The following is a 57,671-nucleotide window of genomic DNA, read 5'->3' on the forward strand; positions in this document are numbered from 1 at the left end:
CACCTTCGGTGGTCGCCTGTCCGACAAGTTCGGCCGCCGGCCGGTCCTCGCCGCCGGCTGCATCGGCTTCATCGTGCTGTCGTGGCCGGCGCTCAAGCTCGTCCAGACCGGGACCGGTGCCGGGGTCTTCTTCGGCCTGCTGATCCTCGGTCTCGTGCTCGTCACGTTCACGTCGACCATGCCGTCGACGCTCCCCGCGCTGTTCCCGACGATCATCCGCTACGGCGCGCTGGCGATCGCGTTCAACGTGTCCGTCTCGCTCTTCGGTGGCACGACGCCGCTCGCGACGCAGGCGCTCATCGCCGGGGCGAAGGACGCCGGGCTCTCGTGGGCCGAGGACATCCCGGCCTTCTACCTCATGCTCGCGGCCGTGATCGGCCTCGTCGCGGTGTTCTTCACCAAGGAGACGGCTGCGACGCCGCTCATGGGCTCGGGCCCCACGGTCGCCCACGAGGACGAGGTCGCCGACGTCATCAAGGACTACAACGACCCGACCTCGGAGCTCGCGCAGTCCGACTGGGCGAAGGACTTCTCGACGAGCGAGATCCCGATCATCTCGGGGGACACCCCGAAGCCGGGGTCCGACAAGGAGCCCGCGGGCTCGTAGCCGCCGCTGTCGGCCGGGAGGCACGGTGCACGTCCGCCACGGACGCGCACCGTGCCTCCCGGCATGTCCGCTCCGTGGGCGCTTCCCGAGTCTCGGCCCGGCATGTCCGCTCCGTGGGCGCTTCCCGAGTCTCGGCCCGGCGGACACGTTCGCGGCTTCGCTACCGCGAACGTGTCCGCCTGGGCGAGACTCGCCCGCTGCCGCGGCGCCGCCGCGGCGCCGGCGCCGGCGCGCCGCGGTCAGGCGCCGCGGGCGAGCCGGGCGGCAGCGTCGACCAGGCGCGCGGTCGCCGGGTGCTCCGGCGCGCCGAGCACGCGTTCCGCGGGGCCCTGCTCGACGACGCGGCCGTCGTGCACCACGAGCACCTCGTCCGCCATCCGCCGGACGGCGCGCAGGTCGTGCGACACGAACACCATCGCCACGCCGGTCTCGTCGCGCAGTCGTTCGAGCAGCGTGAGCACCGCGTCCTGCACGGTCGCGTCGAGTGCCGTCACCGGTTCGTCGAGCACGACCACCTCGGGCGACGTCGCCAGCGCCCGGGCGATCGCCAGTCGTTGCCGCTGTCCGCCGGAGAGCGTGCGCGGGGCGCGTGACCGCAGCTCGGGGTCGAGTCCCACCTGACGGAGTGCAGCGTCGACCGGGTCGGCCAGACCACCCCGCGCCCGCCGCTCCTGCCCGCGGGACAGGGCGTCCGCGAGCACCCGTCCGACGCTCCACCGCTCGTCGAAGGTCGCCCCGGGGTCCTGCACGACGGCCGCCACCCGGTGCCGACGAGCCCGGCGCTCGCGCTCGGGCAGGGGCACCCACGGGTCGCCGTCGAGCGTGACGGTGCCGGCGTCCGGCGTCTCGAGTCCGAGCAGCATCCGCGCCACCGTCGTCTTGCCCGAGCCGGAGGCACCGATCAAACCCGTCACGCGGCCCGGTCGCACGGTGATCGACACGTCCTGCACGGCGGGCACCCCGTCGAAGGAACGGGACAGCCCGGAGCCCTCGAGGAGCGGGGCCGACGGCGCACCGGTCCGGGGCACCCGTCCCACGGCCCGGCGCGTGTCCGCCCGTGCCGCCCGCACCAGGGCTGCGGTCGCCGGGTGCTGCGGTGCTGCGAAGACCTCGGCGACCGGTCCGTGCTCGACCACCGTCCCCTCGTCGACGACGAGCACCCGGTCCGCCCACCCGGCGACGAGCCCGAGGTCGTGCGTGATGACCAGCAGCCCGGCGCCGCGGTCCTGCACGGCCCGGAGCTGCTCCATCACGGTGACGGCCACGGCGGCGTCGAGGGCGGTCGTCGGTTCGTCCGCCACCACGAGCGCGGGGGAGGCCACGGTCGCCGCCGCGATCAGCGCGCGCTGTCGCATGCCGCCGGAGAGCGTGCCGGAGCGCCGGCCGTCGGTCGCCATCGCGGGGTCGAGCCCCACGCCCGCCAGTGCGGCGCGCACGGCATCGACCCGTTCCGCTGCGCGCAGGTCGGTGTGCAGGCGCAGGGCGTCGGCGACCTCGCGGCCGACGGGGCGGAGGGGGTCGAGTGCGCCGAGGGCCTCCTGGCCGACGTAGCCGACGGTGCTCCCGCGGAGCCGACGCCAGCGCCGCTCGGCGAGCCCGCGCACGTCGGAGCCGACGAGGTCGAGGCGGTCGGCGGTGACCGCGGCACCCGCTGCGGAGAGCCCGAGCACCGCCCGGGCGGTCACGGTCTTGCCGGAGCCGGACGCCCCGACCAGGGCGACGCACTCACCGGCGTCGACGTGCAGGTCGACGCCGTGCACCACCGTCGCGCCGTCGATCGACACCGCGAGCCCGCGGACGTCGAGCACGCGGGCCCCCACCGGCCGTGCTGCACCGGTCCGTCCCGCGACGTCGTCGGGCCCCCGCTCGGAGCTCCTCACCGCACGGCCCCCGTCCGCCGCACCGCACGGCCGAGCACCGTCACCGCGGTCGCCAGCACCACGATGGCGAGGCCCGGGAAGGTGCTCATCCACGGCGCGGTCAGCAGGTAGGTGCGGCCGTCCGCGAGCATCGCACCCCACTCCGGCGCGGGCGGCGGGGTCCCGACCCCGAGGTAGCTGAGCGCCGACGCCCACACGACCGCCTGGCCGACCCCGAGCGTGGCGACGGCGACGACGGGCCAGAGTGCCGCGGGCAGGACGTGCCGGAACACGATCCGGCCGGGGGAGCGGCCCTGCAGCACGGCGGTCTCGACCACCTGCGACGACCGCGCACTCCGGACCAGGCCGCGGACGATCCGGGCGTACCCGGGCGCCGTGGCGAACCCCACCGCCAGGGTCGCGGGCACCGGTCCGGGGCCGGTGACCGCGATGACGACGAGCGCGACGAGCAGCAGCGGCAGCGCGAACGCCACCTCGGTGACCCGGCCGACGACCGCGTCCACGATCCGGCCACCGAGTCCGGCGAGCGTGCCGAGCAGGATCCCGGTGAGACCGCCGACGAGCGTCGCGGCGACCCCGACCACGAGTGACGCCCGTGTCCCCGCGACCACGCGCGCGAGCACGTCGCGTCCGGACTCGTCGGTGCCGAAGGGGTGCGCCGGTCCGGGTGGCGTCAGGGCGTCGGCGGGGTGCACCGCGAGCGGGTCGCCGCCGCCGAGCAGCGCCGGCCAGACCGCCGCCAGCACCGCGACCGCGACGACGACCGCCGCGACCGAGCCCGCCGGGCCGAGCGTCCCCCCACGGAACCGCTCGGACCGTCGGGCCCGCCCCTCGGACGCACCGGCCGGGAGGCCCGGGTCGAGCACCCCGCTCACCGTGCGTCCACCCTGCCCTGCGTGCGCACGCGCACTCGCCCCACGCGACCGGCCGGGCGTCGGTCGCGGGTCCGCGGGTCCACCGCCCGCTCGACCAGGTCCGCGACCGCCAGCACGACGACGTACGCCGCGGCGGACACGAGGGCGATCCCGGCCACCAGGGGCATGTCCCGCTGGGTGACCGCGGTGACCAGGGCACGACCGATGCCGGGCAGCGCGAAGACCGACTCGACGACCACGGCACCGGAGACCAGCGAGCCGAAGGCCCACGCGGACAGGGCGATCCCGGGGAGCGCCGCGTGCCGGAGCAGGTGACGACCGAACAGTCCGACGCGGGTCTCCCCGCGGCCGCGGGCTGCGAGGGCGAACGCGGAGCGCTGGGCGTCGACCACGCCGTCGCGGACCGTCTCGGCGAGGTACCCCGCGACCGGCACGGCGACGGTGAGCACGGGCAGGACCCAACCGCGCAGGCTGCCGTCCGACACCGCCGGCACCCACCCGAGTGCGCTCGCGAAGACCACGATGAGCACGCTGCCGAGCCAGAAGTGCGGCACGACGCTCGCCGTCACGGTGATCGCGCCGGTCAGGGCCGCGGCGATCCGCCCGCGCTGCGTCGACCACCACGCGGCGCCGATCGCCAGGACCCAGGCGACGACGAGTCCGGCGACCGCGAGCGTCAGCGTCACGGGGACCTGCTGCGCGAGGAGCTCGGACACGGGCGTGCGGAACGCGTACGAGTCGCCGAGGTGCCCGGTCGCCAGGCGCCCGAGGAACACCGCGTACTGCACGAGCACCGGCCGGTCGAGGCCGTACTCGCGGCGGACGGCCTCGACCGCCTCCGCCGAGGCCTGGGACCCGGGGCCGCCGAGGATCGCCAGCGCCGGGTCACCCGGGATCAACCGGATCGCGACGAAGACGATCGTGGCGACCGCCCAGAGCACCCCGATGCCGCCGGCCGCACGGCGGAGACCCCACAGGACCCACGCCGACCACCCGCGACGGGTGCCGGTGCGTGGCGGACGCGGGGCGGGCCTCCCGGCCGGCTCGCCCGTCAGCGGGCGATCCACGCGGTGCCGAACCACGGGGTGGAGACCGACGTGGTCTCGATGCCGTGGACGGCGGAGCGGTACAGGAAGTGGTTCTGCTGGTCGTAGAGCGGCAGGACGGTGCCGCTCGCCAGGATCCGCTGCTGCGCCTGGCGGTACAGGTCGCCGCGCTCGTCGGCGTCCGACGTGCGTGCCGCACGCTCCAGCAGGTCGTCGACCGTCGGGTCGTCGAGCTGCGCGAGGTTCGCGAAGTAGCCCGACGGTGCGGGCTCGATGCTCGCGCTGTCGTACAGGATGCGGAGGACGTCCGGGCCGACCTTGGTGTACGGAGCGCTGACGACGTCGTACTCGTTCGCGGCGAGGGCGGCGTACCAGCTGGAGAGGTCGAGCTCCTCGAGCCGCACGTCGAACCCGACCGCCTTCTCCGAGGCCTGGACCTGCTGGAACAGGCTGCGCTCCGCGGGCACCGACTGGTTCGTCGACACCGGGAAGGTGACGGTGAGCCGCTGCCCGTCCTTCTCGCGGACGCCGTCGCTGCCGACCTTCCAACCGGCCTCGTCGAGCAGGCGTCCCGCCGTCTTCGGGGAGTACTCGAACAGCGCCGGATCGGAGTACCCGTCGGGCTCGACGCTCGACAGCACCGAGTACGAGCGCTTCGCGGTGCCGAGGAACAGGCTCTGCAGGCCCGGGTCGATCTCGGCGCCGGCGATGAAGGCCTTCCGGACCGCCTCGTCGCGGAACACCCCGTGCCCGGAGTTCAGTTCGAGGCGGTTCGAGGCGCCGGGGCGCGGGGCGTCGAGGTCGCGGATCGCGCCCTTCGTCGAGGCGCTCTTCAGCTGGTCGGGCTGGGCGTTGTCGATGACGTCGACCTGGCCGGCCTGCAGTGCGGCGTAGCGCGAGGTCGAGTCGGGCAGGAAGCGCCACGTGATGCCGTCGAGGCGGGGCTCCGTCGAGCCGGTGAGCGGCGTGTACGCGTCGTTCTTCGCCAGGGTGATGCGATCGCCCCGCTGCCACTCCGTGACGGTGAACGGGCCGGTGCCGACGGGGGATGCGCAGTTCGTCGCCTGCGGGCGCTGCAGGGCCTTCGGTGACTCCATGCCGACCCAGGGCTGCGAGAACGACTCGAGCAGCGCGCTGTCCGGGCGGCTCAGGGTCAGCGTGACGGTGTGGTCGTCGGTCGCCGTGGCCTTCGTGATCGACTGCAGGGCGAGGTAGCCCGTGCTCGACGCCGTCGTCGGGTCCTGCACGTGCTCGATGTTCGCGACGACGGCGGCCGCGTCGAACGGGGTGCCGTCGGAGAACGACACGTCCGTGCGCAGGTCGAGCGTCAGGGTCTTCCCGTCGTCGCTCGTCGTCCACCCGGTCGCGAGGGCCGGCGTCGGCTTCCCCGCCCGGTCGAGGCCGGTGAGCATCTCGATGTACTGCGTCGACAGCAGGGCCTGCGGGTAGTTCCCGCCGACGTGCGGGTCGAGGCAGGTCGGCTCGGCGTCGCCGGAGGCGTACGTGAGCGTCCCGCCGCTGACCGGCGTGCCGGCGTCCGTGGCGGTGCCACCGCCGGTGCAGGCGGTCAGGGCCAGCAGGACCGCGGTGGCTCCCGCGGCGGTGAGGAGCGCGCGGGCGCGTGTTTTCTGTACTCGGTCCAAGATCATGGCTGCACGAGTCTAGCGGTTTACTGGCGGCATGGACGAGACGATGCGCCGCGGTGGCCGCCCCCGACGCTCGAGTGCCGAGGTCCTCGCCGACGCGGCTGCCGAGCTGTTCCTCGAGCAGGGGTACGCGCGGACGACCGTCGACCAGATCGCGGCCCGGGCCGGGGTGAGCCGGGCGACGTTCTTCAACTACTTCGGGGCGAAGTCGGACGTGCTCTGGCTGGAGCTCGACGCCGCGGTCGCCGACCTGCCCGCGTTCCTCACCGCCTCGACGGAGTCCTCGCCCGTGCGCGCCGTGGAGCAGGCCGTGCTCGCCGCGGCGCGGGCGCACGACCCGGACCGGGTGCCGTGGGCGATCGCCCAGGCCGAGGTGATGGACATCGGCACCGAGCTCGTCGCCAGTGTGGCGGCGCGGGTGATGGCACAGCACGGGGCGGTCTCGGCGTTCGTCGGCTCGCGGACGGGGGAGCACCCGACGTCCCTGTGGCCGCAGACCGTGTCCGGGGCGATGCTCGGGGCCGCGGCGGCGGCGTTCGGGGTGTGGGTCGCCGACGGTGTCGCCCGCAGGTCCCTCGTCGAGTACGTCGGCGCGGCGCTGACCCCGGTCGCGGCAGGCCTCGACGCGCGCTGAGGCGACGGGCGCTACTCGGTGCGGAGCGTCCCGGCACCGCCGGCCGCGACGTCCTCCACCGTGCCGTCGCGCACGATCCCCGGGACGTCGCCGTCCCCTCGGGCCGCGAGCGACGCGTCGCCCGGGATGCTCAGGGTGAGGACGGCCTCCTCGATGTACTGGCTCTCCTCGAGCGACGCCTCGACCCGACGGAGCCGGACCGCGACGTGGTCCTCGAGCTCGTTGCCGGTCAGGTCGACCGCCGCCACCAGGAACACCCGGGACGGTCCGACGAACTCCAGGTGCAGGTAGGTGACGCGCTCCACCTCGTCGCGACGGAGCAGCTCGGTGAGCACGGCGTCCTCGAGCTCGGGGGACGTCGCCTCGCCGACCAGGAACCGGCGGTTGCGCTCGATGAGGACGATCGCGACGACCCCGAGCAGGAGTCCGACCGCGATGGAGCCGATCGCGTCGAACACCGCGAGGCCGGTGAGCTGGTGCAGCAGCACGCCGAGGAACGCGATCACGAGGCCGACCAGCGCCGCGGCGTCCTCGGCGAAGACCGCCCGGAGCGTGGGGTTCGACGACTGCAGCACGTGGCGGAGCACCGGGACGCGGCGCTTCGTGGCGGCTCCGTGTGCCTGGCGGTAGGCCTGCAGGAAGCTCGTGCCCTCGAGGACGAACGCGATGCCGAGCACGACGTAGTTGAGCACGACGTCCTCGGCCGGACCGGTCTCGCCGAGCTCGGTGATGCCGTGCCAGATCGACACGACGGCACCCGCGGTGAAGAGGCCGAACGCGGCGAACATCGACCAGATGTAGGTCTCACGGCCGTACCCCAGCGGGTGCTTCCGGTCCCGTTTCTTCGCACCGCGTCGTTCGGCGACGAGCAGGAAGATCTCGTTGCCCGTGTCGGCCCACGAGTGCGCGGCCTCCGCGGTCATCGACGCCGAGCCCGAGATCAAGGAGGCGACGGTCTTGGCGACGGCGACGAGCAGGTTGGCGGCGAAGGCGATGACGACGGTGAGCAGGGACTCCGGACGGTCCTGCTTCTCGGACGAGGGCATCGCTCCAGCATGCTCCGACTCTTGTAGACTCGTCCCACCAGGCGTCGAACCGGCCATCACCGGTGAGCCTCCGGAAGAACGCGGCAGCACCACCGCCGTCAGTAGACCCGGGCGGACCGGACCGCACCCCATCCGGCGAACGAGCGGTCGGTCGCAGCGCGAGCAGCGGCCGGCAAGCGAGGTGGTACCGCGGAGCACGCTCCGTCCTCGTGGCAGAGAACCCCGACCACAGGAGCCATGCGGTGCGCTACCCCTTGAACTCGAACGCCGACGGCGTCACGCCCTCGCCGAGCTTCCCCGCCGTCGAGCAGGGGATCCTCGCCTTCTGGAAGGGCGACGACACCTTCCAGGCGTCGATCGACCAGCGCGAGGGCTGCACCGAGTGGACGTTCTACGACGGCCCGCCGTTCGCCAACGGCCTGCCGCACTACGGTCACCTGCTGACCGGCTACGCGAAGGACGTCTTCCCGCGCTACCAGACCATGCGCGGCAAGCAGGTGCACCGCCGGTTCGGCTGGGACACCCACGGCCTGCCCGCCGAGCTCGAGGCGATGCGGCAGCTCGGGATCACCGAGAAGCACGAGATCGACGACATGGGCGTCGACGTCTTCAACGCGGCCGCCAGGAAGTCCGTGCTGCAGTACACCGACGAGTGGCAGGCGTACGTCACCCGCCAGGCGCGCTGGGTCGACTTCGAGGACGACTACAAGACCCTCGACGTCACCTTCATGGAGAGCGTCCTGTGGGCGTGGAAGCAGCTCTGGGACAAGGGCCTGGCGTACGAGGGCTTCCGCGTCCTGCCGTACTGCTGGAACGACCAGACGCCGCTCTCGAACCACGAGCTGCGCATGGACGACGACGTCTACAAGATGCGCCAGGACCAGTCGGTCACGGTGTCGTTCCCGCTGCAGGGCGCCCGCGCCGCTGCACTCGACCTGACCGGGGTCCGCGCACTCGCCTGGACGACGACCCCCTGGACCCTGCCGACGAACGCGGCGCTCGCGGTCGGTCCGGAGATCGCGTACGCGGTCGTGCCGGCCGGGCCGGGAGGCGCGGCTGACGGTGGCGACGCCGGCTCGGCTCGGTACCTCCTGGCTTCGGACACCGTGGCCGCCCACGCGAAGGAGCTCGGCTACGAGAGCGCGGACGACGCGCTCGCCGCCGTGCTCCGCACGGTCGTCGGCGCCGAGCTCGACGGCGTCGAGTACGAGCGCCTGTTCGACTTCCTCGCGGAGGCCGAGGGCTACGAGCACGCGTGGCGCATCCTCGTCGCCGAGTACGTCGAGACGGGTGAGGGCACCGGCATCGTGCACCAGGCCCCGGCGTACGGCGCCGACGACCAGGAGGTCTGCGCGGCCGCCGGCATCCCCGTGGTGCTGTCCCTCGACGAGGGCGGACTCTTCACGACGCAGTTCGGCGACGTCGCCGGCATGCTCTGGTCGGACGCCAACAAGCCGCTGACGAAGGCCGTGCGCGAGGCGGGCCGACTGCTCCGCCAGGCCTCGTACGAGCACAGCTACCCGCACTGCTGGCGCTGCCGCAAGCCGCTCATCTACAAGGCGGTCTCGTCGTGGTTCGTCCGCGTCACCGAGTTCCGCGACCGCATGGGCGAGCTCAACCAGGACATCAACTGGGTGCCGGACAACGTCAAGGACGGTCAGTTCGGCAAGTGGGTCGGCAACGCGATCGACTGGTCGGTGTCCCGCAACCGGTACTTCGGCACGCCGATCCCGGTCTGGGTGTCGGACGACCCGGCGTACCCGCGCCAGGACGTCTACGGCTCGCTCGAGGAGCTCGAGCGCGACTTCGGTCGCCTGCCGCTGAACGCCGACGGCGAGGTCGACCTGCACCGTCCGTTCATCGACGAGCTGACCCGGCCGAACCCCGACGACCCGACGGGGCAGTCGACCATGCGACGCATCTCCGACGTGTTCGACGTGTGGTTCGACTCCGGCTCGATGCCGTACGCGCAGGTGCACTACCCGTTCGAGAACCGCGAGTGGTTCGAGGAGCACAGCCCCGCGGACTTCATCGTCGAGTACATCGGGCAGACCCGCGGCTGGTTCTACGTCATGCACGCGCTGTCGACCGCGCTGTTCGACCGCCCGGCCTTCCGGAACGTGATCAGCCACGGCATCGTGCTCGGCTCGGACGGCCAGAAGATGTCGAAGTCGCTCCGGAACTACCCGGACGTCTCCGAGGTGTTCGACCGCGACGGCGCCGACGCGATGCGCTGGTTCCTCATGTCGTCGTCGGTCATCCGCGGCGGCAACCTCGTCGTGACCGAGGAGGGCATCCGCCAGGGTGTCCGCGAGTTCCTGCTGCCGCTCTGGTCGACGTACTACTTCTTCACCCTCTACGCGAACGCCTCCGGCGACACCGGCTACCAGGCCTCGCGCAGCACGGCGAGCACCGACGTGCTCGACCGGTACCTGCTCGCGAAGACCCGGGTGCTCGTCGCGGACGTGACCACGCACCTCGACGCGCTCGACACCCCGCTCGCGGCCCAGGCCGTCCGGGACTTCGCCGACGTGCTGACCAACTGGTACGTCCGTCGGTCGCGCGACAAGTTCTGGCTCGGTGCGGAGTCCTCACCCGAGGCCCGCGCGGCGTTCGACACGCTGTACACCGTGCTCGAGACGCTCACCCGCGTCGCCGCCCCGCTCGCGCCGCTCGTCACGGAGGAGGTCTGGAAGGGCCTGACCGGCGGGCGCAGCGTGCACCTCGAGGACTTCCCGTCCGCCGACGAGTTCCCGGCCGACGACGCCCTGGTCGCCGCGATGGACCGCGTGCGCGACGTCGCGTCGAAGGGGCTCGCGCTCCGCAAGGCGACCGGCCGCCGTGTCCGTCTGCCCCTCGCGACCCTGACGCTGGTCGTGCCGGACCCGGCAGCGATCGAACCGTTCGCAGACATCCTGCGTGACGAGCTCAACGTGAAGCGCGTCGTGCTCGAGCAGCAGGAGGAGTCCTCGCTCGGCCGCTACGGCATCGAGCGGAAGCTCACCGTCAACGCCCGCGCCGCCGGCCCCCGGATCGGCAAGCAGGTGCAGCAGGTGATCCCGGCCGCCAAGAAGGGTGACTGGGTCGCGACCGAGTCCGGCGTGACGGTCGGCGGCGTCGACCTCGTCGAGGGCGAGTACACGCTCGACCTCACCGTCGCGGACGACTCCGTCGCGGTGGCGTTCCTCGACGGCGGCGGCTTCGCGGTGCTCGACACCGTGACGACCCCCGAGCTCGAGGCCGAGGGGCTCGCCCGTGACGTCGTCCGCGCCGTGCAGCAGGCCCGCCGCGACGCCGACCTCGACGTCAGCGACCGCATCGTCCTGACGCTCCGGGTCTCCGAGGACGCCGAGGACGCGATCCGCACGCACGAGCAGCTCATCGCGGGGGAGACCCTCGCGACGAGCGTCGAGGTGACCACGACGACGTTCGCTCCCGGCGAGGGCTCGGACGTCGGCGACGGTGCGAAGGTGTCCGTGGAGGTGGCACGCGCATGAGCGACAGCGAGCAGTACGACGACGACCACGACGGCATCGAGGACCTCGGTCCGCTCGACGACACGGCCGGGGTCCGCATCCCGGTCGGACCGTCCGGCGACCAGACCCCGACGGACGCGCTGCCGTACGGCGGCGACGACGACGAGGTGCAGCGCGTCGAAGCCGCCCTGTACGCCCGGATCGGCGAGCAGGCACCCGAACGTCGGCTGACCGCCACCCGACGGGCCGTCGAGCTCCTCGGCGACCCGCACCTGGCGTACCCGGTCATCCACGTCACCGGCACGAACGGCAAGACGTCGACCGCGCGCATGGCGGAGAGCATCGTCCGCGCCCACGGGCTGCGCACCGGCCTCATGACGAGTCCGCACCTGGTGTCGATCCGGGAGCGCATCGTCATCGACGGTGAGCCGATCGCGGCCGACCGGTTCGTGGAGAACTGGGACGACATCACCCCGATCCTGGCGATGACGGACCAGGAGCTCACCGACAAGGGCGAGCAGCCGCTGACCTTCTTCGAGGCGCTGACCGTCCTGGCCCTGGCGTGCTTCGCCGAGGCACCGGTCGACGTCGCCGTCATCGAGGTCGGCATGGGCGGCGAGTGGGACTCCACCAACGTGGTGCAGAGCCAGGTGCAGGTGATCACCCCCGTGGCGATCGACCACGCCAAGCAGCTCGGGTCGACCGTCGCCGAGATCGCCCGCACGAAGTCGGGGATCATCAAGCCGTCGTCGTCGGTCGTCTCCAGTGCGCAGACGCCCGAGGCCCTCGCGGAGCTCGAGCGGGCCGCGGAGCTCACCGAGTCGACGCTCGCCGTCGAGGGCACCGGGTTCTCCGTCGTGTCCGACACCCCGGCCGTCGGCGGGCAGCTCGTCACCGTGCAGGGCATCGCCGGGCGCTACGACGACCTGTTCGTCCCGCTCTTCGGCCAGCACCAGGCGCACAACGCCGCCGTCGCCATCGCCGCGGTCGAGTCGTTCCTCGGGCGGGGCTCGCAGGCCCTCGACGAGGACGTCCTGTCCGAGGGCCTCGCGAACGCGACCAGCCCCGGCCGGCTGCAGCCGATCGCGCAGGAGCCCACGGTCGTGGTCGACGCCGCGCACAACCCGCACGGGGCGCGCGCCCTGGCCGAGGCGCTGCCGGTCGCGTTCCCGTCCGAGCACGTCGTCGGCGTCGTCGGGATCCTCGGCGACAAGGACGCCCGCGGCTTCGTCCGGGCGCTCAAGGACACGGTCCAGACCTTCGTCGTCACGCAGCCGCCGGGGGACCGTGCACTCGACGCGGACGCGTTCGCCCGCATCGTCGTGGCCGAGGTGGGCGAGGACCGCGTGGTCGTCGAACCCGCGCTCGAGCAGGCACTGCAGGAAGCGCGCGACCTGGCGGAGGAGGCGGACGCCGAGGACGCCCTCGTGCTCGTCGCCGGCTCCATCGTCATGGTGGGGAAGGTCATGGACCTGGTCCACGCGGAGAGCGGGACGAAGTGACGGACGCACCACGGGCCTCCCGGCCGGGTCGACAGCCGCGCGTGCGGAAGCCGCGCCCGCAGCGCGGTGCCCGCGAGAGCCTCCTCGCGATCACCCTCGGACTCGAGGCCGTGATGTTCTTCTTCCCGATGCTCGTCGTCTACGGGAAGGGCACGCTGCCGCCGCTCGCGGCGTTCGGTGGCGGCATCCTGGCGATCATCGTCCTCGCAGCTGCCTCACGCCTGACGGGCAAGCGCGCCGGTGTATGGTTCGGGTGGCTGCTGCAGGCGGCCATCCTCGCCACCGGCTTCATCGAGCCGTTCATGTTCGCGGTCGGCGCGGTGTTCCTGGCGCTGTGGGTGTTCTGCTTCGTCAAGGGCGGTCAGCTCGACCGGCAGAACGCCGCGTTCCGGGCCGCTCAGGCCGAGGACTGACCACCACCGAACCACAGGAGAACTGCGTGTCCGATCTCGAAGAGACCCTCGTCCTCGTCAAGCCCGACGGCGTCGCCCGCCAGCTCACCGGAGAGGTCCTCCGTCGCATCGAGACCAAGGGCTACGAGATCGTCGACCTCAAGATGGTCACGGCGTCGCGTGAGCTCCTCGACCAGCACTACGAGGAGCACCAGGGCAAGCCGTTCTTCGAGCCGCTCGTCGAGTTCATGCAGTCCGGCCCGGTCGTCGCCGTGCGCGTCGCCGGCAACGGTGTGATCGCGGGCTTCCGCTCGCTCGCCGGCACCACGGACCCGACCTCGGCCGCCCCGGGGACCATCCGTGGCGACCTCGGTCGCGACTGGGGCCTCAAGGTGCAGCAGAACCTCGTGCACGGCTCGGACTCCCCGGAGTCGGCCGCCCGCGAGCTCGCCCTCTGGTTCGCCTGATCGACCGAAGCGGAGCACAGACGCGATGACGAACAACGACCGTCCCACGAAGAACGAGCGTCGCCAGCACGCCCGTGAGGTCGCCCGCCAGCGGGCCGACGCCGAGAAGCGCCGCAAGCGCCGCAACAAGTGGTTCCTGCAGGGCGGCATCGGCCTGGGCATCGTGGCCGTCGCGGCGATCATCGCGATCGTCGTGGTGAACGTGAACAGCGGGGGCACCACCTCCGCCGCCGGCCCGAAGAACATGGTCACCGGTGGCATCCAGTTCACCGGCGGCGACGGCAAGATCACCCCCGTCACGACCGGAGCGGTCTCGGCGGACGGCACCCCGTCCCCGGTCGCCACGGCCGACAGCGACGGCAAGGTCAAGGTCGTCGAGTACGTCGACTGGGCCTGCCCGGTCTGCAAGCAGTTCGAGGGCGCCTACGCCGACCAGATCACCGACTTCGTGAAGAACGGTCAGGCGACGCTCGAGATCCACCCGGTGTCGATCCTCGACCGCAGCTACCTCGGCTCGCGCTACGCCAGCCGTGCCGCGAACGCCGCGATGTGCGTCGCGAACTACGCGCCGGACAAGTTCCTCGACGTGCAGACGCAGTTCTTCGAGAAGCAGCCGGAGGAGGGCACGAAGGGCCTGACCAACGCCGAGATCGCCGACCTGGTGAAGGCCGGCGGGGCCACCGGCTCCGACGTGTCCGAGTGCCTGTCGAACGAGACGTACAAGGGCTGGGTCACGAAGATCACGAACCAGGTCACCTCGGACCCGGCGGTCGCCGGTCCCCAGGGCTTCGGCACGCCGACGATCCTGGTGAACGGGCAGCGTGTGAGCACCCTCACCGACGTCGTCCCGACCATCGAGGCCGCCGCGAAGTAGTCGGCCCCGCCGCACTCGGCCCCGCGCTCCCGATCCGGGAGCGCGGGGCCGATCGCTGTCCCCGGACTGCCTGGGGCGCGGGCGCGCGACGCAGAGCCTGGGGCGCGGGGAGGCGCCTGGGGTGCGGGGAGGTGCGGTGCGGCGCGGGGGCGCGCGGCGGCGTGCGCACCTGGTCGATCCGGGCGTACCGAGCGAAACCGGGCGTACCTGGCGCTTCGGTTGCACCAGGGATGCCCGAAAGCGCCGTGCATCGCAGGTGTCATGGGAAGGATCGGGCGTCCGGGCCTGGCCGGGTCGGCGGATCACGGGCCGAGGCAGCACGCTCGCCGGTGCGGGACGATCCGCTCGCACACCGGAGGAGCGAGGAGCACGTGTCGTCCGGACGCTGCGCGAGCGATCAGGACCGATCCGACGGCCCTCCCGAGTGGGCAGGACACGCCGCTGGCGATCCGGGCGAGGGCACGATCCGTCGCCGGAGAACGTCGAGCGTGACGGATCTGGCCCGCTCGAGGGACCGGGACGGGGGGCATCGCAACGGTCCGGTGGCGTCAGGACGACCGGGACGTGCACCGAGCAGCGGCCCGGCAGCGTCAGGCGGACCGGGACGCCGTCACGAGCGCGGCGTCAGAACGGGAGCGTCGAGAGCACGCGGGGGAACACGATGAGGATGCTGACCACGATCACGGCGTAGTTCGCCAGCACGAACGCCCACGAGTAGGGCAGCAGCGAGCGCCCGACCCGCTGGAGCCCGGCGCCGAAGCGTCCCTGCGCCGCGTTCCAGGTCGTGAAGATCCAGAACATCGGGATCGTCACGGTCCACACGAGCAGGCACCAGGGGCACAGGTAGCCGATGACCCAGACGGTCTGCGTGAAGAGCCAGGTGACGAACACCCACGCCAGGAACACCCCGGCGTTGAACAGCACCCAGAACCAGCGGTGACCGTTCCGCATGCCGGCGAGCAGCATCACCCCGACGGCGATCGGGGCGACGAAGCCCATCACGCCGAGGAGCGGGTTCGGGAACCCGAACAGGGAGCCCTGCCAGCTCGTCATCACCTGCGAGCAGTTCACGAACGGACTCACGTCGCAGCTGAGCGCCTTCGAGGGGTTCTCGTACTTCGCGAACTCGTCCAGCACCAGGTTGAACGCGGCGAAGAGGCCGACTGCTCCGGTGACGATGAGGAAGACCGCCATCGCGACCGGGCGGCGGGGCGTGGTTGCGCTCGTGCTCACGGCGTCATCATCGCATGTCCGTTCCGGACCTTTCCTGGCACCTCGTGCGACAATGACAGCAGTCGCGCGGCCGATCCGTGCGGCGAGAGAGCTTTCCGGGCGCAGCCCGGACGATCAGGCGCGGTGAGAGCGCGCCGTGACCGGGACTCGCGTCACATCCGATGCCGAGCCGGTCGGGCCGGGTGTCCGACACGGAACGACACCGGACCGCACGCCGGGACGACGAACACCGGTCACGAGAACGAACACGGGGGCGTGGACGCCACCCGTGACAACCACAGAATTCCCGCCGTCCGTCAGGACGCGAGTGGGGCCGAGGAGTGCACCAGATCCATGGTGGAGCAGAACACCGACAACCCGAACAACGAAGAAGTCGCACCGAAGCGCCGTGGCCGCCTGTTCGGCAGCCGTCGCGCCCGGTCCACCGGCCAGGAGGCCCGTGGTGACGTCGACACCGACACCAGCGACATCGAGACGGTCGCCGTGACCGACGACGCGCCGACCGACGAGACCGCTGCGGTCGACGGACCGGTCGCCCCGGACAGCGCGTCGACGGATGCCGAAGCGACGGACACCGAAGCGACGGGCAGCGAGCCGACGACCCCCGAGCCGACGAACCCTGCGTCGACGACCCCTGCGTCGACGGACACGGCGACGGCGGACGACGCCGTCGAGGTCGCGGTCGAGCACGTCACGGCCGCCGCGGCGGAGCCCCAGGACGTCTCGACGGTCACGGGCAGCCAGCCCGTCGTCGAGGCGTCGTCGGACGGCGGTGCAGCCGGCACCGAGCGCAGCACGGTCGCGGACGCACCCGCTGCGACCACAGCGGCCGACCCGGACGGGGCGACCACGGCGGACGACGCGTCCACCGCGGTGGCGACCGACGCGGTCGAGGTGGGCGGTGCCTCCCGGCCGGAGCCCGCATCCGCCCCGGAGGCGGACGAGCCCTTCGTGCCGAAGGCGACCAGCACCCTCAGCCTGATCTTCCACGCGCCGGTCCTGCCGGACCTGCCGGCCCTGCCGGCGCGCGCTGCGCGTGACGAGGACGACGACGAGGACGACGAGCAGGGCGGCAGCCGCCGTCGCTCGCGTCGTCGCGGGAGCAGTGCCGACCGCCAGGAGCGCGGCGTCCGTGAGCCGCGCGACCACCAGGAGCCGCGCCGCCGCGAGCCGGAGCTCATCACCGAGCCGCAGCGCATCAAGGGGTCCACCCGACTCGAGGCGAAGAAGCAGCGTCGCCGCGACGGCCGTGACGCCGGTCGTCGTCGCACGGTCATCACCGAGGACGAGTTCCTCGCGCGCCGCGAGAGCGTCGACCGCCAGATGATCGTCCGGTCGAGCTCGTCGAAGATCGAGATCGGCGTGCTCGAGGACAACGTCCTCGCGGAGCACTACGTCACCAAGTCGCACAACGTCTCGCTCATCGGGAACGTCTACCTCGGCAAGGTGCAGAACGTGCTGCCCTCGATGGAGGCGGCCTTCGTCGACATCGGCCGCGGTCGGAACGCCGTGCTCTACGCGGGCGAGGTCGACTGGAACTCGGTCGACACCGGCAACCACGGCCGACGCATCGAGGCCGCGCTCAAGCCCGGGGACAAGGTCCTCGTGCAGGTCACCAAGGACCCGGTCGGGCACAAGGGTGCCCGTCTGACCTCGCAGGTCTCGCTGCCTGGTCGCTACCTGGTCTACGTGCCGAACGGCTCCATGAACGGCATCTCGCGCAAGCTGCCGGACACCGAGCGTGCGCGCCTGAAGAAGATCCTCAAGGAGGTCCTGCCGGAGCACGCGGGCGTCATCGTCCGCACCGCTGCCGAGGGTGCGACCGAGGAACAGCTCACGCGCGACGTGCAGCGCCTGACCAGCCAGTGGGACGCGATCCAGAAGAAGGTGCAGAACGGGCACGCCCCGGTCCTGCTGCACTCGGAGCCGGACCTGCTCGTCAAGATCGTGCGTGACGTCTTCAACGAGGACTTCACGAAGCTGATCATCGACGGCGAGGCCGCGCGCGGCACCATCGAGGAGTACCTCGACGCCGTGGCGCCCGATCTTAAGGACCGCGTCGAGATCTACGACGGCCCGGACTCGTTCGAGGAGTACCGCCTCAACGAGCAGATCGAGAAGGCCCTGGACCGCAAGGTCTGGCTGCCCTCGGGTGGCTCGCTCGTGATCGACCGCACCGAGGCCATGACGGTCGTCGACGTCAACACCGGCAAGTTCGTCGGCTCCGGCGGCAACCTCGAGGAGACCGTCACCAAGAACAACCTCGAGGCGGCCGAGGAGATCGTCCGACAGCTCCGCCTGCGCGACATCGGCGGCATCATCGTCATCGACTTCATCGACATGGTGCTCGAGTCGAACCGCGACCTGGTGCTGCGTCGTCTCGTCGAGTGCCTGAGCCGCGACCGCACGAAGCACCAGGTGGCCGAGGTCACCTCGCTCGGCCTCGTGCAGATGACCCGCAAGAAGATCGGTGTCGGGCTGCGTGAGTCGCTCGACGAGGTCAACGCCAAGGTCAACGACAACAACGCGGACCCCGGGCCCTCGAAGGGGCGCCGCAAGGGCCGCGGCAACGGCGGCTCGACCGGTGGCAACGGCAACGGCAACGGCCAGGGAGGCAACGGGCACGCTGGCAACGGCGGCTCGGGCAACGGGGGCTCCGGCAACGGGTCGACCGGCCAGTCGTCGCAGGCGCACCAGATCACCGAGGACGTCAAGAACGCGCTGTCCCGCATCGCGGCCTCGACCCTGCCCCACGACGAGGCGTCGTCCGGCGAACCGGTGACCGGCGTGGCGTCGCCGCGCGGCGGTGCGGCGACCCCGGACCCCGAGGCCGCGGTCTCCGCCTCGGCCGATGCACCAGCGTCCGGTCCGTCGCCGGTGTCCGCGCCGGAGCGTGGCGCGGAGGACGCCGGGGGTGCGGGCAACCGTGACGGCGAGCAGTCGTCCGGGTCGAAGCGCCGCCGCCGTCGTGGCGGTCGTGGTGCCGGCAGTGCTGCACCCGAGCAGCGCGGTACCGACGAGCAGGATGCCGAACAGCACGGCGGCGAGCAGCGCGGGTCCGCCGTGCGCGACACCGACGAGGCCGTCCAGCACCGTTCCGGCCGCGCGGGCTCCGCTGGCGCACAGGAGACCCCTTCGCAGGGGTCCGCTCCCGAGCCGTCCGCGCAGGAGGCTGCTCCGGCGAAGACCGCGCCGACTCGTCGCCGCGTGAGCTCGAGCGCTCCCGTCACCCCGACCGAGAACACCGTCGCGATCCTCGACATCCCGGTGGCCGTGACCAAGCGTGAGCCGCGTCCGGTCCGGGACGACGCGGAGTCGCTCCTCGACTCCGTGCTGCAGGCCCTCCCGGAGCCGAAGCAGCCGGGGCAGGGCCGATCGCGGTCGCGCCGTGTGTCGTCGCCGAGCATCAGCGCACCGGCGTCCTCGGACGACGACGGGCAGGACGACGGCGCCGTGATCGTGGGGAACTGACGTGACCCACGCGGGCGACCCGAACGGTCGGCAGCAGGACCGCGGGTACTACGGTGCGGGCTGGTCGCAGCCCGCACCGCCCGCGGGCGGCCAGCCCGGTGGCCCGGCGTGGCCCGGCCAGCAGCACGTCGGCCAGCAACCCGGCGGCCAGCAGCAGCCGCCGTACGGCCGCCCGCAGGACGGTCAGCAGCCGTACGGTCAGCAGCCGTACGGCCAGCCGCAGGACGGCCAACAGCCGTACGGCCAGCAGGGCCGGGTGCGGTCACGGCCGCCCCGGACCGCGGATCCGCGCCGGGCGTTCGCACCCGGAGCGTCGGTCGCCAACGTCACGGGGGCCCTCATCGCCGTCGTGTCCGTCGTGCTCGTCGAGGTGGTGTCCGGCGTCCTCGGGCTGCTCGGGGCGTCCCTCGTCGTGCACCCCTTCTCGAAGTACGGCACCGGGGCGAGCCTGCTCGGCAGCTTCGTGTCGGGCGTGTTCGCCTCGCCGTTCCCGTTCTACGTGGGAGCGTTCACGGCCCTCGCGTTCCTCACGCCGATCGCGCGGCGGAGTCCGCTGCCGACGGTGCTCCTCCGTGCCGTGCTCGCCGGTGCCGCGGGGACGGTCGCCCTGGCGCTCGTCGGGGTCTTCACCGGGTCCTACGCCGCGGTCCGGACGGGGTCGGGTGCCCGGCTCGTCATCGACGTCCTCACCGGGCCCCTGCAGAACGGCATCCCCTTCACCCTCATGCTCCTCGCGACGTCGACCGTGGCGTGGCTCTGGCTGGGGCGTCCACGGGGAGGACGCCCGGGGCAGGGGCCGACGGGCGGACGACCGGGGACGGTCCGTCCTGCGGACGCCGTGCCCGCGCCGACCGTGCAGCCCTACGGTGCGCAGCAGCAGCAGCAGCAGCAGCAGTACGGTCAGCCGTCCGGGTCCCAGCAGGCCGCCGGCCAGCCGCCCGTGCAGCGGCCCGACGACCGGTGGACGCCGCCGACGCGCTGACACCGACACGCTCGGTCGCCGGGCACCGCCGGTGCGCTGACACAGCCACCGGCGGGAGCCCGGCTCCGGGCGTCCGTCGTCGGCTCGCTCGACCCCGCCGGGCCACCCCGTGCACCGCCGGACCGCCGGACGCCGAACCGTGCCGACCGCACGGCGCGAGCTGCTGCTGACCACCGGGAAGCACCTCGCGCCACGCCGTCACGTGGTTCGACGTGCTCGACGTCGTGCGGACGCCGACAGCGCCGCCACACTGCCGCTCGCCGGCCGGTGGCCGCCACCCTGCCGCCCGCCGGCCGGGGGCTGCCGGCGACCGGCGGCTGCCGGCGTCCGGCGTCCGGCGCCCGGCCTCCCGCTGCTGCCGTCCGCTGTGGCAGGCGGCTGCCGACCGCACGCTGCGGCGGGTCGCATCGATCGTCGTGCCAGGGTCGACGGGACCGCGGCGACCCCGCGTGCTCCGGGTGGTCCACCGGGCGCGACGCGGCGTCGCTGCGGCGGGGCGCGCCTCCCGGCCGTCGCGCCGCGGACCCGTGCGACGCGCCACGGGAGGGGCGTGTCGCCGACCGTCCGCGCGGCCTGCGCGGACGGTCAGTGCGCGTGCCGGTGCCGACCGCGCTTGTCGCGCTGCGCCACCCGCAGGCCGCTCGCGATGAGCCGGAGCACCAGCTCGCGCCCGGTCACCGCCGTCGCGCCCGCAGCCACGAGTTCGTCGTAGCGGGAACGCGGTACGTCGTAGTGGTCGTGGTCGAACGCGCGGCGGGGGATCCCGGCCCGTTCGGCGAAGGCGTGGAGTTCGTCGTAGGATGCATCACTGACGAGGTGCGACCAGACGGTGTCGTGGGCGGGCCACGTCGGCGGGTCGATCAGCACGGTCACGCGAGTCATCGTACGTGTGTCGCCGTTTGACCGGACCCGGGGGGATCGAGTATTCTCGATCCCTGGTGTCAGCGGGCCGTTCTGCCTGCGTCGCCGATCGGGCCCGGCCTCCGGGAGCCGCTCGTGCAGAAGTGGGCACCCGAGACTTCCCTCAAGCAGAGTACGTAAGGAATTCCACGTGGTTTACGCAGTAGTGCGCGCCGGCGGCCGTCAGGAGAAGGTCGAGGTCGGCACGATCCTCACGATCGACCGTGCCAAGGCCGACGACAAGGGCAACATCGACCTCGCCCCGGTGCTCCTCGTGGACGGTGACAAGATCACGTCGGCGGCTTCCGAGCTCGCGAACGTGACCGTCACCGCCCAGGTGCTCGAGGACCTCCGCGGCCCGAAGGTCGTCATCCAGAAGTTCAAGAACAAGACCGGGTACAAGAAGCGCCAGGGCTTCCGCGCTGAGCTCACCCGTGTCAAGATCACCTCGATCGCGTAAGGCGGGAGTAGAAGATGGCACACAAGAAGGGTGCGAGCTCCACTCGCAACGGTCGTGACTCGAATGCACAGCGCCTCGGCGTGAAGCGCTTCGGTGGCGAGGTCGTCAACGCCGGCGAGATCATCCTCCGCCAGCGCGGCACCCACTTCCACCCGGGCGCCAACGTCGGCCGCGGTGGCGACGACACGCTGTTCGCCCTCTCGGCCGGTTCGGTCGAGTTCGGCACCAAGGGCGGCCGCAAGGTCGTCAACATCGTCAACGCGTAACACCAGCGACGACAGACTCTGCGGGAGGGGCGGGCCACGTGCCCGCCCCTCCCGTTCTTTCGTGCACGACCTCGAGCGCCGCGGTACCGTCCGCGCGCTCGAGTCAGAACCAGGAGTGGACCCATGGCGACCTTCGTCGACCGCGTGACCCTGCACCTCACCGCGGGGAACGGCGGCAACGGCTGCGTGTCGGTCCGCCGTGAGAAGTTCAAGCCCCTCGCCGGCCCGGACGGCGGCAACGGCGGTGACGGCGGGGACATCGTCCTCGTCGCCGATCCGCAGGTGACGACCCTGCTCGGCTACCACCGCTCGCCGCACCGCTCGTCGAAGAACGGCCAGCCGGGCATGGGCGACATGCGCAGCGGTGTCAGCGGCGAGACCCTCGAGCTCCCCGTCCCGATCGGCACCGTGGTGCACGACGAGGACGGCGAGGTCCTCGCCGACATGACCGAGCCCGGCATGCGCGTCGTCGTGGCCCCCGGCGGTCAGGGCGGTCTCGGCAACGCCGCGCTCGCGACCACGAAGCGCAAGGCCCCCGGCTTCGCGCTGCTCGGCACCCCGGGGTGGACCGGCGACGTCAGCCTCGAGCTGAAGACGATCGCCGACGTCGCCCTGGTCGGGTTCCCGAGCGCCGGCAAGTCCTCGCTCATCGCCGCGATCTCCGCCGCGAAGCCGAAGATCGCCGACTACCCGTTCACGACCCTGACGCCGAACCTCGGCGTCGTCGAGTCGGGCGAGGTCCGCTTCACCGTCGCCGACGTCCCGGGCCTGATCGAGGGCGCGTCGGAGGGCAAGGGCCTCGGCCTCGAGTTCCTCCGGCACGTCGAGCGCTGCGAGGCGCTCCTGCACGTCATCGACTGCGCCACGCTCGACCCGGGCCGCGACCCGCTCTCCGACCTCGACGTCATCCTCGGCGAGCTGGAGCGCTACCCGGTGCCGGAGGGCCAGACCCCGCTCCTCGAGCGTCCGCAGCTCGTCGCGCTCAACAAGGTCGACGTGCCCGAGGCAGCCGAGCTCGCCGACTTCGTCACCGCCGAGCTCGAGGAGCGCGGCTACCGCGTGTTCCCGATCTCGACCGCGTCCCGCAAGGGTCTGCGCGAGCTGACGTTCGCCCTGGCCGAGGTCGTCGAGCAGGCGCGTGCCGATCGTCCCGCCGCGCCCGAGCAGGAGCGCATCGTCCTCCGCCCGAAGGCCGTCAACGAGAAGCCCTTCACCGTGCGCGCCGAGGGCGGCGAGGAGCACCGCTTCTACCGCGTCCGGGGCGACAAGCCGGAGCGCTGGGTCACCCAGACCGACTTCACGAACGAGGAGGCGATCGGCTACCTGGCCGACCGGCTCGCGAAGCTCGGCGTCGAGGACGGCCTGTTCAAGGCCGGAGCGGTCGCCGGGTCCACCGTCGTCATCGGCGGGGACGGCGGCATGGTGTTCGACTGGGAGCCCACGCTGACGTCGACCGCCGAGCTCATCACGAGCGCCCGCGGCACGGACGCCCGCGTCGGCGGATCGTCGCGCCCGACGCGCAACGAGCGCCGCGAGGAGTACTTCGAGCGCATGGACGCCAAGGCGGCTGCGCGCGCCGAGCTCGAGCAGGAGCGCGTGTCCGGCCTGTGGGCCGACGACGACCGGGACGACCAGGACTGACCGACGCATGACCGACGCGCGCGCACGCACCGACCTCGGGCCCGTCAGCCGGCGGCAGGACGTGCCGCGTGCGCGTCGGCTCGTCGTCAAGGTGGGGTCGTCGTCGGTCAGCGGTGACAACACCGGGCAGATCGCCGCGCTCGTGGACGCCCTGGCCGCGGCACATGCGCGTGGCACCGAGGTCGTGCTCGTGTCCTCCGGTGCCATCGCCACCGGGTTCCCGTTCCTCGGGCTCGAGGGACGCCCCGAGGACCTGGCGACCCAGCAGGCAGCGGCCGCGACCGGGCAGAACGTGCTCATGTTCCGGTACCAGAAGGAGCTCGACCGGCACGGCATCGTCGCGGCACAGGTGCTCCTCACCGCGGGGGACATGCAGAACCCGACGCACCGGGTGAACGCGCAGCGGGCGGTCGACCGGTTGCTCGCGCTGCGGGTGCTCCCCATCGTCAACGAGAACGACACGGTCGCCACCCACGAGATCCGCTTCGGGGACAACGACCGGCTCGCGGCCCTCGTCGCGCGGCTCCTCGGGGCCGACGCGCTCGTGCTGCTGTCCGACGTCGCGTCGCTCTACACCCGTCCGCCGGAGCACCCGGGGGCCGAGCCCATCGACGAGGTCCCGTTCGGCGACGAGCTCGCCGGCGTGACCTTCGGGTCGGTCGGGGCGGCCGGCGTCGGGACCGGCGGAGCGGGCACGAAGGTCGCCGCGGCCCGGCTCGCGGCCGAGGCGGGGACGTCGGTGCTCGTCACCGGGACCGCGCTCGTCGACCGGGCACTGGCCGGGGAGCACGTCGGCACCTGGTTCCACGCGGCGCCGCGGCGCTGACGGGACTCGGTCGGCCTGGAGGCACGGTGCCGGCCCGCGACGTCGGCCTGCGGTCGAGACGTCGGCGTTCGGTCGAGACGCCGCGGAGCGGGTGAGACGCCGCCGGAAGCGGGTCCGTCTCGGCGGCACCGGACCGTCCCGCGCCGACGGCGGCGTCCCACCGCGGCACGCTCCGCCCCGGCGGCAGGATCGCGAGCGGTGCCGGACACTCGCGGACGTGAGCCGAGTCCTGCACCGGAGTCGCGCCTCCCGGCCGTCTCCACAGGCATGACCCCACCAGCGTCACGAGCCCGGCGGCCGACCTAGTATCGGACCATGTCGCCGACCGTCACCGCCCCCACCCTCACCGACAAGCTGGTCGCGGCGCGTGCCGCCTCGACGGCGCTCGCGACGGCGACCACGGCGGTCAAGGACCAGGCACTGCGCGCCGTCGCGGTCGCCCTGCGTGCCGGGACGGACGCCATCGTCGCGGCGAACCACGGAGACCTCGTCGCGGGCGAGGACGGCGGGCTCTCCTCCGGTCTGCTCGACCGCCTGCGCCTCGACACCGCACGGATCGACGCCCTCGCCGGGGCGGTCGAGCACGTTGTGGGACTGCCGGACCCGGTCGGCGACCTCGTCCGCGGGTCCCGGTTGCCGAACGGACTCCAGCTCACCCAGGTCCGCGTGCCGTTCGGGGTCGTCGGGGCCATCTACGAGGCGCGCCCGAACGTGACCGTCGACATCGCCGCGCTCGCGCTGAAGAGCGGCAACGCCGTCGTCCTCCGTGGCGGATCCGCAGCGCAGCGCACCAACGCCGAGCTGGTCGAGCGCATCCGCGGGGCGGTGGCCTCGGTGGGGCTGCCGGCGGACCTCGTGCAGACGATCGACGAGTTCGGGCGCCAGGGGGCGACCGACCTGATGCGTGCTCGCGGGCTCGTGGACGTCCTGGTGCCGCGGGGGAGTGCCTCGCTCATCCAGACCGTCGTGACCGAGTCGCAGGTGCCCGTGATCGAGACCGGTGCGGGCGTGGTGCACGTCTACCTCGATGCGTCGGCACCGCTGGAGCGCTCGGTCGACATCGTGCTGAACAGCAAGGTCCAGCGGCCGAGTGTCTGCAACGCCCTCGAGACGCTGCTCGTGCACGAGGCGGCTGCCGAGCGGTTGCTGCCGGTGCTGGCCGACCGCCTCCGAGCCGCCGGCGTGACCCTGCGCGGCGACGATGCCACCCGGACCATCGTCCCCGGCGTGCTCCGCGCGACCGATGCGGACTGGGCGACGGAGTCGATGGACCTGGACCTGTCGATCCGGGTCGTACCCGACGTCGACGCGGCGATGGCGCACATCGCGCGGTGGTCGACGCACCACACGGAGTCGATCGTGACCGACGACGTCGACACGGCCGAGCGCTTCCTGGCCGAGGTCGACTCCGCGGTGGTGATGGCGAACGCGTCGACGCGCTTCACCGACGGCGGCGAGTTCGGTTTCGGCGCCGAGGTGGGCATCTCGACGCAGAAGCTGCACGCGCGCGGCCCGATGGGACTGCCCGAGCTCACCAGCACCAAGTGGATCGTGCGCGGGCACGGACAGATCCGCGGCTAGACTGGGCCGCGACTTCCCACCCGATCGAACGGAGCACCGGACCGATGACCTTCCTCGCAGAAGCTGCTGAGCACGCCTCCGGGGTGCCCGCGTTCGTCTTCCCGATGTGCGGCGCGCTGTTCTTCACGTTCCTCGGGTTCGTCACCTGGAGCTTCCGCGACGTCGCGTACCGTCACTCGCACAAGTTCGAGGCCACCCGCCACCACGAGACGGGTGTCGACGAGTTCGGTCACACCAAGCTCTGACACGCCGCTCGATGCTCGAGAGCACGGGGCGCCCACGCATCGGCGTGATGGGCGGCACGTTCGACCCGATCCACCACGGGCACCTCGTGGCGGCGTCCGAGGTCGCGCGCGCCTTCGACCTGGACGAGGTCGTCTTCGTCCCCACCGGTCAGCCGTACATGAAGTCGGACGTCACCGACGCCGAACACCGGTACCTGATGACGGTCATCGCGACGGCGTCGAACCCGATGTTCACGGTCAGCCGGGTCGACATCGACCGTCCGGGGCCCACCTACACGATCGACACGCTCCGCGACCTGCGTGACCAGCGACCGGATGCGCAGCTCGTCTTCATCTCGGGCGCGGACGCCGTTCAGCAGATCCTCGACTGGAAGGATCATGATGGCCTCTGGGACCTCGCACACTTCGTCGCGGTCACCCGTCCGGGCCACGATCTGAGCATCACCGGACTCCCCGAACGAGACGTGAGCTTGCTCGAAGTCCCTGCACTGGCGATATCCTCGACGGATTGCCGCGACCGGGTCAGGCGCGGCCACCCCGTGTGGTACTTGGTCCCGGACGGGGTCGTCCAGTACATCTCCAAGCACCACCTGTATCGGAGCGTTGCATGAGTTCGTCCGACGCGCAGCCGCCTCTCTCGCGGCGTGAGGCGCGCGAGCGGGAGCGTGCCGCCGCAGCCGGCGGGCAGCCGGTCACCCCGCCGCCGACCGTCGCAGCACCGTCCGACCAGCCCGAGGCCCGTCGTCGACCGGGCTCGCACGTCGCGCCGTCGCCGAGCGGCCCCGCGCAGTCGGCAGCCCGTCCCACCTCCGGCGACTCCGCTCCTGCCCCGCAGCCCGCCGGCGCGGTGTTCCCGCTCACCCCGGCTCCGGCCTCGGCGACGGAGATCGTGCCGGGGACCGGCGGCCTCACCCGTCGTCAGCTCCGCCTGATGCGCGAGGCCGAGGGGCAGGCGGTGCAGCCCGTGCCGCTGCGCGCGCCGACCCCGCAGTCCTCCGACCGCACCGTCCAGGACGTCATCGGGTCGGTCGGTCACCTCGACCAGGACACCGAGCGTCCGCGCCCGGCCTCGGCAGACCGCGGGTCGTCGACCCCGCCGCGTCCGGTCCCGGCGTCCGCGGATCGTCCGACCTCGGCGCAGGACCCGGTCCGGTCCGCCCAGGTCCCGCTCGCCCCGACCCCGGTCGTCGACGCCTCCGAGGCGACGGACCGGACCGGCGACGCCACGGACGCACCCGGTCAGGAGCCTGCTGCCGAGACCGAGATGCTCGACGCCGCTGCGGTGGCCCAGGCGACCGAGGCCGACGGCTCCCCGGACGCGATCGAGCCCCTGAGCGAGGCCGCGGCGCACGCCGAGGAACCCCGACGCCACCGCACGACCTGGGCGCCGCCGGAGACCGACGACGCCCCGACCACCGACGACGCCCGGGCCACCGACGACCGCCAGACCGACGACGACGCACGGCGCTCGGACGGTGCCGCGGACGACGATGCTGCCCGAGTGTCGCCGTCGTCGGCGCCGATGGCCTCGTCCTCGACGCCCGTCGTCTTCCCGCTGTCGCTCGACGACGACACGAACGAGGTCCCGATCCAGCGCCCGACGCCGGCGACGGACTCCCGTCCCGACGACGGTGCCGACGCCGTCGGTGACGCCCCCCGCGTCCCCGCCGCGTTCCGTCGGAGCCCCGAGCCGAAGCCGGTCACGACGGCCTTCGAACCGCCGGCCGGTCACTGGACCCAGCAGGCGCGGGACGCCGGTGACGCCGAGGTGCACGACGTGACGGGCACGCGCCGCGTCGCGGTGCAGGACACCAACTCGATCGTGCTGCCGAACTCGGCGCTGGCCGACCCGACCGGGGCCCTGAACGCCACGGGTGAGGTCATCCTGACCGGTTCGATCGACCTGCCCGCGTCGCTGTCCTCCACCGGGTCACACCGACCGATCGACGGGTCCGAGGTCGACCGTCTGCTCGAGCAGCACGACGAGCAGCCGGAGACGGACGCGAGCCCCGTCCGGGCGAGCCGTGCGGTGTCGAGCCACACGTCCACCCGTCAGGTCGTGCTCGCCGCCGCGAAGCCGAAGGAGTCCCGGACCCCGGTCATCCTCGGCGTCACCGTCGGCGCCGTCGGTCTGGCGGCCGCCGGGGTCATCATCGTCGCCCTGCTCACCACCCACCTCGGCGGCTGACCGCCCGCCGACCCCTCGTCGAACGTCGCCCCGTCGCCCGACCCGGCCCACCGGCCTGGCCGCTGTCGGCGGGGTGGCCTATGATCAGGACCCACCACACGGACCCGCAGAGCGCGGTGCCGACGACCGGAAGGACTCCGTGACCGCCTCCTCACGCGCACTGGAACTCGTGCAGATCGCCGCCCAGGCGGCCGACGCGAAGCAGGCCGAAGACCTCGTCGCCCTCGACGTGACCGGGCCGCTGCAGCTCACCGACGTGTTCCTGCTCGCGACCGGCCGGAACGAGCGCAACGTGCTCGCCATCGCGGACGAGGTCGAGGACCGTCTGATCGCTGCCGGCGCCAAGCCGCTCCGACGCGAGGGCCGGACCGAAGGCCGCTGGGTCCTCATCGACTTCGGCGACATCGTCGTGCACGTCTTCCACGAGGAAGACCGTCAGTACTACTCGCTCGAGCGCCTCTGGTCGGACTGCCCGACGATCCCGCTCGAGCTGCCCGTCGACCACACGGCGTAGACGCGACGCGCCCGGGTGGCGGAGACGATTTCGTCACCCGGCGTTCGCGTGGTGTACGCTTTCATGGTGCCGCCGGGAACGGGGGCACGGAGCAACACGATCTGGGTCTGTGGCGCAGCTGGTAGCGCACCTGCATGGCATGCAGGGGGTCAGGGGTTCGAGTCCCCTCAGATCCACCGAAGAACACGACGAAGCCCCGCCGGACCCCGGCGGGGCTTCGTCGTTCCGGGCCGCCGCACCCCAGTACGCTGTTGCGCATGAGCAACGACGCCCCCGTGGCCGGTCCCCAGCCGACCGGTCCCCACCTGGCCGGATCCCCGCTGTCCGGGTCCGCCCTGACGATCACCGCTGGCGGGTACACCGCCGAGATCGCCTCGGTCGGGGCGTCGCTCCGGACACTCCGCGCCGACGGACGCGACCTGGTCGTCCCGTTCGCCGCCGACGAGGTCCGTCCGGCCTTCCGCGGCGCCGTCCTGGCCCCGTGGCCGAACCGGGTCGTCGACGGCCGGTACACCTTCGGCGGACAGGACCACGAGCTCGCCCTGACCGAACCGAAGCGGCACCACGCGCTGCACGGCCTCGTCGCCTGGACCGACTTCCGCATCGTGGTCCACGAGCCCGACCGTGCCGTGCTCGCCACGACCGTCCCCGCGCAGGAGGGGTACCCGTACCGCGTCGAGGTGCTCGTCGAGTACCGCGTCGACGCCGACGGACTGCACACGACCGTCACCGGGACGAACACCGGTGGGGACGCGGCGCCGTGGGGGACCGGGCCGCACCCGTACCTCGTCGCCGGCGCCGGTCGCGTCGACGACTGGACCCTCACCCTGCCCGCCGCCGAGGTGCTCGAGGTCACCGAGGACCGTCTCGTGCCGACCGGCACCGCCCCCGTGCACGACGAGTTCGACCTGCGCACCGCGACCGCGATCGGCGACCGTTTCATCGACCACGCGTTCACCGGGTTCGACCGGAACGGCGACGGGCTGGCGACGATCGTGCTCACCGCGGCGGACGGCCACGGGGTCCGGGTGTCCTTCGGGCCGGAGTGCGGCTGGGCGCAGGTGCACACCGCTGACCACGTCGTGCCGGAGTACCACCGCGTCGGCCTCGCGGTCGAACCGATGACCTGCGCGCCGGACGCCTTCAACGCTGGCGAGGAGTCCGGGCTCGTCGTGCTCGCACCCGGTGCCGCACACGCCGCTTCGTGGACGATCGCCGCGGTCTGACCCGAGCGCGGGTCCTCGCGCGTCGCCTCGACGTCGCCCCGGACCTCGGTGCGCTGGCGGCTGCCACCGGCTCCGACGTCGTCTGGCTCGACTCCGGGCTGCCCGAGGGTGCGCCGGAGGCCGCTCGTGGACGCGCCCGGTGGTCGGTCCTCGCCCACACGGACGGGCCGTTCGCGACGCGGTTCCGGCACGAGGACCGACACGCGGTGCTCGAGGTCCCGTCCGCTGCGCAGCGGTGGTTCGGGCCGTCCCGCACCGAGGCGCGTGCCGCCTTCACCGTGCTCGACGACCTGCTGACCCGGACCCCGGCGCTCGAGGCCCCCGTGCCGGGCTGCGGGTTCGCGCTCGGCTGGGTCGGGTTCCTCGGGTACGAGCTCGGTCGCGAGTCCGGCGGCCCCGACCGCGCCGCGGCGCACGCGGACGCCGACCTGCGCTTCGTGGACCGCGCGCTCGTCGTGCACGCCGACGGTCGTGCCTGGGCGCTCGCCCTGGTGACCGACGACGAACCGACGGCCAGCGCGGCGAACCGGGCGTGGCTCGCGGGGCCGCACACGGGGCGGCCGTCCGTCGACGCGACGGACGGCACCACGGGCCTCCAGGCCGGTGCGGACGGGCGCGTGTCCCGCGACGCGTACGAGGCAGCGGTCGAGGCGTGCCGCGCCGAGATCCGTGAGGGGAACGCGTTCCAGGTGTGCCTCACGACCGCCTTCGCGGTCGGTGCATCCGGACGGGAGGCCCTGCCCGCGCCCGCCACGGACCCGCACCTGGTCGAGTACCTGCGACTGCGGCGGGCGGACCCCGTCCCGTTCGGTGCCTACCTGCGACTCGGCACGCTGCGGGTCGCGAGCCGCTCGCCGGAGCGGTTCCTGCGGGTCGGTGCCGACGGCACGGTCGTCGCCGAGCCGATCAAGGGCACGCGGCCGCGTGACCCGGACCCGCGACGTGACGCCACGGCGCGCGCGGCGCTCGCGGCGAGCCCGAAGGACCGCGCCGAGAACGTCATGATCGTCGACCTGCTGCGGAACGACCTGCTCCGCTCGGCGGTGCCCGGGTCGGTGCACGTCGAGCGGCTCTGCGACGTCGAGACCTACGCGACCGTGCACCAGCTCGTGTCGACGGTGTCCGCCGTGCTGCCGGCCGGGGCGTCCCGTGCAGCGCTCGTGCGCGCTGCGTTCCCGCCGGGATCGATGACCGGGGCGCCGAAGATCAGCGCGATGGCGATCGCGGACCGGCTCGAGGGGGCACCGCGGGGCGTGTACTCGGGGGTCGTGGGCTACTTCTCCGCGGACGGTGCGGTCGACCTGTCGGTGGCCATCCGCACACTGGTGACGGTGCTGGACGACCGGGGAGCGGAACGCGTCCGGACGTTCGGGGCCGGAGGCGCGGTGACGTGGTCGTCGGTCGCGTCGGACGAGGCGGACGAGGTCGAGACGAAGACCCGGTCGGTGTTCGGAGCACTGGGGGTCTCGGCCCGCTGGTGAGCGGGGTGCCCGGGCGTGGGTCGGGACCGCGTCCCGGCACCGGTCGGGCGTGTCGAACGGGTGTTCGAAGTGGTTGTCCACCGGATGTCGGACCCGGTTGACATCATCGAACACATGTTCGAATATGAGGGCATGCAGACGGCGGCGGCACTCCTGTCGCCCGGGCCCGAGGGGGCGACCGGGCCCGACGGTCCCGCTCGCCCCGGGGGCCGCTCCGGGGCGTCCCGACCGACCCGGCGCGTCGACCACCTGGGGGACGCCCGGGCAGCGCTCGAACGCATCACGTCGCTGCGCTCCCGAGTGTCCGAGATGGAAGCACCCCGCGTCGACGTCCAGGGGCTCCCCACCGCCGACGCCCTGCGGTCGCTGCTGCCCGGTGGCGCGATCCGGGTCGGTGGCTCCTACGCCGTGCAGGAGTCCGTGCTGCTCGCGATGACCATGCTGCAGGCGGCCTCGGCCGAGGGGGCCTGGTGCGCCGTGGTCGGTGTGCCGTCCTTCGGGGTCGAGGCGGCGGCGGCGATGGGCATCGACCTCGAACGACTCGTGCTCGTGCCCGATCCGGGCGACCAGTGGCTCACGGTGACTGCAGCCCTCGCCGACGTGGCGCAGATCGTCCTGACGCGACCGCTCGGCCGGGTCGTGCCCGGCGACGTCTCGCGGCTGTCCGCGCGGCTGCGGCAGCGCGGTGGAGCGCTCGTCGCCCTCGGTACCTGGCCGGGCGCCGACGTCACGCTGCGGGTGAGCGGCTCGGTGTGGACCGGCATCGGCGACGGCCACGGGTACCTGGCGGAGCGGCGTGCCACGGTGACGGCGTCCGGCCGCGCGGGAGCAGGTCGACCCGTCAGCGCCGACCTGCTGCTCCCGGCGGCGGACGGTGCGGTGCGACCCGCCGCGCCCCTGGTCGCCCGGGCCGGTGGGACGGACACGGGCGCTCCGGGCGGCGTCGGCAGCGCGGCCGTCGACGGCGCAGGGGAGTCGCGGGTGCTCCGCCCGGTCGCGGTGGCGTCGTGAGCCCGCGGGGACGGGCCCGTGCCGCCTCGCCGCGCGGCACGACCAGGGGGACCGCCGGCGCCGGGGTGCCGGGGCCGGGGGCCGTGCGTGCCGATGCCCTGGCCCGTGGCGGCGCCCTGCCGGAACCACCGCCTGCGCGCACGATCGTGCTCTGGTGCCCGGACTGGCCGGTGATCGCCGCCGCCCGGGCCGCGGGGTCGCCGCCCGAGCACCCGTTCGCCCTGGTGGCGAAGGGGGTGGTGTTCGCCAGCTCGGCCAGTGCCCGGCAGCAGGGGGTGGTGCGGGGCCTCCGCGTGCGCGAGGCCCAGGCGCGCTGCCCGGAACTCGTGGTCGAGCCCTACGACGACGCACTCGACCACCGCGCGTTCGAACCCGTCATCCGTGCGATCGAGGAAGCGGTCCCCGGGGTCGAGGTCCTGCGACCGGGGACGATCGCCCTGCGCTCCCGGGGGCCTGCGCGCTACTACGGCGGCGAGCGGGCGGCCGCGGCGACGCTGGCCGGGATCGCCGCCGACCACGGTGCGCCCGGTGTGCGTGCCGGGGTGGCGGACACCCCGTTCGCGGCGGAACAGGCAGCGCGGTCGCGTCCCGTGCGCCCGGGGGAGCGGGTGCGCATCGTGCCGGTCGGCGGTTCGGCCCCGTTCCTGGCGGACCTGCCGCTCGGCGTGCTCGGCGACCCGGACCTGGCGATGGTGCTCGGGCGGCTCGGCATCGCCACGCTCGGCGACTTCGCCGCGCTCGGCGACGAGCAGGTGCGCGACCGGTTCGGTGTCGCCGGGGCGTTCCTGCACCGGCTGGCGGGCGGTCGCGACCCGCGCGAGGTCGCAGCGCGGGCGGTCCCGCCGGAGCTCCGGGTCGAGGCGTCCTTCGAGCCACCGCTCGACCGTGCCGACCAGGTGGCGTTCGCCTTCCGCCGTTCGGCCGACGACTTCGCCGCACGGCTGCGCGCGGCCGGACTCGTCGCGACCACGATCCGGGTGGGCATCGTCGACGAGCGCGACCTCCTGCTCGAACGGACCTGGGTGCACCCGCGCTGGTTCGACGCCGCCGACGTCGTCGACCGCGTGCGCTGGCAGCTCGCCGGCGGTGTGGACCCCTCCGGGCTCGAGGCGCCCGTGGTCCAGGTGGTGCTCGAGCCGGTCGCGGTCGACGACGCGTCGAACCACGAGCGTGGGCTCTGGGGGACCGGACCCGACGAGCGGGTGCACCACGCCCTCGCCCGGGTGCAGGGGCTCGTCGGGCACGAAGGCGTGGTCACCCCGCGGATCGGCGGGGGCCGCACGCTGGCCGAGCGCGTCGTGCTCGTGCCCTGGGGCGACGCCCCGGTCGGCGGCGAGCGGGCGTTGGCGACCGTCCGCGACCGGCCGTGGCCCGGCAGGCTCCCGGGGCCGCCACCCGCGACCGTGCTCGAGCGACCCCGTCCGGTGGATGTCGTCGCTGCGGGGGGTGACACCGTCGACGTCGACGACCGCGGCGCACTGACCGCGGTGCCGGAGCGGTTCCGGGCCGAGGGCGAGCGGGGCGGCCGGTTCGCGTCCGTGACCGCGTGGGCGGGGCCGTGGCCGCTCGTCGTGCGCTGGTGGGAGGCCGGCGGGCGGCGACTGCACCGGCTGCAGGTCGTCGACGACGACGGCCGGGCCTGGTACCTGGTGCTCGCCGACCACCGGTGGTGGGCCGAGGCGGTCGCGACGTGAAGGAGACCTGATGGGCTACAGCAACCCACCGATCCCGTGGTCGCAGTTCGAACGCGCCCTGTCGGACAAGCGGCCGGACAGTACGCACGCCGGCGACGGCGGGGACAGCCCGGCCTGGTCGCGGAAGCGGTCCCGGTACGTCCCGCCGACACCCGCCGCCGACGACGACGCCCCGGTCGTGCCGTACGCCGAGCTGCACGCGCACTCGACCTTCAGCTTCCTCGACGGCGCCAGCGGTCCGGAGCACCTGGTGGAGGAGGCCGCACGCCTGCACCTGCACGGCCTGGCGCTGACGGACCACGACGGGTTCTACGGCGCTGCCCGGATGGCCGAGGTGGCCGAGGCGTACCCGACCGTGACGACCGTGTACGGCACCGAGCTGTCCCTCGGGCTGACCGAACCGCAGAACGGCGTCCCCGACCCGGAGGGCACACACCTGCTGCTGCTCGCCGACGGGCAGGACGGCTACCACCGGCTCGCCGCGGCCGTCACGCGGGCAAACCTGGCAGCCGGGGCCGAGAAGGGGCGGCCGCAGTACGACCTCGACGAGCTCGCGGCGCAGGCCGACGGACACTGGCGGGTCCTCACGGGCTGCCGGAAGGGCACCGTCCGCCAGGCCCTCGAGCGCGGGGGCGAGTCGGCGGCGGACGAGGCCCTGCGTGCGCTGCTCGACCGGTTCGGCACGGCCGGGGTGGTCGTCGAGCTGACCGACCACGGGGAACCGCTCGACACCGCCAGGAACGACGTCCTCGCGACGCTCGCGGCACGGCACGGACTCCCCGTCGTGGCGACCGGGAACGTGCACTACGCGACCCCCGACCGCTTCCCCGTGGCGACCGCGCTGGCGGCCGTGCGGGCACGGCGGAGCCTCGACGAGATCGACGGCTGGTTGCCGGCGGCCCCGACCGCCCACCTGCGGTCCGGTGCCGAGATGGCCGCGCGCTTCGCGCGCTGGCCGGGCGCCGTCGAGACGAGCGTCGCCCTGGCCGACGAACTCGGGTTCCGGCTCCGGACCGCCAAGCCCGGGCTGCCCGACGTCGAGGTCCCCGAGGGGCACACGACGATGTCGTGGCTGCGCGAGCTCACCTGGCAGGGCGCCCGTCGGTTCTACCCGGGCAGCGCCGACGGTGTCGACCCGCAGAAGCGGGAACGCATCGAGCGGGAGCTGTCCGTCATCGCGGACAAGGACTTCCCGGGGTACTTCCTGATCGTGCGGGACATGGTGCAGTACGCCCGGCAGCGGGGCATCCTGTGCCAGGGGCGCGGCTCGGCGGCGAACTCGGCCGTCTGCTACCTGCTCGAGATCACCGCGGTCGACTCCATCCGGTACGGACTGCCGTTCGAGCGGTTCCTGTCGGCGATGCGCGACGAGGAGCCCGACATCGACGTCGACTTCGACTCGGACCGGCGCGAGGAGGTGATCCAGTACGTCTACGAGAAGTACGGACGGTTCAACGCGGCGCAGGTCGCGAACGTCATCACCTACCGGCCGAAGGGCGCCGTGCGGGACATGGCGAAGGCGCTCGGGCACAGCCCCGGGCAGCAGGACGCGTGGTCGAAGCAGGTCGAGCGGTGGGGGTCGGTCACCGAGAGCCAGGACCACGACATCCCGGACACCGTGGTCGACATGGCCCAGCAGGTGCTCGGGTTCCCACGGCACCTCGGCATCCACTCCGGGGGCATGGTGCTCACCGACCGGCCGGTCGGCGAGGTCGTGCCCATCGAGCACGCCCGCATGGACGGCCGGACCGTGCTGCAGTGGGACAAGGACGACTGCGCCTTCATGGGGCTCGTGAAGTTCGACATGCTCGGGCTCGGGATGCTCGCGGCGCTGCAGTACTCGTTCGACCTGGCCGACGAACACTGCGGGGAGCGCTGGGACATGCACTCGATCCCGAAGGAGGAGCAGGGCGTCTACGACCAGCTCTGCCGCGCGGACACGATCGGGGTGTTCCAGGTGGAGTCCCGCGCACAGATGGGCACCCTCCCGCGGCTGCTGCCCCGGCGGTTCTACGACCTGGTGATCGAGGTCGCGCTCGTGCGTCCCGGTCCGATCCAGGGCGGTGCCGTGCACCCGTACATCCGGCGCCGGACGGGCGAGGAACCGATCACGTACATCCACCCGTCGCTCGAACCCGTGCTCGAGCGGACGCTCGGGGTCCCGCTCTTCCAGGAGCAGCTCATGCAGATGGCCATCGCCGTCGGCGGGTGCTCCGGGGACGACGCCGACCTGCTCCGCCGGGCGATGGGCTCGAAGCGTGGCCTCGAGAAGATCGAGCGGCTGCGCGAGAAGCTCTACGCGGGGATGGCGGCGAACGACATCCACGGCGAGGACGCCGACACGATCTACGCCAAGATCCAGGCGTTCGCGAACTTCGGGTTCGCGGAGAGCCACTCGATCAGCTTCGCGCTCATCGTCTACGCCAGCGCCTGGATGCGGCTGCACTACCCGGGGGCGTTCCTGGCGGCGTTGCTCCGGGCACAGCCGATGGGGTTCTACTCACCGCAGACCCTGGTCGCCGACGCCCGGCGGCACGGGGTGCGGGTGCTGCGGCCGGACATCCTGCGCTCGGCGGTCGACGCGACGCTGGAGCCCCTGCCCGACGCCGAGAGCGGTGCGACCGGGGCCGACGCCTGCCTGGCCGGGGAGCAGCCGCCCGTGCTGCCGTTCGACGGCTCGCTGCCCGACGACACCGCGGAGCACCGACGCGACGGGGCCTTCGCCGTCCGCCTGGGCCTGGCCGAGGTCGCCTCGCTCGGCCGGCGGAGCGCCGAGGCGATCGTCGCGGAGCGGGCGGCGCACGGGCCCTTCACGGACATGTCCGACCTGGCCCGTCGTGTCCGGCTGACGACCGCGCAGCTCGAGGCCCTGGCCGCAGCGGACGCCTTCGCCGGGCTCGGGATCGACCGGCGCAGCGGCATGTGGTCGGCGGCGCAGGCGGCTGCGGAACGACCCGACCAGCTGCCCGACACCCAGGTCACCGTGCAGCCGCCGCTGTTCGGGCAGATGACGAGCGGGGACGTCCTGATCGCGGACATGTGGTCGACGGGCATGTCGACCGACGACCACCCGGTGCACCACGTCCGCCCGCGACTGCGCGCCCGCGGGGTGCTCAGCGTGCAGGACACCGCGACGGCGGAGACCGGACGACGGGTCGAGGTGGGCGGCATCGTGACGCACCGGCAACGCCCGGCGACGGCGTCGGGCATCACGTTCCTGAACGTCGAGGACGAGACCGGGCTGGTGAACGTCATCTGCAGCGTCGGCGTGTGGGGACGGTACCGGCGGGTGGCACGGGAGTCGCCGGCCGTGGTGGTGCGGGGGATCCTCGAGCGGTCGCCGGACGGCGTGGTGAACCTGGTGGCGGACCGGATCGAGCACCTGCCGCTGGCGGTGCGGACCCGGTCGCGGGACTTCCAGTGACCGTCAGGACGCGGTCTGCTCGCGCACCACGGGGATGCGCACGGTGACCTCGAGACCACCGGACCGGACGTTGCGGAGGGCAGCCGTTCCTCCCGACCGTTCCGCGATCGCGCGCACGATCGCGAGCCCGAGGCCCGAGCCGCCCGGCACCGGCACCCCGCCCGTCGCCGGGTCCGGGTCGCGGCGCGACGTCCGAGCCTCGTCCGGCCGGGTGAACCGGTCGAACGCGACGGGGATGAACGACTCCGGGACACCGGGTCCGTCGTCGGTCACCTGCAGGACACCCTCGTCGCCCTCGACCCGCCACGACACGAAGACGCCACCACCACGGGGGAGTGCGGCGACCGCGTTGCTCGCCGTGTTGGTGACGAGCTGCGCCATGCCACCGGTGTCGAGGCGGAAGCGTGGTTCCGCCGCTCCGACCGGGTCCGGGGTCCGTTCGAGGTCGAAGTCCACCGTGATGTCCTTCGCCGAGGCGATGAGGCGCACCCGGTCGACGGCGGCCATGACCTCGTCGCCCAGGTCGCTCCAGGCGGTGGTCGGCTGCGCGCCGTCCTGCTCGCGTTCCTCCGCGTCCTCGATGCGCGACAGCGTGAGCAGGTCGTTCGCGAGCCGCGAGAGCCGGGCGACGCTCCGCTTGGCGCGGTCGATGTGCGCCGCGAGCGCCGCAGCGTCGTCGCCGTCGAGCGACGCCAGGTCGAGCTGGGTGGTGAGGATCGCGAGGGGCGTGCGCAGCTCGTGGCTGGCGTCGGAGACCATCTGTCGCTCGCGTTCGGTCACCTGGCGGGTGCGTGCGAGGAAGGCGTTCAGCGTGGTGGCGAGCGAGGCCAGTTCGTCCTGCGCCGGACCGACCGGCAGCTCGGCGCGCTCGGGGGCGACGGAGAGCCGTTCGGCCTCGCGGCGCATCCGGTTCACCGGGCGGAGCGCCGCGGTGGCGAGCGCCCACGACGCGATGCCGAAGGCGATGAGGATCGCGAGGCCGGTGAGCGACAGCGTGGTGGTGAGGTCGTCGACCACGATCGCCTCGGCCTGCGAGTTGCGTGCGGCGACGACGGTCCAGCGTCCGGCGGCGTTGACCGGGTGCTCGATGACGACGCGGTACTCGGACCCGGAGACGGTGATGAGCGACGTGCCCGACTCGGTCGACGTCAGGCTGCCGAGCGCCCGCTCGACCCGGGGCGGCATGGTCGACAGCCGGATCTGGCCCGAGGGTGCCACGACGGCGACGAGCTGGGCGTTGCCCGGTGCGGACAGGTCCGGGTCGCTGTCGACCTCGAGCGTCGCCACGTACGGGTCGACGTCGGCGTCGAGCAGGGTGCGGGTGGCGCTGGCGACGACGCTGACGACCTGGAAGCGCATGACGAGCACGAGCAGCAGGATCACGACCGCCGCGATCGCCGTCGAGCCGATCGTGATGCGGGCGCGGAGCGAGAGCACCCGGAGCGGCCGGGGCAGGCCGCGTCCGCCGCGGACCGTCCCGGTCGTGGGTGCCGACCCGGTCACGCCCCGAGCAGGTCGAGCCGGTAGCCGCGGCCCCGGACCGTCGCGATGGCGACCGTCGCCTCGTGCGAGGTCAGCTTCTTGCGGAGGTACGAGATGTACTGCTCGACGACGTTCGGGTCCACGTGCTGCGAGCCGTCCCAGACCTCCTCGAGGATCTTCGGGCGGTCGACGACGGTCCCGACCGACCGGGCGAGCAGCCGGAGCAGGGCGAACTCGGTCGGGCTGACGGCGACGCGCTGCCCCTTGATCGACACCCGTCGGGCCTCGGAGTCGATGGCGACGTCGCCGACCTCGATGACCCGCTGCCCGGCAGCCGACTCGCGGCGACCGAGCGCGCGGAGGCGGGCGGTCAGCTCGGCGAACGCGAAGGGCTTCGTGAGGTAGTCGTCCGCACCCGCGTCGAGTCCGAAGACCCGGTCGTCGACGGCGTCACGTGCGGTGACGAGCAGGATGCGCACGGGGTCCTCCCGCTCGCGGATCCGGCGGGCGAGCTCGAAGCCGGACATGCCCGGCATCATGACGTCGACGACCGCGAGGTCGAAGGCCTGCTCGCCGAGGGCGATGAGCGCCTCGACACCGTTCTCGACCGCCGTGACGCGGTACCCCTCTGCCGCGAGCCCACGCTCCATGAGCGCGCGCATCTCGTCGTCGTCCTCGACCACCAACAGGCGCATGATCGACCTCCTCGGCCCCCATCGTGGCAGGGAACGGCGGTCCGTGGGCGGTTCCGGGTGGGAAGAGGCTGAATCTCGTCACAGTGACCCCGCCACGCCACCCGGACGAGGGTAGAACGGTCCGTCCCGCAGAGGGGGGTATCGGCCTCGCGAGCAGCGCGTTGCTAGGCTCCGCAGCGGACACGGCGTACCCGACGCAGTGTCCCGAGGGGGCACCATGCAGGATCAGGAGAACCGTCCGTACCGTCCGGACGACAGCGTCCACCCGGCCATCGTCCGGTTGCACGCGGAGCTCGAGGCGGCACGGCACGGCATCGACGTGCTCGGCGAGCTGGAGGACGCCCGCCGCGAGCGGGTCGTCGCGGAGCTGCTGAGCGCGGTGCCGGACGTCGCGAGCCGTGCGGCGTACGAGGCCGGCGCCGATCGCGCGGTCGCGACCATCCAGGGCTTCGAGGGGGTCCGCTCCGACGAGCACGAGTCGGGGACGGCGCTGTGGGACCGACTCGTCCTCACGGCCGTCGAGGCAGCGGCCGCGGTGGAGCCGACCGAGGTCGAACGGACTGCCGTCGAGTCGACTGCCGTCGAACCGGCCGCCGCGTCCGAGCCGGCAGCAGTGGGCGGGGGATCGCCCACGCTCGCTCCCGCCGCGGACGCCGCACACCCGGCGGCGTCCGGTCACGCCGCACACCGCGCCACGGCCTGACGCCGCGCGCCGCGCGGGCCTCAGTCGTCCTCGCCGAGCAGCTCCTCCCGCACCCGTCGGATGTCCTCGAGCAGGGCGCCGATGAGCACCCAGTGCCGCGAGTTCGGCCGGACGACCTCCAGCGGCGCCGTCAGCGCGGGCTCCGCGGCCGTCGTGTCGTCGGCGGCGGTGCCCGTGAAGCCGTCGCGCTCCGCGTGGTGCAGCCGAGTCGCCTCGACCCGTGCGCTCAGTGCTCGGACGTCCGCCCCGATGCGGGCGACCTCGGTCGCGATGCTCCCCACCACCGGGTCCGACCGGAGGTCCGGCGCCGTGTTGTCGCGGATCGCCCGGGTCATCCCGGTGACCCGGGTGACCAGGACGCGCAGGTGCTCCGCGACCGTCGTGTCCCGCTGCAGGATCATTCGGTGTCGGCCACCACGGGGGTTCATCGTCAGCGACTCGCCCGCCGCGGTGAGCGAGGCCTCGGCGCGGGCGTGCTGCTGCCGGAGGGCCCGCGCCTGGCGCAGGGCCTCGTCCCACCGCTCGGCGTCCCAGCCCTCGGTGAGGCCGATCGCGATCCGCTCGAACGCGGCGGCGGTGTCCCGGGCCAGTCGGGCGACCGCGAGGTGCGCCGGTTCGAGGAGCACGGGCGGCACGATCACGGCGTTCACCGCGAGTGCGACGACGGCGCCGACGACGGTCTCGAGGACCCGGTCGGCCGAGTAGTTCGGCGTGACGACCCCCGCGGTGAGCACGAGCATGCCGCTGATGCCCACCTGGGTCGCCGACGTCGGGGTCAGACGGAGTGCCCAGCTCAGCAGGATCGCCAGCACGATGACGACGAGCACGACCCAGACGCCGTCACCGAAGACCAGGTGGAAGGCGGTCGCCAGCACGACGCCGAGCACCACGCCGGCGCTGCGCTCGAGGCCCTTCACGAACGACTGGTTGATGCTCGGCTGCACGACGAGCAGCGCGGCGATCGCGGCGAAGGTCGGGAACGGCCCGTCGATGAGCGCACGGCAGAGCAGGACCGCCGCGACCACCGCGACCGCGGTCTTCACGACCTGCAGGAACGGTGTGCGGCTGGAACTGCGGAGGCGCGCGACCGGGTTCACGACGACCACGGTAGCCACCAGCCGCACGCCGAGCCGTGCACGATGGCGACGAAACCGCCGCGGCACGGTTGACTGGTCCCGTGTGGCCCAACCACGAGCGCATCATCCCGCAGGCCTTCGCCGGCTCCGGGACCTCCGTGGTCGCCGCGCGCGCCCACTCGGTCGAGCCGTCGGGCAACGGCTACCTGTACGGCTACGAGGTCGACACCGTCGACCGGGCCGGTCAGCGCGCCACCGTCCTGACCTACGTCGACACGGGTGGCGCCCACGACCAGAACAGCGCCGTCGTCACCGACCCCGCCACGGGCGAGCCGGTCTCGGTCTGGGCCTACCCGAACGACCCGGGCCTCCCGGTGCTGCCGCAGGTGACGTACCGCGACGCCGTCGCCGAGCTCCTCGCCGGCCTCGGCCTGCCGGTCACCGACCCGACGCTGTCGGTCGCCGCCTACCGCCCGGGGAAGCGCGCGGTCGTGCGCGTCGACGCCCCGGAGCGCGTGCTGTTCCTGAAGATCGTCCGCCCGCACCGCGTCGCGCCGATCGTCGAGACCCACGAGCAGTTCGTCGCCGCCGGGCTGCCGGTCCCGCGGGTGCTGTCGAGCCGGGGCGACGGCCTGCTCGTGCTCGAGCGCATCCGCGGGGTGCCCGCGGGCAGCCGCATCACCGAGATCGCCGACGACCCGCGGTTCGTCGCCTCCCTCGCCGCCCTGACCGGCCGGATCGCGACGGTGCCGATGACGCAGCAGGCCCGCGCGGACGCGATGGACCACGCCGACTGGCACCGGCGCACGCTCGTCGCCGCCCTGCCGCAGGACGCGGCCGAGATCGACGAGCTCTACGACGGCATCGGGCGGCGGTCCATCGGTTGGGGGGCCGCCCCCAAGCAGGTGGTGCACGGCGACCTGCACCTCGAGCAGGTCTTCGTCGACGAGGACGAGCCGTGGCGCATCTCCGGCCTGCTCGACATCGACACGGCGGGCTGGGGGTTCCCGGTCCGCGACGTGGGTGCGGTCGTCGCGCACCTGGTCGTCACCGGCCTGTGGCACCGGTCCCGTGGGGACGCCGAGCGCGGGGCAGCGGCGGAGCGGCTCGCCGACGCGGTCGCCCGCGACTGGGTCGCCCGGAACCCGGCCGAGGCCGACCGCATCGGTCCGGCGATCGGCGCGCAGCTCCTCGCGCACGCCGGTGGGCAGGCGACGACCGGGTCCGAGAACGGCATCCGGACGGCGCAGCAGCTGCTTGCGGCGACGCGTGCGGCGCTCGCCGAGGCGGCGCCGGCGGTGCCGTCGGCCGGCACCCTCCGTCCGCGGTCGGCACCGCAGGTCTGACCCGGCCGTCGGACGGTCGCCGGCCGCGCGGTGGTGGTGGGCAGTGCCTCCCGGCCGTCGTGGCGTCCCGTCCACCGCGCGGTCGGACGGGAGGCGCGACGCGCGCGGGTCCCGTCGAGTCGCCTCCGTCGGGGGTGCGGGAGTAAACTGAGCCCAGCACGCACCGTGTCGTCGCGTGCCGCGTCGTTTCCGGACGTGGCAGTCGGTCACTTGACCGACGTGGGGACCGGATCCGTGGGCGTCCGACGGGCACCACGTGCGTGCGACGGCGCCGGGTCCCGGCGCGGATCGTCGTGTCGAGCACCCGAGGGGTGCCGGCCGCACGGACCGCGGGAGTCCACCGGACGTCCCACGGCGGGACCGGCGCACGAGCGGGCCAGGGTGGCCCGCGGACCGGGGTCGTGCCAGACGCCGGTCGAGGACTTCCCGCCACGACGGCGGCTCGCCCGTGGAGAACGGGCGGAACAGGAGGAGCGTTGGCTCGATCAGGCACCCGGCGAGCAGCCGGCGGGACGCGGACCGCGTCGCGCCGTACCCGCCCGCTGGACAACGACGGCGTCATCCCGGTGCTCGCCCGCGCGGTGCGCGAGGTGGAGGCGGCGGCGCAGCGCGGACCGCTGAAGGCGTCCAACCGGTCGAAGTTCCAGGCGGTCGCGCTGCTGATGCGCGAGGAGCGCGCACGGGTCAAGGCCGACCCGGAGCTCACCGACGCGCAGCGCGCCGAGCAGCTCAAGCGTCTCGACGGTGTCGCCACGATCCTGGCGAAGACCGCCGCGCGGGACACCAGCGTGATCCAGCTGCTGACCGAGGAGGCCTCGGTCAGCGAGGCGACCCGCACGGTCAAGCGCGACATGATGATCGCCGGCGGCATGGAACTGCAGCCCGAGGACCTCGTCATCGCGGCCGAGCCGTCCCCGGTGGTCGACGCCCCGGTGCGCTCGGTCGTGCCGCAGGCGGTCGTGCAGCGCCAGCTGGCCAACCCCTTCCTCGCGCCCGACTTCGCCCTCGCCGACCAGCCCGTCGCCCACCCGCGTCGCCTGGCGAACTGGGAGCTGTTCGGACCGCTGTTCAAGTCGTTCGAGTACGGCGCCGGCGGTGGCGCGGCGTCGATGCCGCTGCCGGAGCCGACCTCGCTGCACTCGCGGTCCGGCACCACGCTGATGAAGCACCAGGCGGAGCTCGTCGCCGCCGCGGCGCAGGGACACCGCACGTTCCTGCTCGCGGACGAGCCCGGCCTCGGCAAGACCGCGCAGTCGCTGCTCGCCGCCGACGCCGCGAACGCCTTCCCGCTGCTCGTGGTCGTGCCCAACGTCGTGAAGACCAACTGGGCACGCGAGGCCGAGCGCTGGGTGCCGAACCGCACCGCCACCGTCATCCACGGCGACGGGGACGACCTGGACGGCTTCGCCGACATCGTCATCGTGAACTACGAGATCCTCGACCGGCACGCCGGCTGGCTCGGGGCCTTCGGCTTCAAGGGCATGGTCGTCGACGAAGCCCACTTCATCAAGAACAAGGAGTCGCAGCGCTCCCGGTTCGTGCTGCAGCTCGCCGAGCAGATCCGTGCGCGGGTGTCGTCGCCGCTGTTCCTGGCGCTGACCGGTACCCCGCTGATCAACTCGGTCGAGGACTTCCGCACCATCTGGGAGTTCCTCGGCTGGATCGACGACAAGAAGCCCCGCGCGACGCTCATGAACGAGCTCGAGGACATCGGGCTCACCCCGGCCGACCCCGGCTTCTTCGTCGAGGCCCGCAAGGCCGTCATCGACCAGGGCATCGTCCGCCGCCGCAAGGTCGACGTCGCCGCCGACATCCCCGCGCGACGGATCGCCGACATCCCGGTCGAGCTCGACGGCGACGAGGGCCGCTCCATCCGCGACGCCGAGCGCGAGCTCACCGCGAAGCTGGTCCGTCGGTACCACCAGGCGCTCGACGCCCGCACGGGGCAGGACCCGGTCGTCGGCATCGACCACAAGCTCGTCCGCCAGGTCGCGCGGTGGGAGCTCGAGGACCAGGACGCCTCGTCGACCGGCGAGAACGTGTTCTCGATGGTGCGGCGGATCGGTCGTGCCAAGGCGCAGCTGGCGGCGGACTACGCGGCGCAGCTCGCCTCGAACGTCGGCAAGGTGGTCTTCTTCGCCAAGCACCTCGACGTGATGGACCAGGCCGAGGAGGTCTTCGCCCGTCGGCACCTCAAGACCGCCACCGTCCGCGGTGACCAGACGCCCGCACAGCGCACGGCCGAGATCGACGCGTTCGTGAACGACCCCGACGTCGCCGTCATCGTGTGCTCGCTCACCGCCGCCGGCGTCGGCCTGAACCTGCAGGTGTCGTCGAACGTCGTGCTCGCCGAGCTGTCGTGGACCTCGGCGGAGCAGACGCAGGCGATCGACCGCGTGCACCGCATCGGGCAGGAAGAGCCCGTCACCGCGTGGCGGATCATCGCGGCGCAGACGATCGACACCAAGATCGCCGAGCTCATCGACTCGAAGGCGTCCCTGGCCGCCCGCGCGCTCGACGGGTCGGACGAGGAGATCGCCGATTCGGGCGACATCCAGCTCGACGCGATGGTGGCGCTGCTGACGGAGGCGCTCGGGGGCTGAGCGCCGGGTGCGCTCGGTCGCTCGTGGAGGCGGCGCGGCGGCCGCCGCCCGGTGCCGGCTCCGGCGCCCGGTGCCGGCGCCGGGTCCGGTCGCGTTGCGGCACGACGTGCTCCCGCACAACGAGAAGCGGCTCGAACCACGCAAACGCGTGGTTCGAGCCGCTTCTCGTTGTGCAGCGCGCCGTCGGCGCCTCGCGTCAGACGCGCGACTGCACCTCGGCCAGGGACGGGTTCGTCGCGGTGCTGCCGTCCGGGAAGACCAGCGTCGGCACGGTCTGGTTGCCGCCGTTGACCTCGGCGACGAGCTCCGCGGTGCCGGGGGTCTGCTCGATGTCGACCTCGCGGAACGGCACGCCCGCCTTCGACATCTGGTTCTTCAGCCGGGCGCAGTAGCCGCACCAGCTCGTCGTGAACATCGTGACGCCGCCGGCCTCGGGCACGAACGCGTCGCGGGTGACTGTCTCGCTCATGTGCCCAGGCTAACCCCGCCGGTTCGGGGAACCCCGGTGACCCCTGGTAGACAGGACCGCGTGACGGACACCCACCTCGAGATCGAGCGTACGTACGACATGCCCGAGGGCGACGACCTGCCGGACCTCATCGGCGTCGGCAGCATCGCCCGGACGGAGCGCCAGGAGCCGTTCGGCCTCGACGCCACCTACTGGGACACCGAGCGGTACGACCTCGTCGCCTCGCGGGTGACCGTCCGCCGACGGACGGGTGGCCCGGACGCGGGATGGCACATCAAGCGCGCCGCGTCGGACACCGTCCGGCACGAGCAGCACTTCGCCCTGACGGACGATCCCGACACCGTGCCCGACGAGGTCCTGGCCGCGCTGTTCGCCGAGCGCCGGGGCCGCGGCCTGCGCCCCGTCGTCCGCATCACCACCACGCGGGCGGTCGTGCGGTTGCTCGACGAGGACGACGACCAGGTCGCCGAACTCGCCGACGACCGCGTGGTCGCCCAGCGCCTCGACGACCACGCGCCCGCGACCCCGCGCACCTGGCGTGAGGTCGAGGTCGAGGTCGCCGAGGGCGTCGACGAACAGGTGGCGCACGAGCTCTTCGCGGCACTCGACGGTCGCTTCGCCGACATCGACGCGCACCCCGCGGCGGTCACCTCGAAGCTCGCCCGCGGCCTGGAGGGCGCGCCCGCCGCCCGGCTCCGCACGGCGGAGAAGCCGGAGAAGCACACCGCGGCGCGGGCACTGACGAAGCGCCTGCGCAAGCTGCGATCGACCCTGCTCGCCCTCGAAGGACAGCTGCGCGCCGGGGCGGAGACGGACCTCCGTGAGACGGCGAGGACCTCCCTCGACATCGCCGCCGTGCTCGGCTCGTACCGTCCTGCGTTCCCGGCGACCCCGGCGACCGACCGAGCAGCCGAGGCCGCGGACGCCCTCGCCGCCGTGACGGCGCGCGCTGCGCTGGCCCACTACCTCGTGGAGCGTCTGCCCCACGCATCGACGCCGGCACAGGACCTGCTCGTCGACGCGATGACCCGGGAGCGGGTGCTCGCCGCCACCCGCGAGCGCCGTGCCGTCGCGGTCGGCGAGGTCACGGCCTTCCTGCACTCCGAGCGCTACCTCGAACTCCTCGACGCCCTCGACGACGCCGTCGAGCGTCCGGCGCCGACGGCGTGGGCGCTCCGGTCGCCGAAGCACGTCGCTCAGGACGTCTCGGCGGTCGAGAAGCCACGCGTCCGTGACCTGGTCCGGAACGCGGTCGGGGACGACGACGAGAGCGTCGGCCCTGTCGACCGTGAAGCCGCCGACCGTGCGGCGACCGAGACCGCCTGGCGCGCTGCGACCCGCGCCCGGGCGGCGATGGACGTGCTCGGGGACGACGCCTTCCCGCACGCGCTGTGGAAGCGCATCGGGGACGCCGCGGACGTGCTGACCGAGCGGGTGCGCTCCCTGCACGCCCTCGACGTGCTCCGGGTGCACTCCGGCATCGCCGAGCGTGGTGGTGAGGGGACGTTCGGGTACGGCGTGCTCGCGGGGGACCGCGTGCGGCTCGCCGAGGACTCGTACGACCAGGCCGTGCAGGCACTCAACCGCGTCTGACGCGGCTCGGCGCGCTGCGTCGCGCAGCATTCCGTGGGAGCGACAGGACTCCACCGAACTCCGGTGGAGTCCTGTTGCTCCCGCGGGACGATCGGCAGCGGCGGCGCTCAGCCGGCGGCGATCGGCTCCGCTGAGGCCGCCGCGGGGTTCACGTCAGCCAGGCCGAGCACCTCGAGCAACCAGGCGAGCTCGAACGCGCGCTCGCGCCACGAGTCGTACCGGCCGCTCACGCCGCCGTGCCCCGCTGCCATCTCGGTCTTCAGCAGGACCGGCGCCCCGACCTCGCGCAGCTTCGCGGTCCACTTCGCCGGTTCGACGTAGAGCACACGGGTGTCGTTGATCGACGTCACGGCGAGGATCCGTGGGTACTGCACGTCGTCGCGCACGTTCTCGTACGGCGAGTACTCGCTCATGTACCGGTAGACCTCGGCATCGTGCAGCGGGTCGCCCCACTCGTCCCATTCGATCACCGTGAGCGGCAGGTCCGGGTCGAGGATGCTCGTGAGCGCGTCGACGAACGGGACGGCGGCCAGGATGCCGGCGAAGCGCTCCGGCGCCAGGTTCGCGACGGCGCCCATGAGCAGGCCACCGGCGCTGCCGCCCTCGGCGACGAGACGGTCGGCGCTCGTCCGACCGCTCTCGATCAGGTGCTCGGCGACCGCGACGAAGTCGGTGAACGTGTTCTTCTTCGTCAGCGTCTTGCCGTCCTCGTACCAGTGCCGCCCCATCTCGCCGCCGCCCCGCACGTGGGCGACCGCGAAGACGACGCCGCGGTCGAGCAGGGACAGGCGCATGACGCTGAAGCCCGGGTCGATGGAGTGCTCGTAGGAGCCGTACCCGTAGAGGTGCAGCGGTGCCGGGCCGTCGGCGTCCACCGCGTCGCGGCGCCAGACGAGCGAGATCGGCACCTGCGTGCCGTCCGGGGCCGTCGCCCAGTCGCGTTCCTGCACGTAGTCGGCCGGGTCGTAGCCGCCGAGGACCGGCTGTCGCTTGAGCACCGTGACCTCGCCGGTCGCCAGGTCGAGGTCGCTGACCTCGGACGGGGTGACGAACGACGTGTACCCGATGCGCAGGGTCGGCTGCTCCCACTCGGGGTTGCCGCCGAGCCCTGCCGAGAAGAGCGCCTCGTCGAAGGGGACCTCGTGCGCGTCGCCGTAGCCGTCGCCCTCGATCGGGATGACGGCGACGCGGGGGAGCGCCTCGGCCCGGTACTCGAGCGCCAGGTGCCCGGCGAAGGCGTCCACGGACTCGATGCGGCGCTCGGTGTGGTGGGCGACGACGACGCGGCGGTCGTGCTCCGAGGTGGGGTCGTCGGCGGGGACGTCGACGAGCTCGAAGTTCTCGGCGCCGTCGTTGTGCAGTACGAGGAAGCGGTCGCTCCCGCCGACGATGGCGTGCTCGATCTCGTACTCGACCCCCTCGCGCCGCGGCCACACGACCCGGAACTCGCCGGTCGGGTCGGCGGCGTCGAGCACCAGTGCCTCGGACGTGATCTTGGAGCCGAGCTCGATGACGATGTACTGCGACGAGCGGGTCACGCCGACGCCGACCCAGTAGCGGTCGTCGGACTCCTCGAACACGACGACGTCGTCGCCGGTGGCGCTGCCGACGGTGTGCCGCCAGATGCGGTCCGGACGCCAGGACTCGTCGACGGTCGGGTAGAACACGTAGCGCCCGGACGGGTCGAAGGTCGCGCCGGAGCCGGTGTCCGGGATCTCGTCGCCGAGGTCGGTGCCCGTCGTGAGGTCGCGCACGTGCAGCGTGTAGCGCTCGTCGCCCTCGACGTCGACGCCGTAGAGGAGACGGGTCCCGTCGTCGCTGATGTCGTAGCTGCCGAGCGAGAAGAAGTCGTGCCCCTCGGCCAGGGCGTTGCCGTCGAGGACGACCTGCTCCCCGGGCAGGGCCGCCGCACCCTCGTCGACCGCGGGCGGCGTCCAGTCGTCCGGGCCGGTGATCGGTGCGCGGCAGTGCACGCCGTACTGGCTGCCCTCGGCCGTCCGCGTGAAGTACCACCAGTCGCCCATGCGCACCGGGACGGAGAGGTCCGTCTCCTGCACGCGGTTCTTGACCTCGGCGAAGATGCGGTCGCGGAGGCCGGTCAGGTGCTCGGTCTGCGCCTCGGTCCAGGCGTTCTCGGCCTCGAGGTGGGCGAGGGTCTCCGGTGACTCCTTGTCCCGCATCCACTCGTAGTCGTCGACGAACTCGATGCCGTGGTGGGTCCGCGTGACGGGCCGCTTCGCGGCGGTCGGCGGGGTGGCCTGGGCGTGCTCACTGCTCACCACGCCACCCTATGCGCCCGGGCCTCGACACCTGCTCGCACGCGCTCGGCGAAGGCGTCGAGTTCGGCCGCCACCGCCGGCGCGATCCACGCACGGCGCCGGCGACGGGCCGTCGCCGGACGGAGGACCCCGGCTCGGCACAGGTCGGTGACCGTGGTCTCGAGCAGCGTCTCGGCCGTCCCCGAGACGTCGCCCCGCGCGATCGCGCGGCGGAGGAGCTCCTCCGCGTGGTCCTCCGTCAGGACGGCGTCCTGGTCGAGCGCCCGCCCGAGCACCGCGTGCGGGCCGGAGGCGCAGGTCGTCGCCGCACGGTCCGCGGCGACCTCGTCGAGCAGCAGCCCCGTGACGAGCGCCTCGTCCGATCCCGCGCCCACGGCGATGGCGACGTCGCGCACCCACGCGTCGACGTGTCCCTCGCGGTACTGCGTCAGGTGCTGGAAGTACCGGGTGCGCTCGGCGACCAGGACGGACGAGACGGGTGGACTCGCGGTCCGCGTCGCACCCCGGTGCCGCAGCACCGCCGCCACGAGCGCGCGACCGGTCCGTCCGTTGCCGTCGGTGAACGGGTGGATCGACTCGAACTGCGCGTGTGCGATCGCCGCCTGGGCCACGGGGTGCAGGTCGTCGCGCGCGAGGAACGCGAACAGGTCGGCCATGAGCGACGGGACGAACTCGGGCGGCGGTGGGACGTGGTCGGCGTCCCGTGGTGTGCGCCCGCCCCCGATCCAGTTCTGCACGGTGCGGTAGCGACCCGCGTGCGGGCCGTCCACGGGGTCGCCGCGCAGCAGACCACGGTGGGCGTCGAGGAGCGCGGTCTCGTCGAGGTGTCCGGCTCCGGCTGCCCGCACCAGGCGCTCGAGGGCGTCCCCGGCCTGCACCATCACCGAGGCGCTCGTGTTCGCGCGCACGCCCACCAGCGCCCGGGCGACGTCCTCGGCCGTCGCGTCCTCGTGCTCGATGCGCGAGGTCGCGACCGCCTCGGTCCGGGCGAGCAGCCGGTGCAGGGGACCGGCTCCGGCTGCCTCGTCGAGCGCCCGGAGCGCCGTCAGGCTCCGGTCGAGCAGTGCCGCGGTCGCTCCGTCGGGCTCCCAGTGCGCGTCGGCGATGCACGGTGGGACCGAAGCGGTGACGGTCGCCGTCTGCCGGACGGTCCGGTCGCCGCGGGTGGCGCTGCGCCACGGCCGGACGACGGTGTCGTGGGCGGGCCAGGGTGGTCGGGGTCGGGACACGGAGCCTCCTGCGTCGATCGTCGGTGTCGAGACGGTAGGACGGACGCGACCGCGGACGCCAGGGATCGGTATGTCGCGGGGACGAGGGTGCTCCGCCGTACCGTTGTGGCATGCGCAACTCGTTCGTCGTCACCGGGGCCCACGTCGTCCCCGTCACCGCTCCGCCCTTCGAGGGGGGTGCCGTCGTCGTGGAGGACGGCCGCATCACCGCCGTCGGCCCCGACGTGGCTCCGCCGCCCGGCCTCCCCGTCGTCGACGCCGCCGGCGCCTGGCTCGTCCCCGGGTTCGTCGAGTCGCACGGCCACGTCGGCATCCACGAGGAGGCGAACGGCTGGGCCGGCAACGACACCAACGAGATGACCGACCCGAACCAGGCTGCGGTGCGGGCGATCGACGCCGTGGACATCGACGACGAGGGGTTCCGCGACGCACTGTCCGGCGGCATCACGAGCATCGTCGTGAAGCCCGGCTCCGGCAACCCGATCGGCGGGCAGACCGTCGCGATCAAGACCTGGGGTGGTCGCACGATCGACGAGCAGCTCATCTCCGACGCCGTCAGCGTCAAGAGCGCCCTCGGCGAGAACCCGAAGCGCGTGTACGGCGACAAGGGGAGGACGCCGTCGACGCGCCTCGGCGTGGCGAAGGTCGTCCGCGAGGCGTTCGTCGCCGCGCAGGACTACCGCGCCGCCCGTGCGGCCGCCGCCGCGAAGGGGGAGCCGTTCACCCGCGACCTGACGAACGAGACGCTCGTCCGGGTGCTCGACGGCGAGCTCGCGTGGGACCAGCACGTCCACCGGCACGACGACCTCGCGACCGCGCTCCGCCTGGCCGACGAGTTCGGGTACCGGCTCGTCGTCAACCACGGCACCGAGGCGCACAAGATCGCCGACCTGCTCGCCGAGCGCGACGTCCCGGTGATCTACGGCCCGCTGTTCACGAGCCGCTCGAAGGTCGAACTCCGCGACCGCGGCATCCCGAACGTCGTGGCGCTCGCCGCCGCCGGTGTCCGCGTGGCCATCACCACCGACGCCCCGGTCGTGCCGATCGCGATGCTGGTCGACCAGGCCACGGCGGCCGTCAAGGAGGGCCTGCCCTGGCAGACCGCGCTCGAGGCCCTCACCACCAACCCCGCGGCCTTCCTCGGCTTCGGGGACCGTGTCGGCCGCATCGCACCGGGCTTCGACGCCGACCTCGTCCTGTGGGACGGCGACCCGCTGGCCGCGACCAGCCGCGCGACGCGCGTCTGGATCGAGGGCGCGTCCGTGTACGAGTGGGCCGACGGGACGGGCGTCACCACGCCGCGCTGGTGACCGGATGACGGTCTGGAGGCTCGTGGCGGCCCCGCCACGGTCCTCCCGTCCGCAAGACGCAACCTCGGCGGTTGCTCGCAACGCCGTACCGCTGCGCGCAACCGCCGACGTTGCGTTCCGCGAAGGGGGCGCCGAGCGTCAGGCGTCGCGGGACAGCAGGAAGTCGTTGATGCGCTCGGTCATCGGCAGGTCCATCTCCCGCGCGACGCCGTTCACGGACCGGATCGGTGCCGCCTGGCGGACGCTCGACAGCAGCCACAGGGCGTCGGCGGCCTCCAGGTCGGCCAGCGTGACGAGCTCGTACGAGGTCGCGATGCCCTCGCCCTCGGCGAACCGGAAGACGTCGGCCTGCGTCGTCCCCGCCAGGATGCCGATGTCGGTCCGCGGCGTCACGAACCTGCCGTCGACGGACATCACCAGGTTCGCGCGGGTGCCCTCGAGCACGTACCCGTCCGTCGAGACGAAGAGCGCGTCGTCCGCTCCGCGGCGCTCGGCCTCGCGGAGCGCCGCCATGTTCACCGCGTACGACAGCGTCTTCGCGCCCTGCAGCAACCACGGCGAGGTCCGCTCGACGTCGTGCCGGTAGCCGCGGTCGAGCGTCACGACGGCGATGCCCGCCGTCCGCGCGGGCGTCTGGTCGCCGGACGGTGCCGCGTAGACCCAGCCGGTCGGTCGACCCGAGCCCTCGACGCCGCGGGTCATGACGGTCTTCGCGAAGGCCTCGTGCACCGGGTCGAGCCGGGCGCACACCGCCTCGATCGCCTGGCGCCACGCATCGACGTCCGGCGTGGGCAGGTCGAGCATCGCCGCGGACCGCACGAAGCGGGCGAGGTGCGGTTCGAGCGCCTGCGGCCGACCGTCGACCACCGTGATGGTCTCGAACACCCCGTCGCCGCGGATCGCCCCGAGGTCCTGCACCTGCAGGTGCTCCTCGAGCGGCTTCGCCCACGTGTACGCGTCGGCCTCGGGGTCGTGCGGGGCGGCGTCGCGCGAGGGCTGGTTGAGGACGGCGAGGACGGTGTCGGTCATGCCACCATCCAACCGCAGCACCGGGTCGGTGGTCGTCAGTCGCGCCCGGGGAGCGCGCCCATGAGCTTCCACACCGCCGGCGTCAGCTCGGGGTGCTGCAGGGCGATCCGGCGGAGCCGGTGGTACTCCTCGCCGAGCTCGGTGCCCTGCCCGGAGGCCGGGTGGCCCGCCCAGTGCACGCTGCGCTGCCCGATCGCCGCGTCGAGCTCGACGGCGTCGGCGCGGAGGATGAGCACGACCTGCTCGTCGACGGTCGGGAGCGTCGGCATGAACTCCCACGGGTCCTCGCCCGCACGGCTGCGGTGCTCGACGATCATCGAGATCTCCTCGGCGGCCTCGGCGCGCAGCACTTCGAGGCTGCGCCCGGTCCTGCGGGGCTCAGCCATGGTGCCCCCGCAGCACGCCTGCCATGCCAGCGATCGTACGCCAGCGCGGAGCGCCCACCGGACACGTCCGCCAGACTGGGGACCGTGACCGAACGCGACGAGACGAAGTCCCAGCACGCCCCGGTCGTGGTCGTCTACCTGCTCCGTGACGGTCCCGACGGCGCCGAGGTGCTGCTCGGCGAGAAACGTCGGGGGCTCGGGGCCGGGCGCCTCGTCGGTCCGGGCGGCAAGCGCGAGCCGGGGGAGCCGCCGGTGGCGGCAGCGGTGCGCGAGGTGGCGGAGGAGGTCGGTCTGCGGCTCGAGTCGGACGACCTGGAGGCGCGTGGCACGTTGGACTACCGGTTCCCGTTCCGACCGTCCTGGTCGCAGCGCTCGGACGTCTTCGTCTGCCGCCGCTGGCAGGGGACCCCGTCGGGCAGCGACGAGCTGGAGCCGCGGTGGGTCCCCGTCGACGCGGTGCCCTACGACGCGATGTGGGACGACGCGCGCTACTGGTTGCCGGGCGTGCTGGCCGGCGGGAGCGTCACGGCGCGCTTCACCTTCGCGGAGGACAACGCGACCGTCTCGGGCTTCAGCGGCGAAGGCGTCTAGCGGGCGCCCGCACGACCCTGCTGGACGCGGGTGCTGCCGGTGCGCGCCTCCTCCGCGGCGGCGAGGACGTCGGCGTCCCCGCTGCGACCACCGAGCGGGCGGACGAAGAAGTCGACGATGCCCGCCGCGATCGCCCCGAGGACCGCGAACATCGCCCAGCCGACGAACAGCCCGGCGGTGTTCCGGCCGTCGGCGGGGGCGAGGAACACGCTTGCGGCGTAGAGCGCTGCCGCGAGCACGAGGAACGCCACGACGGCGGTGACGAGGACGCGGTGCCAGGCGGTGCGCGGGTGCATGCGGAACAGGATACGCGCGCTCCGGGGAACGACCGAGCGGGCGCCGGAGCCGCTCAGCGCTCGGCGTGCCGTCCGTGCTGGCGCTCGTCGGGCGCGCCGGTCCGCGTCGTGCGCGATCCTGCCGGGGCCGGGCGGCGACCGGACGCGTCCACGCGGGGGACGGGACGGGTGCGGGGGCCGGTGGCAGCGCCTCCCGGTCGCGCCGGGCCGGACCGGTCCGCCTGCCGCACCACGGGGATGCGTCCGGTCGGGGTGGTCTCCTGTTCGAGCCCGTCGCGACCGCCGGTGAAGACGTCGCCGGCGACACGCTCGTCCTCCCAGTCGTCGTCGCGCAGGACGCTCAGCGTGCCGGTCTCGGTCGAGGTCAGTCCGTGGCGCTCGAGCTCGGCGTCCCGCTGCTTCCCGAGGAACTCGCGGTTCGCGGTCTGCGCGTCCTGGAACATAGTCGTGCGGTTGTTCACGATCGCCGCGATGCGACGGCGCTCCCACCACTGCTTGCCGAAGAACATCAGCACGAGCCCGGCGGCGGCGTAACAGCCCATCGTGACCAGCCCGCGACCGAAGCCGGGGCCGACGCCGTAGATCTCGTGCTTGATCATGTCGACCATGCTCGAGCCGACCACGACGTGGTTGAGCCACGCGAAGGGCTCCGGCATGAACCACTTCGGGTACGCGCCGCCGGAGGAGGGCATCGACAGGAAGACGAAGCAGATCATCGCGGGCGCGGCGATGAACCGGCCGACGAAGTAGCTCAGGCCGTTGACGGCGAGACCGATCGCGACGATCCAGCCCCAGGCGATGAGCACGAGTCCGATCCAGTGCCCGTGGATCGCGCCGACGACCGGGCCGGCGAGCGTGTTCGTGATCAGTGAGATCACGAGGCCGCCGACGACGATCACGGTCATGCGGGTGCGGTGTCGCAGCGGACCGCCCATGATGCCGATGAACATCGCGACCATGTAGCCGCCGATGCACCAGGCGAGCATGACGTACATCGCGACGGTGCCGTACTCGTCGTACGCGGGCAGCGGTGCGAGCTCGGTGACGGTCGGGGCGGCGACTCCGATCCCGGTGAGCACGCTGGTCAGCGTCGCGGGGACGAGCGAGGCGACCTGGAACTGGTGGGCGCTCGCCTTGAAGACCTCGTTCGCCGAAGGGTCGTACGCGACGGCCATCGTGCCGGCCAGGACGTCCTGCTTCGCGCGGGCCAGCGACTCGTACGTGTGGAACACGTACTCACCGGGCAGGGCCTTGCCGACGGCGGCGACGAGGGTCGGATCGCTGCCGACCAGGGCGACGGGGACGTCGTGCGGGTGGGGAGCGTGGAAGGCGAAGACGTAGCAGAGGCAGAAGCCGACGATGAAGAACAGCGGCATCCAGAGCTGCAGCCCGATGAGCTGCAGCGAGGGGTGGAGCGTGCCGTACCAGCGGCGGTACCGGCTGATCCGCTGCGGCTCGGGCACCGGTGCCTGGCGCACGCGCCCCGCACGGCTGCCGGCGCTCCGGCTGCCGGCGACGGGAGCACCGCGACGGGGCCGCGAACCGCCCCGCGTCGAGGGCCGGGTCTGCCGGGGCTTCGGCGCGGACGACCGCGGCGCTCCGTCACGATCGGGGAGGTCGCTCTTCCTGGGGACGTCGTTCCGCGGCTCGCTCACTCGGCGCTCTGCTCCTTCTGCTGGTCGGAGCATCACGGTACGCCGGGCGTGCTCACCGCGCCCCGTGAGCTGTCGGGGCAGGACCGGCTGCGGCGGCCCGGGACCGGCAGCGCCGGGGCAGGACCGGCTGCGGCGGCCCGGGACCGGCAGCGCCGGGTCAGGACCGGCTGCGGGAGGCCTGGGCCGAGTCCATCGCGAGTTCCTCGGCGTCGAGCGTCACGAGCACGCGGCGCATGACCTCCTCGTCGAGGTTGCCCTTCTCGCGTTCCTCGAGCACGATCTCGCGGCGACGGTCGAGCAGTTCGCGGCGGATGTCCTGGATCTGGGCGCCGCGGAGTCGCAGCGGAGCGTTCCGGTCCTCGACCTCCTCTTCCTCGGCGTCGCGGCGGAACGTCTCGGCCTGTCGTTCGAGGCGGGCCTTCAGTCGGTTCACGACGCTGTCCGATGCCTCGGCGCCGTACTGCTCGGCCCACGCCGGTCGCCTCCGTTCGAGCAGGGCGATCGCGGCCTCGGTGGTGCGTTGGTTGAGTCGCATCTCGCTGCGGACGTCCGCCTCTCCCTCGGCCGGGTCCTGCACCTTCAGCGCCCGGATCACGAACGGCAGGGTCAGCCCCTGCAGTAGGAGCGTGCCGACGGTGACCACGAAGGCGATCACGAAGATGGTGTCCTGCGCCTTGACGTCGACCGAGTTGCCGACGACGGAGACCGCCGCCGCGAGGGTCACCACACCGCGCATGCCGGTCCACGAGATGACGGTGAGCTCCCGCCAGTTCAGCTTCGGTTCGGCGGAACCGCGCAGCCAGCGCAGGGACGGGTGACCGCGGGACAGTCGGACGCGCAACGGCCGCAGCCACCGGCCGTTGAAGCGGTTGCGCGCGTACGACTCGAAGACGAAGAGCGGTCGCACGAGGATCACGACGACCAGGACGACGGCCGCCGCGGTGAGGGTCTGCGTCAGGCTGCGGTCGCTCTCGACGAGGTTCTGGACGACGGTCTTCAGCTGCAGGCCGATGAGAGCGAAGACGAACCCCTCGAGGATCACGTCCGCACTCGTCCACAGCGGGCGCTCCTGCAGCCGGGTCGCGTAGCCCTCCTTCGGCGAGTTGTAGCCGATGTACAGCCCCGCGGTGACCACGGCGATGACCCCGGAGCCGGAGAGGTGCTCGGCGAGGACGTACGCGACGAAGGGCAGCAGGATGCTCATGATCGTCTCGACGACCGGGTCGTTGATGCGCATCCGGATCCAGTGGACGGCGACGCCGAGGACGATGCCCACCGCCAGGCCGACACCGATCGCGAGCCCGAAGATGCCGAGGTCCTGCCAGATCGTCAGCGACGTCC

Annotated in this window: 47 protein-coding genes and 1 tRNA gene (2 of these 48 running past the window's edge); 30 read left to right on the top strand and 18 right to left on the bottom strand. The window is 73.1% G+C overall.

Annotation, left to right across the window (positions count from 1 at the left end; all coding sequences use genetic code 11):
- Positions 1-607 carry the 3' portion of a glycine betaine/L-proline transporter ProP gene (gene proP / locus M3666_RS06385; protein ID WP_235426521.1) on the top strand. Its footprint begins 968 nt before the window's first position, so only the last 607 of its 1,575 coding nucleotides appear in the window; its start codon lies off the left edge, out of view; it ends in the stop codon at positions 605-607.
- Positions 608-846: 239 nt separating this feature from the next.
- Here proP and M3666_RS06390 read toward each other — a convergent pair whose 3' ends face one another.
- The 4 genes from M3666_RS06390 to M3666_RS06405 all read right to left on the bottom strand — a co-directional run bounded on the left by M3666_RS06390 (position 847) and on the right by M3666_RS06405 (position 6,057).
- Positions 847-2,415 carry an ABC transporter ATP-binding protein gene (locus tag M3666_RS06390; RefSeq protein ID WP_251154789.1) on the bottom strand — a complete coding sequence of 523 codons (1,569 nt, stop codon included), beginning with the start codon at positions 2,413-2,415 and terminating at the stop codon, positions 847-849.
- A 68-nt stretch (positions 2,416-2,483) separates the two neighbouring features.
- Positions 2,484-3,362 carry an ABC transporter permease gene (locus M3666_RS06395; protein WP_209683439.1) on the bottom strand — a complete coding sequence of 293 codons (879 nt, stop codon included), beginning with the start codon at positions 3,360-3,362 and terminating at the stop codon, positions 2,484-2,486.
- Positions 3,359-4,429: an ABC transporter permease gene (locus M3666_RS06400; protein ID WP_308301835.1), complete on the bottom strand. Its 1,071-nt coding sequence runs from the start codon at positions 4,427-4,429 to the stop codon at positions 3,359-3,361. The genes M3666_RS06395 and M3666_RS06400 overlap by 4 nt, the downstream gene beginning before the upstream one ends.
- A complete protein-coding gene (locus tag M3666_RS06405) occupies positions 4,414-6,057 on the bottom strand; it encodes an ABC transporter substrate-binding protein (RefSeq protein ID WP_251154790.1) in 1,644 nt (547 codons plus the stop codon). Before M3666_RS06405 ends, M3666_RS06400 begins: the two co-directional genes overlap by 16 nt.
- A 31-nt stretch (positions 6,058-6,088) precedes the next feature.
- Here M3666_RS06405 and M3666_RS06410 point away from each other — a divergent pair, with 31 nt between their 5' ends.
- Positions 6,089-6,688: a TetR/AcrR family transcriptional regulator gene (locus tag M3666_RS06410; RefSeq protein WP_066653145.1), complete on the top strand. Its 600-nt coding sequence runs from the start codon at positions 6,089-6,091 to the stop codon at positions 6,686-6,688.
- A gap of 11 nt (positions 6,689-6,699) precedes the next feature.
- Here M3666_RS06410 and M3666_RS06415 read toward each other — a convergent pair whose 3' ends face one another.
- Entirely contained in the window at positions 6,700-7,734 is a 1,035-nt protein-coding gene (locus M3666_RS06415) for a cation diffusion facilitator family transporter (protein WP_251154791.1), read from the bottom strand.
- 242 nt (positions 7,735-7,976) lie between these two features.
- On the opposite strand from M3666_RS06415, the gene ileS reads away from it, so the two are divergent.
- From ileS to M3666_RS06440, 5 genes are read left to right on the top strand one after another with little or no spacing between them, the layout of a single operon-like run.
- Positions 7,977-11,231 carry an isoleucine--tRNA ligase gene (gene ileS, locus M3666_RS06420; protein WP_251154792.1) on the top strand — a complete coding sequence of 1,085 codons (3,255 nt, stop codon included), beginning with the start codon at positions 7,977-7,979 and terminating at the stop codon, positions 11,229-11,231.
- Entirely contained in the window at positions 11,228-12,712 is a 1,485-nt protein-coding gene (locus M3666_RS06425) for a folylpolyglutamate synthase/dihydrofolate synthase family protein (RefSeq protein WP_251154793.1), read from the top strand. Before ileS ends, M3666_RS06425 begins: the two co-directional genes overlap by 4 nt.
- Before the next feature lie 41 nt (positions 12,713-12,753).
- Positions 12,754-13,125 carry a DUF4233 domain-containing protein gene (locus M3666_RS06430; RefSeq protein ID WP_066653151.1) on the top strand — a complete coding sequence of 124 codons (372 nt, stop codon included), beginning with the start codon at positions 12,754-12,756 and terminating at the stop codon, positions 13,123-13,125.
- Positions 13,126-13,151: 26 nt separating this feature from the next.
- Positions 13,152-13,571 (top strand): nucleoside-diphosphate kinase, encoded by a 420-nt coding sequence (gene ndk, locus M3666_RS06435; RefSeq protein ID WP_058728426.1) that lies wholly within the window; start codon positions 13,152-13,154, stop codon positions 13,569-13,571.
- A 25-nt stretch (positions 13,572-13,596) separates the two neighbouring features.
- Positions 13,597-14,445 carry a thioredoxin domain-containing protein gene (locus M3666_RS06440; RefSeq protein ID WP_058728427.1) on the top strand — a complete coding sequence of 283 codons (849 nt, stop codon included), beginning with the start codon at positions 13,597-13,599 and terminating at the stop codon, positions 14,443-14,445.
- A 624-nt stretch (positions 14,446-15,069) separates the two neighbouring features.
- Here the strand turns inward: M3666_RS06440 and M3666_RS06445 are convergent.
- A complete protein-coding gene (locus M3666_RS06445) occupies positions 15,070-15,678 on the bottom strand; it encodes a vitamin K epoxide reductase family protein (protein ID WP_251154794.1) in 609 nt (202 codons plus the stop codon).
- A 333-nt stretch (positions 15,679-16,011) separates the two neighbouring features.
- Between M3666_RS06445 and M3666_RS06450 the strand changes: the two genes are divergently transcribed.
- The gene (locus M3666_RS06450; RefSeq protein ID WP_251154795.1) at positions 16,012-19,149 is read left to right on the top strand and encodes an Rne/Rng family ribonuclease; all 3,138 of its coding nucleotides are present in this window, start codon (positions 16,012-16,014) and stop codon (positions 19,147-19,149) included.
- Between the two features lies 1 nt (position 19,150).
- The gene (locus tag M3666_RS06455) at positions 19,151-20,131 is read left to right on the top strand and encodes a hypothetical protein (RefSeq protein WP_251154796.1); all 981 of its coding nucleotides are present in this window, start codon (positions 19,151-19,153) and stop codon (positions 20,129-20,131) included.
- Positions 20,132-20,716: 585 nt separating this feature from the next.
- Here the strand turns inward: M3666_RS06455 and M3666_RS06460 are convergent.
- Positions 20,717-21,004 carry a DUF4031 domain-containing protein gene (locus M3666_RS06460; protein ID WP_066653166.1) on the bottom strand — a complete coding sequence of 96 codons (288 nt, stop codon included), beginning with the start codon at positions 21,002-21,004 and terminating at the stop codon, positions 20,717-20,719.
- 178 nt (positions 21,005-21,182) lie between these two features.
- On the opposite strand from M3666_RS06460, the gene rplU reads away from it, so the two are divergent.
- The 15 genes from rplU to M3666_RS06535 all read left to right on the top strand — a co-directional run bounded on the left by rplU (position 21,183) and on the right by M3666_RS06535 (position 37,588).
- Positions 21,183-21,491 (top strand): 50S ribosomal protein L21, encoded by a 309-nt coding sequence (rplU, locus tag M3666_RS06465; protein WP_066653169.1) that lies wholly within the window; start codon positions 21,183-21,185, stop codon positions 21,489-21,491.
- A gap of 14 nt (positions 21,492-21,505) precedes the next feature.
- Positions 21,506-21,757, top strand: coding sequence for a 50S ribosomal protein L27 (gene rpmA, locus M3666_RS06470; RefSeq protein ID WP_022905368.1), 252 nt, complete (start codon positions 21,506-21,508; stop codon positions 21,755-21,757).
- 123 nt (positions 21,758-21,880) lie between these two features.
- Positions 21,881-23,398 (top strand): GTPase ObgE, encoded by a 1,518-nt coding sequence (gene obgE / locus M3666_RS06475; protein ID WP_066653172.1) that lies wholly within the window; start codon positions 21,881-21,883, stop codon positions 23,396-23,398.
- A gap of 7 nt (positions 23,399-23,405) precedes the next feature.
- Positions 23,406-24,224, top strand: a complete 819-nt coding sequence (gene proB, locus M3666_RS06480; protein WP_066653176.1) for a glutamate 5-kinase — start codon at positions 23,406-23,408, stop codon at positions 24,222-24,224.
- A gap of 315 nt (positions 24,225-24,539) precedes the next feature.
- Positions 24,540-25,805 carry a glutamate-5-semialdehyde dehydrogenase gene (locus M3666_RS06485; protein ID WP_066653179.1) on the top strand — a complete coding sequence of 422 codons (1,266 nt, stop codon included), beginning with the start codon at positions 24,540-24,542 and terminating at the stop codon, positions 25,803-25,805.
- Positions 25,806-25,849: 44 nt separating this feature from the next.
- Positions 25,850-26,050 (top strand): hypothetical protein, encoded by a 201-nt coding sequence (locus M3666_RS06490; protein ID WP_058728434.1) that lies wholly within the window; start codon positions 25,850-25,852, stop codon positions 26,048-26,050.
- An 11-nt stretch (positions 26,051-26,061) separates the two neighbouring features.
- Complete coding sequence (nadD, locus tag M3666_RS06495; protein ID WP_081984738.1) at positions 26,062-26,661, top strand: nicotinate-nucleotide adenylyltransferase; 600 nt, start codon at positions 26,062-26,064, stop codon at positions 26,659-26,661.
- Entirely contained in the window at positions 26,658-28,238 is a 1,581-nt protein-coding gene (locus M3666_RS06500; protein WP_251154797.1) for a hypothetical protein, read from the top strand. The genes nadD and M3666_RS06500 overlap by 4 nt, the downstream gene beginning before the upstream one ends.
- 139 nt (positions 28,239-28,377) lie before the next feature.
- Positions 28,378-28,752: a ribosome silencing factor gene (gene rsfS, locus M3666_RS06505; protein WP_066653181.1), complete on the top strand. Its 375-nt coding sequence runs from the start codon at positions 28,378-28,380 to the stop codon at positions 28,750-28,752.
- A gap of 103 nt (positions 28,753-28,855) precedes the next feature.
- Positions 28,856-28,928 (top strand) — tRNA-Ala (locus M3666_RS06510).
- 81 nt (positions 28,929-29,009) lie between these two features.
- Positions 29,010-29,978, top strand: a complete 969-nt coding sequence (locus M3666_RS06515) for an aldose 1-epimerase family protein (RefSeq protein ID WP_251154798.1) — start codon at positions 29,010-29,012, stop codon at positions 29,976-29,978.
- Complete coding sequence (locus tag M3666_RS06520) at positions 29,957-31,459, top strand: anthranilate synthase component I family protein (protein WP_066653186.1); 1,503 nt, start codon at positions 29,957-29,959, stop codon at positions 31,457-31,459. Before M3666_RS06515 ends, M3666_RS06520 begins: the two co-directional genes overlap by 22 nt.
- Before the next feature lie 114 nt (positions 31,460-31,573).
- Complete coding sequence (locus M3666_RS06525) at positions 31,574-32,470, top strand: hypothetical protein (RefSeq protein ID WP_251154799.1); 897 nt, start codon at positions 31,574-31,576, stop codon at positions 32,468-32,470.
- 83 nt (positions 32,471-32,553) lie between these two features.
- Positions 32,554-34,164: a DNA polymerase Y family protein gene (locus M3666_RS06530; RefSeq protein ID WP_251154858.1), complete on the top strand. Its 1,611-nt coding sequence runs from the start codon at positions 32,554-32,556 to the stop codon at positions 34,162-34,164.
- Positions 34,165-34,174: 10 nt separating this feature from the next.
- On the top strand, positions 34,175-37,588 hold the full coding sequence (locus tag M3666_RS06535) for an error-prone DNA polymerase (protein ID WP_251154800.1): 3,414 nt from the start codon (positions 34,175-34,177) through the stop codon (positions 37,586-37,588).
- Positions 37,589-37,591: 3 nt separating this feature from the next.
- Here the strand turns inward: M3666_RS06535 and M3666_RS06540 are convergent, their stop codons facing one another.
- Together M3666_RS06540 and M3666_RS06545 are read right to left on the bottom strand one after the other, a co-directional pair.
- Positions 37,592-39,091: a cell wall metabolism sensor histidine kinase WalK gene (locus M3666_RS06540; protein WP_066653193.1), complete on the bottom strand. Its 1,500-nt coding sequence runs from the start codon at positions 39,089-39,091 to the stop codon at positions 37,592-37,594.
- Positions 39,088-39,765 carry a response regulator transcription factor gene (locus M3666_RS06545; RefSeq protein WP_066653196.1) on the bottom strand — a complete coding sequence of 226 codons (678 nt, stop codon included), beginning with the start codon at positions 39,763-39,765 and terminating at the stop codon, positions 39,088-39,090. Before M3666_RS06545 ends, M3666_RS06540 begins: the two co-directional genes overlap by 4 nt.
- A gap of 217 nt (positions 39,766-39,982) precedes the next feature.
- Between M3666_RS06545 and M3666_RS06550 the strand changes: the two genes are divergently transcribed.
- Entirely contained in the window at positions 39,983-40,468 is a 486-nt protein-coding gene (locus tag M3666_RS06550) for a hypothetical protein (protein WP_066653198.1), read from the top strand.
- Positions 40,469-40,488: 20 nt separating this feature from the next.
- Here the strand turns inward: M3666_RS06550 and M3666_RS06555 are convergent, their stop codons facing one another.
- Entirely contained in the window at positions 40,489-41,565 is a 1,077-nt protein-coding gene (locus tag M3666_RS06555; RefSeq protein WP_251154801.1) for an aromatic acid exporter family protein, read from the bottom strand.
- A gap of 80 nt (positions 41,566-41,645) precedes the next feature.
- Between M3666_RS06555 and M3666_RS06560 the strand changes: the two genes are divergently transcribed.
- Positions 41,646-42,890, top strand: a complete 1,245-nt coding sequence (locus M3666_RS06560) for a phosphotransferase enzyme family protein (RefSeq protein ID WP_209683419.1) — start codon at positions 41,646-41,648, stop codon at positions 42,888-42,890.
- 476 nt (positions 42,891-43,366) lie between these two features.
- Positions 43,367-45,493 carry a DEAD/DEAH box helicase gene (locus tag M3666_RS06565; protein ID WP_066653205.1) on the top strand — a complete coding sequence of 709 codons (2,127 nt, stop codon included), beginning with the start codon at positions 43,367-43,369 and terminating at the stop codon, positions 45,491-45,493.
- A gap of 196 nt (positions 45,494-45,689) precedes the next feature.
- Here the strand turns inward: M3666_RS06565 and M3666_RS06570 are convergent, their stop codons facing one another.
- Complete coding sequence (locus M3666_RS06570; RefSeq protein ID WP_066653207.1) at positions 45,690-45,962, bottom strand: mycoredoxin; 273 nt, start codon at positions 45,960-45,962, stop codon at positions 45,690-45,692.
- A 60-nt stretch (positions 45,963-46,022) separates the two neighbouring features.
- Between M3666_RS06570 and M3666_RS06575 the strand changes: the two genes are divergently transcribed.
- Positions 46,023-47,555, top strand: a complete 1,533-nt coding sequence (locus tag M3666_RS06575) for a CYTH domain-containing protein (protein WP_251154802.1) — start codon at positions 46,023-46,025, stop codon at positions 47,553-47,555.
- Between the two features lie 107 nt (positions 47,556-47,662).
- Here M3666_RS06575 and M3666_RS06580 read toward each other — a convergent pair whose 3' ends face one another.
- On the bottom strand, positions 47,663-49,834 hold the full coding sequence (locus M3666_RS06580; protein ID WP_251154803.1) for a S9 family peptidase: 2,172 nt from the start codon (positions 49,832-49,834) through the stop codon (positions 47,663-47,665).
- Positions 49,831-51,063: a Fic family protein gene (locus M3666_RS06585; protein WP_251154804.1), complete on the bottom strand. Its 1,233-nt coding sequence runs from the start codon at positions 51,061-51,063 to the stop codon at positions 49,831-49,833. Before M3666_RS06585 ends, M3666_RS06580 begins: the two co-directional genes overlap by 4 nt.
- A 110-nt stretch (positions 51,064-51,173) precedes the next feature.
- Between M3666_RS06585 and M3666_RS06590 the strand changes: the two genes are divergently transcribed.
- A complete protein-coding gene (locus M3666_RS06590; protein WP_251154805.1) occupies positions 51,174-52,373 on the top strand; it encodes an amidohydrolase in 1,200 nt (399 codons plus the stop codon).
- A gap of 138 nt (positions 52,374-52,511) precedes the next feature.
- On the opposite strand, the gene M3666_RS06595 is transcribed toward M3666_RS06590, so the two are convergent.
- Both M3666_RS06595 and M3666_RS06600 read right to left on the bottom strand, forming a co-directional pair.
- Positions 52,512-53,402, bottom strand: a complete 891-nt coding sequence (locus M3666_RS06595; RefSeq protein WP_251154806.1) for an aminodeoxychorismate lyase — start codon at positions 53,400-53,402, stop codon at positions 52,512-52,514.
- 35 nt (positions 53,403-53,437) lie between these two features.
- Positions 53,438-53,788 carry a tryptophan synthase subunit alpha gene (locus M3666_RS06600; protein ID WP_066653218.1) on the bottom strand — a complete coding sequence of 117 codons (351 nt, stop codon included), beginning with the start codon at positions 53,786-53,788 and terminating at the stop codon, positions 53,438-53,440.
- Between the two features lie 84 nt (positions 53,789-53,872).
- Between M3666_RS06600 and M3666_RS06605 the strand changes: the two genes are divergently transcribed.
- Positions 53,873-54,379 (top strand): 8-oxo-dGTP diphosphatase, encoded by a 507-nt coding sequence (locus M3666_RS06605; protein ID WP_251154807.1) that lies wholly within the window; start codon positions 53,873-53,875, stop codon positions 54,377-54,379.
- Here the strand turns inward: M3666_RS06605 and M3666_RS06610 are convergent.
- The 3 genes from M3666_RS06610 to M3666_RS06620 form a co-directional block, all read right to left on the bottom strand.
- Positions 54,376-54,675 carry a hypothetical protein gene (locus M3666_RS06610; RefSeq protein ID WP_066653223.1) on the bottom strand — a complete coding sequence of 100 codons (300 nt, stop codon included), beginning with the start codon at positions 54,673-54,675 and terminating at the stop codon, positions 54,376-54,378. The genes M3666_RS06605 and M3666_RS06610 overlap by 4 nt on opposite strands.
- A gap of 53 nt (positions 54,676-54,728) precedes the next feature.
- The gene (locus M3666_RS06615; protein WP_251154808.1) at positions 54,729-56,153 is read right to left on the bottom strand and encodes an ABC transporter permease; all 1,425 of its coding nucleotides are present in this window, start codon (positions 56,151-56,153) and stop codon (positions 54,729-54,731) included.
- 334 nt (positions 56,154-56,487) lie between these two features.
- Positions 56,488-57,671, bottom strand: partial view of a sodium:proton antiporter gene (locus tag M3666_RS06620; protein WP_251154809.1) — the 3' portion only. It continues 505 nt past the right edge of the window; only the last 1,184 of its 1,689 coding nucleotides appear in the window; its start codon lies beyond the right edge, outside the window; the stop codon is at positions 56,488-56,490.

Origin of the sequence: Curtobacterium sp. ODYSSEY 48 V2, assembly GCF_023712625.1 — a bacterium.
Classification (GTDB): Bacteria; Actinomycetota; Actinomycetes; order Actinomycetales; family Microbacteriaceae; genus Curtobacterium.

What these genes read in the sequence shown, in the direction of transcription:
- M3666_RS06590 (WP_251154805.1), top strand. Translation starts at nt 51,174, where the DNA reads ATGCGCAACTCGTTCGTCGTCACCGGGGCCCACGTCGTCCCCGTCACC.
- M3666_RS06545 (WP_066653196.1), bottom strand. Translation starts at nt 39,765, where the DNA reads ATGCGCCTGTTGGTGGTCGAGGACGACGACGAGATGCGCGCGCTCATG.
- M3666_RS06550 (WP_066653198.1), top strand. Translation starts at nt 39,983, where the DNA reads ATGCAGGATCAGGAGAACCGTCCGTACCGTCCGGACGACAGCGTCCAC.
- M3666_RS06570 (WP_066653207.1), bottom strand. Translation starts at nt 45,962, where the DNA reads ATGAGCGAGACAGTCACCCGCGACGCGTTCGTGCCCGAGGCCGGCGGC.
- M3666_RS06535 (WP_251154800.1), top strand. Translation starts at nt 34,175, where the DNA reads ATGGGCTACAGCAACCCACCGATCCCGTGGTCGCAGTTCGAACGCGCC.
- M3666_RS06500 (WP_251154797.1), top strand. Translation starts at nt 26,658, where the DNA reads ATGAGTTCGTCCGACGCGCAGCCGCCTCTCTCGCGGCGTGAGGCGCGC.
- M3666_RS06450 (WP_251154795.1), top strand. Translation starts at nt 16,012, where the DNA reads ATGGTGGAGCAGAACACCGACAACCCGAACAACGAAGAAGTCGCACCG.
- M3666_RS06525 (WP_251154799.1), top strand. Translation starts at nt 31,574, where the DNA reads ATGTTCGAATATGAGGGCATGCAGACGGCGGCGGCACTCCTGTCGCCC.
- M3666_RS06440 (WP_058728427.1), top strand. Translation starts at nt 13,597, where the DNA reads ATGACGAACAACGACCGTCCCACGAAGAACGAGCGTCGCCAGCACGCC.
- M3666_RS06405 (WP_251154790.1), bottom strand. Translation starts at nt 6,057, where the DNA reads ATGATCTTGGACCGAGTACAGAAAACACGCGCCCGCGCGCTCCTCACC.
- M3666_RS06490 (WP_058728434.1), top strand. Translation starts at nt 25,850, where the DNA reads ATGACCTTCCTCGCAGAAGCTGCTGAGCACGCCTCCGGGGTGCCCGCG.
- M3666_RS06515 (WP_251154798.1), top strand. Translation starts at nt 29,010, where the DNA reads ATGAGCAACGACGCCCCCGTGGCCGGTCCCCAGCCGACCGGTCCCCAC.
- M3666_RS06425 (WP_251154793.1), top strand. Translation starts at nt 11,228, where the DNA reads ATGAGCGACAGCGAGCAGTACGACGACGACCACGACGGCATCGAGGAC.
- M3666_RS06410 (WP_066653145.1), top strand. Translation starts at nt 6,089, where the DNA reads ATGGACGAGACGATGCGCCGCGGTGGCCGCCCCCGACGCTCGAGTGCC.
- nadD (WP_081984738.1), top strand. Translation starts at nt 26,062, where the DNA reads ATGCTCGAGAGCACGGGGCGCCCACGCATCGGCGTGATGGGCGGCACG.
- rpmA (WP_022905368.1), top strand. Translation starts at nt 21,506, where the DNA reads ATGGCACACAAGAAGGGTGCGAGCTCCACTCGCAACGGTCGTGACTCG.
- proB (WP_066653176.1), top strand. Translation starts at nt 23,406, where the DNA reads ATGACCGACGCGCGCGCACGCACCGACCTCGGGCCCGTCAGCCGGCGG.
- M3666_RS06610 (WP_066653223.1), bottom strand. Translation starts at nt 54,675, where the DNA reads ATGCACCCGCGCACCGCCTGGCACCGCGTCCTCGTCACCGCCGTCGTG.
- M3666_RS06415 (WP_251154791.1), bottom strand. Translation starts at nt 7,734, where the DNA reads ATGCCCTCGTCCGAGAAGCAGGACCGTCCGGAGTCCCTGCTCACCGTC.
- M3666_RS06595 (WP_251154806.1), bottom strand. Translation starts at nt 53,402, where the DNA reads ATGACCGACACCGTCCTCGCCGTCCTCAACCAGCCCTCGCGCGACGCC.
- M3666_RS06600 (WP_066653218.1), bottom strand. Translation starts at nt 53,788, where the DNA reads ATGGCTGAGCCCCGCAGGACCGGGCGCAGCCTCGAAGTGCTGCGCGCC.
- obgE (WP_066653172.1), top strand. Translation starts at nt 21,881, where the DNA reads ATGGCGACCTTCGTCGACCGCGTGACCCTGCACCTCACCGCGGGGAAC.
- M3666_RS06485 (WP_066653179.1), top strand. Translation starts at nt 24,540, where the DNA reads ATGTCGCCGACCGTCACCGCCCCCACCCTCACCGACAAGCTGGTCGCG.